We start from the raw sequence: 57,345 nt of genomic DNA on the forward strand, positions 1-57,345 counted from the left end.
CGGAAATTGCCAGAAGTCAGGCATCAACCAAGGGTGTGGATACGAGCTCAGGCCGTTGCCCGACACCTCCTGACGGTAACTGGCGAGCTGCTCTTCACTCAGCCGGCCTTCAAGAAAGGCCCGCGCGTAAACACCCGGCGCCGAATGCGGCTGGAAGAACACCAGGTCGGCCGTTCGCTGCTCGCCCCCGGACTCGCCACGAAAGAAATGCTGGAAACCGACCTCGAAAATTTCCGCTGCCGAGGCATAGCTGGCAATATGCCCGCCCAGGTCGCCATACGCCTGGTTGGCCCGCATGACCATGGCCAAGGCATTCCAGCGCAGCAGGCTGGTGATCCGCTCTTCCAGCTCCAGGTCGCCGGGATAGGCGCCCTGCTGCTCTACCGATAACGTGTTGCGGTATGCCGAGAAAGGCTGTGCACCGCGCTCCACACCCAATTCCCGGGCGTGCGCCTCAAGCTGTTCGAGGAGAAAACGCGCGCGCTGCGGGCCACAGTGCTGCAGGGTCGACTCCAGCGCCTCCAGCCACTCGGCGGTTTCGCCCGGGTCGCTATCGACCTCGGGCGCGTCTCCCGGGCGTCGTGGAACGCTATCTCCCGACACAAGGCTCATCGTTGCCACCATTGCGTTGACCTCTTCCGTGAGCAGTTCAGGCGCAGGCGTTCAGGGCCTGCTCGATGTCGGCCAGCAGATCGTCGATATCTTCAAGACCTACCGACAGCCTGACCAACCCTTCAGAAATGCCATACCGGGCGCGCTCCTGCGGGGTATAGCTGGAGTGGGTCATGCTCGCCGGGTGCTGGGCCAGAGATTCGGCATCTCCAAGGCTCACCGCCCTGCTGAACAACTGCAGGGCATTCATGAAGCGCCGTCCGGCACCGATACCGCCCTTGAGCTCGAAAGCGATCATGCCGCCAGGCAAGCGCATCTGCCGCCGGGCCAGCTCGAACTGAGCGAAGCCGGGCAAGCCGGGATAGTTGATCAGCTCCACGGCCGGGTGCTGCTGCAAGTACTCGGCAATTGCCTGGGCGTTGCTGCAGTGGCGATCCATGCGCAGGTTCAGAGTTTTCATCCCGCGCATCAGCAGCGCGGCATCTTGCGGCGACATCACCGCGCCGGTCATGTCCTTGAGCCCTTCAAGCCTCACCCGGTCCACCAGTGCCTGGCGCCCCACCACCAACCCGGCAGTGATATCGCCGTGGCCGCTCAGGTACTTGGTCGCCGAATGCACCACCAGGTCGGCACCCAGTTCCAGCGGGCGTTGCAGGTAAGGCGTGCAGTAAGTGTTGTCGACCACCACAGTAATATCGCGCTGATGGGCAATCTTCGCCACTGCGGCGATGTCGGCCATCTGCATGTTGGGGTTGGCCGGGGTTTCGAAGTAGATCACCTTGGTTTGCGCGCTGATCGCAGCCTCCAGGGCCTGCAGGTCGGTCATGTCGACATGCCGGACCTTGACCCCGAACTCGCCGATGCCGTGATGCAGGAAAGCGAAGGTACAGCCGTAAAGCGTTCGGCCGACCAGCACTTCGTCGCCCGGCCGCAGCAGCGTCCACAGGGTGGCCGTAATCGCCCCCATCCCTGAGGCCAGCGCCAATCCCGCTTCAGCGCCCTCAAGTGACGCTATTCGGGTTTCCAGCAGCGCCAGCGTGGGGTTGGAAATGCGCGTATAGAAATGCCCGCCTGCCTCACCGGCAAAGCAGGCGGCACCGTATTCAACCGTAGGAAACGCGAAGGTGGCGGTTTGATAGACCGGCGGAACCAGTGAGCCTTGATGGCTCAACGGGTCGTAGCCGTGGTGAATGGCACGGGTAGCAAAACCTGAATCCTTGGTGGAGCCGCTCATGACAACAGCCTCTTGTGGTTTGTTATAAGCTTATGCCACTGAGGTGCTGATTTTTTTCCAAATGTAACCACCGTCTTCGATGGTTATTGACATAAAAACAATGAATTCAGGCCACGGAGGGCAAAACATGCCTGCCGCCATCGACCGTACCGACCGCGCCCTGCTGGGTGCCCTGCAGAACAACGCCCGACTGACCGTTTCCGAGCTGGCCGACAGCGTCGCACTGACCACTTCACCGTGCTGGCGGCGGGTCAAGTTGCTCGAAGAGAACGGCTATATCACCGGCTACCAGGCCATCCTTTCGCCCAAGGCGCTGGGCTTTGGTGTGACAGCCTTTGTCAGCATCATGATGGACTCCCACTCCAAGGACATGGCCCGCGCGTTCGAACAGCGTCTGATGGAAATCCCCGAGATTGTTGCTTGCCACAACATCTCCGGACGTTACGACTTCCTGCTGGAGGTACTGGCGAGGGACCTGGAGTCGTTTGGCGAATTCGCCCGGGAGGTGTTGCAGACGTTGCCGGGGGTGAAGGAAATCTATTCGAGTTTTTCGTTCAAGGCGGTGAAGGAGAAGCGGGTGATTCCGGTGTCGGAAAAACATATCTGACCCGGCTCCCACACAACAAAAAGCCCCACCGCAGTGAGGCTTTTTGTTCAACCGTAACGCTTAGATCGCGCCACGCTTGCGCAGCAGCTCCAGCACCTGCTTGACGCCGTCTTCCAGACTGACGTTCTGGGTATCCACCACCAGATCGGCATCCAGCGGAACGTCATACGGGAAGCTTTCGCCCGGGATGTTGTCGCCACCGGCAGCGTACAGGCCCTGTGGATCACGCTCACGGCAGGCCATAGGCGAAGCCTGGACGTAAACGGTGATCAAGCGCTCCTTGCCGATCAGCGCCTTGGCCTGCTCACGGCCTTCGGCATCCGGGGCAACAAACGCGGCCAGGGTCAGCAGGCCGGCTTCGTTGAACTGACGGGCAACGTGCGCGGCACGACGCCAGTTCTCGGTGCGGCCGGCACGGTCCTGGGGCAGACCCTTGTTCAGGTCGTGACGCAGGTTCTGGCCATCCAGCACATAGACCGCACGCCCCATGTCGAACAGCTTGCGCTCAACGGCATAGGCCAGGGTGCTCTTGCCGGCGCCCGACAGGCCGCTGAACAGCACGGTGGCTGGCTGCTGGCCGAAGCGCAGGGCACGCTCTTCGGTAGCCACGTGGGCCAGCTTACCGTGCTGGCCGATGGTACCGTGCGGTACAACCGGTGGCGCGATGATCATGCCGGCGCCTACGGTGCCGTTGGTCAGGCGGTCGATGACGATGAACGCACCGGTGGTGCGGTTGCTGTCATAGCCGTCCAGCGCGATCGGGGCGTCGAGGCTGACCTTGACCTTGCCGATCTCGTTCAGTTGCAAGGCACTGGCAGCACCCTGCTCCAGAGTGTTCACATCGACCTTGTGGGCGATGCTGGCAATCGAACCCGGCACGTAGCTGGTGGCGCGCTTGATGTCGTACTTCTTGCCCGGCAGCATCGGCTCTTCAGCCATCCACACCAGCATGGCATCGAACTGATCGGTTACCGGCGGAACGTTGTCGGCATGCACCAGCAGGTCGCCACGGGAGATGTCGATCTCGTCTTCCATGGTCAGGGTCACTGCCTGGCCAGGGCCGGCGTTCTCCAGTTCACCTTCGAAGGTGACGATGGACTTGACCCGGCTGCTCTTGCCCGACGGCAGCACAACGATTTCGTCGCCCTTGTGCACCACGCCGCTGGCCAGGGTGCCGGCGAAACCGCGGAAGTTCAGGTTCGGACGGTTAACGTACTGCACCGGGAAGCGCAGGTCGGTGAAGTTGCGGTCGGCCGCCACTTCCACAGTCTCGAGGATTTCCATCAGCGCAGGGCCGGTGTACCACGGCGAACGCTCGCTGCGGTTGACCACGTTGTCGCCCTTGAGGGCCGACATCGGCACGAAGTGCAGGCTGCTCGGCGCCATGTTGATGGCTTCGGCAAACTTCAGGTAGTCGGCCTTGATGCTCTCGAACACACTTTCGTCAAAGCCTTTGAGGTCCATCTTGTTGACGGCGACGACGATGTGCTTGATGCCCAGCAGCGAAGCAATGTAGCTGTGGCGACGGGTCTGGGTCTGTACGCCGTAACGGGCATCAACCAGGATGATCGCCAGGTCGCAGGTCGACGCACCGGTTGCCATGTTGCGGGTGTACTGCTCGTGGCCCGGGGTGTCGGCGATGATGAACTTGCGCTTGGCAGTGGAGAAATAGCGGTATGCGACATCGATGGTGATGCCCTGCTCGCGCTCGGCCTGCAGGCCGTCTACCAACAATGCCAGGTCGATGTCGTCACCGGTGGTGCCGACTTTCTTCGAATCGCGGGTGATGGCTTCCAGATGATCTTCGTAGATCATCTTCGAGTCGTGCAGCAGGCGCCCGATCAGGGTGCTCTTGCCGTCATCGACGTTACCGCAGGTCAGGAAGCGCAGCAGTTCTTTACGTTCGTGCTGGGCCAGGTAAGCGAGGATGTCCTCGCTGATCAGATCAGATTGGTGCGACATGAAGAGACCCTAACTTAGAAATAGCCCTGACGTTTTTTGTCTTCCATGGAGCCTGCGCCATCGTGGTCGATGACACGGCCCTGGCGCTCGGAAGTGCGGGTCAGGAGCATTTCCTGGATGATGTCGGTGAGGCTTTCAGCCTCGGACTCCACCGCACCCGTCAACGGGTAGCAGCCAAGGGTACGGAAGCGCACTTTCTTTTTGACGATGCGGGCTTTTTCTTCATCCGAGAGGTGCTCGAGGATGCGCTCGTCGTCAATCATGATCAGGGTGCCGTTCTTCTCGATCACTTCACGTTCGGCAGCGAAGTACAGCGGCACGATCGGGATGCCTTCGAGGTAGATGTACTGCCAGATGTCCAGCTCGGTCCAGTTCGACAGCGGGAACACGCGAATCGATTCGCCCTTGTTGACCTTGCCGTTATAGACGTTCCACAGCTCTGGGCGCTGGTTCTTCGGGTCCCAGCGGTGCTTGCTGTCACGGAACGAATAGACACGCTCCTTGGCCCGCGACTTCTCTTCGTCGCGACGCGCGCCACCAAAGGCGGCATCGAAGCCGTACTTGTCGAGCGCCTGCTTGAGGCCCTCGGTCTTCATGATGTCGGTGTGCTTGGCGCTGCCGTGGGTGAACGGGTTGATGCCCTGGGCGACGCCGTCCGGGTTCACGTGAGTGATCAGCTCCAGGCCCATTTCCTCGACCATCTTGTCGCGGAAGCTGTACATCTCCTGGAATTTCCACTGGGTGTCGACGTGCATCACCGGGAACGGCAGCTTGCCCGGGAAGAAGGCCTTGCGTGCCAGGTGCAGCATCACGGCCGAATCCTTGCCGATCGAGTACAGCATCACCGGGTTATCGAACTCGGCGGCCACCTCACGAATGATGTGGATGCTCTCCGCCTCCAACTGTTTCAAATGCGTCAGTTTGTCGACCATGGCTACTCACGGAAATACGATCTTATGGACGGCCAGCGGGCCGTGTTCGAGCGGGCCACTTTATCACAGCACTCGATTCTATTTAGGCGGCCAACTAGAACGAAACAGTATAAGAATATGCCCTGCCGTTTTAGCTCAAATCGGGTTCGGGCAATCGATGAACAGGTGCTCCAGGGCAAAGCGCCGCGCCAGGTAATCGCCCAGCGCCTGGACGCCGTATCGTTCGGTGGCATGGTGACCGGCGGCAATGAAGCTGATGCCGTTTTCCCGGGCGCTGTGGAAGGTCTGCTCGGAGGCCTCGCCACTGAGGAACAGGTCAACCCCGGCGGCATTTGCCTGGTCGATATAGCCCTGGCCGCCGCCGGTGCACCAGCCGACACGGCGAATGATCTGCTCGCCCTCGATCAGCAAGGGCTCACGGCCCATGGCTTCCTGCACCTTGCGGGCAAAGTCGCGTGCCGACATCGGCTCGGCCAGCGACCCGACCAGGCCGACCACTCGCAGGTTGTCCGGGTCCAGCGGGCCTTCGACGGTGATATCGAGCTGGCGCGCCAGCTGTACGTTGTTGCCGACCTCAGGGTGCAGGTCCAGCGGCAGATGGAAGGCCAGCAGGCTCACATCGTTTTTCAGCAGCGTCTTCAGCCGGCGCTGCTTCATGCCGGTGATGCAGGGGTTTTCGCCTTTCCAGAAATAACCGTGGTGGACCAGCACCAGGTCAGCATTCGCCTCTACCGCCGCGTCCAGCAATGCCTGGCTGGCAGTCACGCCGCTAACGATACGGGTGACCTGTGGACGACCCTCGACCTGAAGGCCGTTGGGGCAGTAATCCTGGATTTTTGCGCTGCCAAGGTAGCGTTCGGCTTCCTCGACCAGGGTGCTCAGGGCAACAGCCATGAAAAGACTCCTCAAAACAGCAGTTCAGTGCGGCGCAAGGCCCCGTATAATGACCGCCATTATGGGCCGTCGCCGGGTTTGGGGAAACCGACGGCAGATGCCTGGGGGCCGGGTCGCTATTTGTTTAGCCTGCGTAACGATTTAACTGTTTGTGCACATCCTGTGCCGCAGTATGATCGCGCGCGCTCTACGCTCCCACGCACCCGACGGCCCTCTGCCCACTCCCAGGACTCGTTCAATGTTCAAGGCTTTGCGTTACTTTGGCTGGCCGCTGCTGGTCGGCGTGCTGATCGCCCTGTTGATCATCCAGCGCTTTCCACAATGGGTCGGCCTGCCCAGCCAGGACGTCAACCTGCAACAAGCACCGCAAACCACGCGGATCATGCAGGGCCCGGTGTCATACGCCGATGCCGTGACCATCGCCGCCCCGGCAGTGGCCAACCTGTACACCACCAAAGTGGTCAACAAAGCCGCCCATCCATTGTTTGAAGACCCGCAGTTCCGTCGCTTCTTTGGCGACAACCTGCCCAAGCAACGGCGCTGGGAGTCGAGCCTGGGCTCGGCGGTGATCATGAGCCCGGAAGGCTACCTGCTGACCAACAACCACGTGACCTCCGGCGCCGACCAGATCGTGGTGGCCCTCAAGGACGGCCGTGAAACCCTCGCCCGCGTCATCGGCAGCGATCCGGAAACAGACCTCGCGGTACTCAAGATCGACCTGAAGAACCTGCCATCGATCACCATCGGCCGCTCCGACAGCATTCACATCGGTGACGTTGCGCTGGCCATCGGCAACCCCTTCGGTGTCGGCCAGACCGTGACCATGGGCATTATCAGCGCCACCGGCCGTAACCAGCTGGGCCTGAACAACTATGAAGACTTCATCCAGACCGACGCCGCCATCAACCCGGGCAACTCCGGCGGCGCACTGGTCGACGCGAACGGTAACCTGACCGGCATCAACACCGCGATCTTCTCCAAGTCCGGTGGCTCGCAGGGCATCGGTTTCGCCATTCCGACCAAGCTGGCCCTGGAGGTGATGAAGTCGATCATCGAGCATGGCCAGGTGATTCGTGGCTGGCTGGGGATCGAAGTGCAGGCACTGGGCCAGGAACTGGCTGACTCGTTCGGCATGCAGGGTCGCCCCGGGATCGTCGTTTCGGGCGTGTTCCGTGACGGCCCGGCGCAAAAGGCCGGCCTGCAACTGGGCGACATCATCCTCAGTATCAATGGCGAGCTGGCCGGTGATGCCCGCCGCTCGATGAACCAGGTGGCGCGGATCAAGCCCAACGACAAGGTAGCGATTCAGGTGATGCGCAATGGCAAGGAGTTGAAGCTGATGGCCGAAGTCGGCTTGCGTCCACCACCTGCGCCGGCCCCTAAAGAAGAAGAGTGACCCCTGCCCGGACACGCCGAGCCCAGGAAACACAAAGGGCTCGAGGGTCTGTTGTCGGAAATCGCAGTCTTTTGCGCCAATAAAAAAGGCGAGCCCTACGGCTCGCCTTTTTTTACGTCTACATTCCGACCCATAACGAACACGTATTCAGTGCAAAATCTGACTCAAGAACAGCTTGGTCCGCTCATTCTGCGGCCGGTCGAAGAAGTCGTCCGGCGCTGCCTGCTCAACGATCTCCCCTTTGTCCATGAAGATCACCCGGTTCGCCACGGTACGGGCGAAGCCCATTTCGTGGGTCACGCAGAGCATGGTCATGCCGTCTTCAGCCAGGCTGACCATGGTGTCGAGTACTTCCTTGACCATTTCCGGGTCGAGCGCCGAGGTCGGTTCGTCGAACAGCATGATCTTCGGTTTCATGCACAGCGCACGGGCAATTGCCACGCGCTGTTGCTGGCCACCGGACAATTGCCCCGGGTACTTGTGCGCCTGCTCCGGAATCCGCACCCGCTCCAGGTAGTGCATGGCGATTTCCTCGGCCTTGCGCTTGGGCAACTTGCGCACCCACATCGGCGCCAGGGTGCAGTTCTGCAGGATGGTCAGGTGCGGGAACAGGTTGAAGTGCTGGAACACCATGCCGACTTCGCGACGGATCGCTTCAATCTGTTTGAGGTCGTTGGTCAGCTCCACGCCATCGACCACGATGCGGCCCTGCTGGTGCTCTTCCAGGCGGTTGAGGCAACGGATGGTGGTTGACTTGCCCGAGCCCGAGGGCCCGCACAGGACGATACGTTCGCCCTGGCGCACATTGAGGTTGATGTCCTTGAGCACGTGGAACTGGCCGTACCACTTGTTCACGCCCTGCATCTGAATAATGCCTTCAGGGCTCACAGGCTGTTTGATCGCTTCACTCATGGTATTGCTCCTAACGCTTGTGGCCTGTGTCCAGCTTGCGCTCCAGATGCATGGAGTAGCGGGACATACCGAAACAGAAAATCCAGAAAACCAGGGCGGCGAACACATAGCCCTCGGTCGCCATACCCAGCCAGGTGGGGTCGGCCGCGGCTTGCTTGACGCTGTTGAGCAGGTCGAACAGGCCGATGATGATCACCAGGCTCGTGTCCTTGAACAGGGCGATAAAGGTGTTGACGATGCCCGGGATCACCAGCTTCAGGGCCTGCGGCAGAATCACCAGGCCCATCGAACGCCAGTAACCCAGGCCCATCGCCGACGCCGCTTCGTACTGGCCTTTAGGGATGGCCTGCAAACCGCCGCGCACCACTTCGGCGATGTACGCCGACTGGAACAGGATCACCCCGATCATCGCCCGCAGCAGTTTGTCGAAGCTCATGCCTTCGGGCAGGAACAACGGCAGCATCACCGACGACATGAACAACACCGTGATCAACGGCACGCCGCGCCAGAACTCGATGAACGTAACGCAGACGACCTTCACCGCCGGCATCTTCGAGCGTCGCCCCAGCGCCAGCAGAATGCCCAGCGGCAAGGCCCCGACAATGCCGACGGTGGCAATCACCAGGGTCAGCATCAAGCCGCCCCACTTGTTGGTCGGTACCGTGGACAGGCCCAGGTAACCGCCGTGCAGCAAGGTGAAGGCAATGATCGGGTACAGCACCAGGAAGCACAGGCCGTAAGTCGCCTTGCGCGGAAAGCGCGCGATGAACAGTGGCGCGGCACCAATCACCGCCAGCCATACCGTCAGGTCGACGCGCCAGCGCAGTTCGCTGGGGTAGTAGCCGTACATGAACTGCCCGAAGCGTTGCTGGATGAACACCCAGCAAGCGCCTTCCTTGGTGCAATCGGCGCGGGTGGTGCCGACCCAGTTGGCGTCGAAGATCGACCACTGCAACAGCGGCGGCACGATCAGCCACACCAGGTACAGGGCAAACAGCGTGAGCAAGGTGTTGAGCCAGCTGGAGAACAGGTTGGCGCGCATCCAGGCCAGCACGCCGACGGTTTTCACCGGTGGCGGCATATCAGGTTTGAAAACATGGGTAGTCATGCGCGTGTCCTCACCGCTCGATCAGCGCAATGCGCTTGTTGTACCAGTTCATCAACAGAGAAATGCTGATGCTGATAGCCAGATAGACACTCATGGTGATGGCGATCACCTCGATAGCCTGGCCGGTCTGGTTGAGTACGGTTCCCGCGAACAACGACACCATTTCCGGATAGCCTATACCGGCGGCCAGCGAAGAGTTCTTCGCCAGGTTCAGGTACTGGCTGGTCAACGGCGGAATGATCACCCGCAGCGCCTGGGGAATGATCACCTTGCGCAATGTCGGGCCTTCACGCAGCCCCAGGGAGCGGGCGGCCTCGGTCTGGCCGTAGCTGACCGAGCGAATGCCCGAACGCACGATCTCGGCAATGAACGCCGCGGTGTAGATGGTCAATGCCAGGGTCAGTGCAAGCAGCTCCGGGATCAATACCCAGCCGCCGACGAAGTTGAAACCCTTGAGCTGCGGCATTTCCCAGTGCAGCGGGCTACCCGCCAGCAGCACGCTGAGGGCGGGAATGCCGAGGAACAGGAACAAACCGACCCAGAACTTGTGAAACGGCTCGCCAGTGGCTTCGAAGCGCCGGTTGGCCAGGCGCACCATCACCACAATGGCGACAATGGCCAGCACCAGGCTGACGACAAATGGCCAGAATCCTTCGGCCACAGAAGCACCGGGCATGTTCAGGCCCCGGTTGCTGATAAAGAAGGCGTCGTTGATATTGATACTGCCCCGCGGTCCCGGCAGGGTCAGGAACACCGCGAAGTACCAGAACAGGATCTGCAGCAGCGGTGGAATGTTACGGAAAGTCTCGACATACACCGTGGCCAGCTTGTTGATCATCCAGTTCGGTGACAACCGCGCCACACCGATGATGAACCCCAGCAGGGTCGCCAGGACGATACCGATAAAGGTCACCAGCAGCGTGTTGAGCAGGCCGATGACGAATACCCGGGCATAGCTGTCTTGTTCGGTGTAGGGAATCAGGTGTTGAGCGATACCGAAACCGGCACTGCGCTCGAGAAAGTCGAAGCCCGAAGTGATGCCCCGGTGCTGCAGGTTGGTCTGGGTGTTGTGAAACAGGTACCAGCCCAGAGCAACCACCGCGACCACGGTGATGATCTGGAACAGCCACGCACGCACACGTGGATCGTTAAGGGATGGCCCCTTGGGTGCGCCGATTTGATTTTGCATGTAATGCCCCGAAAGGAAGGGAAGCGAACAGCCTGCGACGGCCAGGGGCCGCCGCAGGCCGCAACCGTCAGCGCACCGGTGGCGCGTACTGGATGCCGCCGTTGTTCCACAGGGCGTTCAGGCCGCGGTCGATCTGCAGCGGGGTGCTCTTGCCCAGGTTCTTCTCGAAGACTTCACCGTAGTTGCCGACCTGTTTGACGATCTGCACGACCCAGTCCTTCGGCAGTTTCAGGTCCTTGCCATACTCACCGTCGGCACCCAGCATGCGCGCCACGTCCGGGTTCTTGGTGGACTTGGCTTCGGCTTCGACGTTCTTGGAGGTAATGCCCATTTCTTCGGCATTGAGCATGGCGAACAGGGTCCACTTGACGATGCTGAACCACTCTTCATCGCCTTTACGTACTACCGGGCCCAGTGGCTCTTTGGAAATGGTCTCCGGCAGAACGACGTAGTCGGTCGGCGCAGCCAGCTTGGAGCGCTGTGCGTACAGCTGCGATTTGTCGGATGTCAGCACGTCGCAACGGCCGGACTCCAGCGACTTGGCGCTTTCATCGGAGGTGTCGAAGGTGATCGGCGTGTACTTCAGGCCATTGGCGCGGAAGTAGTCGGAGACGTTGAGCTCGGTGGTGGTACCGGCCTGGATGCAGATGGTTGCGCCGTCCAGCTCTTTGGCGCTGGAAACACCGAGCTTTTTATTCACCAGAAAGCCGATGCCGTCGTAATAGGTAACACCGGCGAACACCAGGCCCATGCCGGCGTCACGGGAACTGGTCCAGGTGGTGTTACGCGACAGCACGTCGACCTCGCCGGACTGCAGCGCGGTGAAGCGCTCCTTGGCATTGAGCTGGCTGAACTTGACCTTGGTAGCATCGCCAAACACGGCTGCAGCCACTGCGCGGCAGACGTCTGCGTCGATGCCGACGATGTTGCCCTTGGCATCCGGAACCGAAAAACCCGGCAAGCCGTCACTGACGCCACACTGAACGAAACCCTTCTTCTGCACGGCGTCCAGGGTCGCACCTGCCTGTGCGATACCGCTGATACCGAATACGGTAGCAGCGGTAACCACTGCCAGGGTGGATTTCAACATCTTCATTCAAACCTCCAGTTTTGCTCTTATTGTGTTGAGCCGGGATTGCACCGCACCCTTATGAGGCGCATCCGACCCGTGTTGGCTTGTTTTTGGGTCAATTGGCGCAATGCGCTGTTCTGTGACAGCCTTGGGGACCGCTAACGGGTGTTACCGTCCAAAACGTGTAACCTCGCATCTGGAGTTTCATAGCAAAGCGCGTACCAAACTGAATGGCTAAAGCGTTTCAGTTAACGTCAACAGGAAAACTTGCACCGTTGCGACAGGTTCTTCCCGGATTCACCCGACGCGCCTTCATTTCATGCACGCAAACAAGCGCGCGCGCACATTTTCGGAGCAGTCATGAGCCACCCGCTGATTCTTGAGCCACAAAAAAAAGCAGACGCCTGTGTGATCTGGTTGCACGGCCTGGGGGCCGATCGTTACGACTTCATGCCGGTGGCCGAAGCCCTGCAGGAGGTCCTGCTGACCACCCGCTTCGTCATGCCCCAGGCGCCCACCCGGCCGGTGACCATCAATGGCGGCTACGAAATGCCCAGCTGGTACGACATCAAGGCGATGACGCCGGCGCGCGCCATCGACGAGGATCAGTTGCAGGCGTCCGCCGAGCAGGTAATCGAACTGATCAAGGCCGAGCAGGCCAAAGGCATCGACCTGGCCCGTATCGTCCTCGCGGGTTTCTCACAGGGCGGCGCAGTGGTACTGCACACTGCCTATATAAAGTGGCAAGAAGCCCTGGGCGGCGTCCTGGCCCTGTCGACCTACGCACCGACGTTCAACGACAAGGTCGAGCTGACCGCCTGCCAGCAACGTACCCCGGCCCTGTGCCTGCATGGTGTGTACGATCCGGTGGTACTGCCGGCCATGGGCCGCGCGGCCTTTGAACACCTGAAAAACTGGGGTGTCAGCACGCAATGGGCTGAATACCCGATGGAACATGAAGTTGTGCAGGAAGAAATCAGCGATATCGCCGCCTGGCTGGGCGCACGCCTGCGTTAAAACCGGCCTTCCCTGTAGTTGTCAGTGCAAGCCACTACGCCGCGCCCGATTCTTGCATTACACTGGCCGGCGTACATTCCTTAACCAATTGATGAGATGACCGTGCTCAAAGCACTCAAGAAGATGTTCGGCAAGAGCGAGGTTGAGCAACTCGCCACCGAAAGCGCTGCCCCTGTGAAGCAGCCACCCGCAGCCCCCAAGGCCCCTGCCCCGGCTGCCCCGCTCAACACCGAGACCAAGGCTGAAGCCGCCAAACCGGCACGCGCCGAAAAGCCGGCCGAAGCCAAACCGCGCCGTGAGCGCAAGCCAAAACCTGCAGCCTCCACCTGGAAGCTGGAAGATTTTGTGGTCGAGCCACAAGAAGGCAAAACCCGTTTTCATGACTTCAAGCTCTCGCCCGAGCTGATGCATGCGATCCATGACCTGGGCTTTCCGTATTGCACGCCGATCCAGGCGCAAGTGCTCGGCCACACCCTGCGCGGCAAAGACGCGATTGGCCGCGCCCAGACCGGCACCGGCAAGACCGCAGCCTTTCTGATCTCGATCATCTCCCAGCTGCAGCAGACCCCGCCGCCCAAAGAGCGCTACATGGGCGAGCCCCGGGCGCTGATCATCGCCCCGACCCGCGAACTGGTGGTCCAGATCGCCAAGGACGCTGCCGCGCTGACCAAGTACACCGGCCTGAACGTGATGACCTTCGTCGGCGGCATGGACTTCGACAAGCAACTCAAGGCCCTCGAAGCGCGCCACTGTGACATCCTCGTCGCTACCCCGGGCCGCCTGCTCGACTTCAACCAGCGTGGCGAAGCCCACCTGGACATGGTCGAGGTACTGGTACTGGACGAAGCCGACCGCATGCTCGACATGGGCTTTATCCCGCAGGTACGCCAGATCATTCGCCAGACCCCGCCCAAGAGCGAGCGTCAGACCCTGCTGTTCTCCGCGACCTTCACCGAAGACGTGATGAACCTGGCCAAGCAGTGGACCACCGACCCGGCGATCGTCGAGATCGAGCCGGAGAACGTTGCCAGCGAAACCGTCGAACAGCATGTCTACGCCGTCGCCGGCAGCGACAAGTACAAGCTGCTGTACAACCTGGTGACCGAGAACAAGTGGGAACGGGTGATGGTCTTTGCCAACCGCAAGGACGAGGTGCGCCGCATCGAGGAGCGCCTGGTGCGCGATGGCGTCAACGCTGCCCAGCTGTCGGGTGACGTGCCTCAGCACAAACGCATCAAGACCCTGGAAAACTTCCGCGAAGGCCGCATCACCGTGCTGGTTGCGACCGACGTCGCCGGTCGCGGCATCCACATCGACGGCATCAGCCATGTGATCAACTTCACCCTGCCCGAAGACCCGGACGACTACGTACACCGTATCGGCCGTACTGGTCGCGCGGGCACCAGCGGTGTCTCGATCAGCTTTGCCGGTGAGGACGACTCTTACCAGCTACCGGCTATCGAAGAGCTGCTGGGTCGCAAGATCAGCTGCGAAATGCCGCCAACTGAACTGCTCAAGCCTGTACCGCGCAAACATCACTGATTTTTTGCGCCGTCGCCAAAAACGCAGCCCTCTCCGGCTGCGTTTTTTTATGCCGCCGATATTGTCCAAATAAACAAAGAGTCCATAATGGACAAAATAGTTTAATTGGAGCCTCGTATGTCTGCGCCTCTCGTCATCGACAAACCGCTCGCTCGCCAGCTGCTGGCACAGGTGGATGTGCCACAGATCCTGCGCAACCTGTTTCGTGACCTGGCGGCCGGGCAAGCGGTGCAGCCGCCCCAGCAACTGGTCGAGTTCCCGAACGGCCAAGGGGACTTTATCAATTACGGCGGTGTGCTGGCCGAGCAGCGCGTGTATGGCGTCAAGACCTCGCCCTACATCGTCCGCGAGCAAGGCCCGCTGGTTACTGCCTGGACCTTGCTGATGTCCATGGACAGCGGCCAGCCGTTGCTGCTGTGCGATGCCGGCGAGCTGACCACGGCGCGCACGGCGGCCACCACTGCGGTCGCCGTCGACGCCCTGGCCCCGGCGACGGCCAAGCGCCTGACCCTGATTGGCAGCGGCCCGATTGCCCGCGCACACCTGCACTATGTGCGCGGCCTGCGTGAATGGCAGGACATCCGCCTGTACTCCCCAAGCCTGGCCCGGCAAAGCGCCGAACAACGCCGGGCCCTGAGCGACCTCGACCCGCGCCTGACCCTGAGCGACAGCCTTGAACAGGCGCTGATTGATGCCGATGTGATCCTGCTGTGCACGTCCTCGGCCACGCCGGTCATCGACCCGGCTACCTTGAGCAAGCCGGCGCTGATCACCTCGATCAGCACCAATGCCGTACGCGCCCATGAAGTTCCCCCGGCCAGCCTCAGCGCCATGGACGTGTACTGTGACTACCGGGTAACCACCCCGGGCAGCGCTGGCGAAATGCGCATCGCCGCCGAGCAACACGGCTGGACCCCTGACGCCATCGTCGGCGACCTGGCGCAATTGATGAGCCAGCAGGCACCGGCGCCGAGCTACCAGCGCCACGCCTTCTTCCGCTCCATCGGCCTGGGCCTGGAAGACATCGCCCTGGCCAATGCCCTGTACCACCTGCAGCGCGCCGTCTGAGGAGCTCTTCATGCAACAGGCAGACTTCATCATCATCGGTGCCGGCATTGCCGGTGCCTCCACCGGCTACTGGCTCGCCCGCCATGGCCGGGTACTGCTGCTGGAACGCGAATCGCAGCCTGGCTATCACTCGACAGGCCGCTCCGCGGCGCTGTACACCGCCGCCTACGGCACCCCGCAGGTGCGTGCGCTAACCCTGGCCAGCCGCGCCTTTTTTGACCAGCCGCCGGCAGGCTTTGCCGAGCACCCGCTGCTCAGCCCGCGTGGTGAGATGACCGTCGACCTGACCGGCGATCCCGCAGAGCTGCAACGCCAATACCTGAGCGCCAAGGCCTGCGTGCCGGAGGTCGAGTTGCTCGACGCCGAGCAGGCTTGCGCCCGCCTGCCCGTGCTGCGCCGCGACAAGGTGCATGGCGCCCTGTATGACCCGAGCGCCAGCGATATCGACACCGATGCCCTGCACCAGGGCTACCTGCGCGGTATCCGCCGTCAGCAGGGCGAAGTGCACAGCGACTGCGAAGTCCTGCAATTGAGCCGCGATGCCGACGGCCACTGGCAGGTACAAACCAGCCGTGGCACCTTCAGTGCGCCGGTGCTGATCAATGCCGCCGGCGCCTGGGCCGACCAGATCGGCGTATTGGCCGGTGCCCAGCCACTTGGCCTGCAACCCAAACGCCGCGCCGCCTTCATTTTTGCCGCGCCTGAAGGCATCGACAGCCATGCCTGGCCAATGCTGGTCAGCCTTGACGAATCGTTCTACATGAAGCCTGACGCCGGCATGCTGCTCGGCTCGCCGGCCAACGCTGACCCCGTCGAGCCGCATGATGTGCAGCCCGAAGAACTGGACATCGCCTTGGGTATCTATCAGATCGAGGAAGCCACGACCTTGAGCATCCGCCGACCGACCCGCACCTGGGCCGGTTTGCGCAGCTTCGTCGCCGACGGCGATCTGGTCGCCGGCTTCGACCCCGCAGTGCCCGGCCTGTTCTGGGTTGCCGCCCAGGGCGGCTACGGCATTCAGACCTCACCGGCCATGGGCCAGGCCAGCGCTGCCCTGGTACGCGGCGAAGACTTGCCGGAGTCGCTCAAGGCCTTTGGCCTGAACGAAACCATGCTCTCCCCGCGCCGCCTGCAGGGATGACGCGCCGCCGCGATTGCGGCACACTCGCAGCGCCCTTGCCCCAAGGGCGCTGACACCGCCTGGAGCCTGCCTGAATGTCGACCCCCAGCCGCGACCCTGCCCTGGACAATTACCGGGCCATCGCTGATGCCATCGCCACCCTGTTCTTCCCGCATGCCGAGGTGGTGCTGCACGACCTGCGCAGCCAGAAAATCGACTACATCGCCAACAACCTGTCCAAACGCGAGATTGGTGACGACGCGGCGCTGGAAGACATGCTCGAGACAGGCACCCAGGAAACCAACATTGGCCCCTACGAAAAACTCAACTGGGACGGTCAGAAGATCCGCTCGCTGAGCACCGTGCTGCGCACCGAGTCAGGCACGCCGCTGGCGGTGCTGTGCATCAACCTGAACATCTCGCTGTTCGAAAACGCCAAGGCGGCGCTGGACCTGTTTCTTTCGCCCAGCCGGCTGATCCCGCAACCGGATGCGTTATTTCGCGACGACTGGCAGGAGCGCATCAACACCTTCCTCAACAACTGGCTGCGCCAGCGTCAGTTGAGCCTCAACCTGCTGACCCGCGACCACAAGCGCGAACTGGTGCTGGCCCTGCACGCCGAAGGCGCATTCAAGGGCAAGAGTGCGGCCAACTACGTGGCCAATGTACTGGGGATGGGGCGCGCGACGGTGTACAAACACCTGAAGGAACTCAAGGCCTGAAAAACTTCAGGCCTTGAGGCGGTCAATCAGTCGCCGTAGATGTCCGACTTGAAGTACTTGGCTTGAATCTTCTGGTACTCGCCGTTGGCGCGAATCGCGTCAATGGCGTTGTTGAACTGGCTGACCAGCTCACTGTTGCCCTTGCGAATGGCGATCCCGGCGCCCTCACCGACGTATTTCGGGTCTTTGAGCTCAGGGCCGGTGAAGGCATAGTCGGCACCGCGTGGCATCGACAGGAAGTCATCCAGGGGAATGGTGTCGGCAAAAATCGCATCCACGCGTCCGGATGCCAGGTCCATGTAGATTTCTTCGTTGTTGCTGTAGCGCTTGATCGTGATGCCCTTGGGTTCCAGCACTTCAGTGGCATAGCGATCCGTGGTGGTGGCGCGCTGCACACCCACGGTCTTGCCCTTGAGGCTTTCATACTGGTCGTCGACCGTCGCGCCCTTCTTCATCACCAGGCGTGACGAGGTGAAGTAGTACTTGTGGGTGAAATCCACGGATTTCTTGCGTTCATCGGTGATGGTCATCGACGACAGGGCCGCATCGATCTTCTTCACCTTCAGCGAAGGGATCAGCCCGTCGAATTCCACCTCGTTCCACTCACACTTGACCTTCATCTGCGCGCACAAGGCGTTGCCGATGTCGTAGTCGAAACCGACGATCTCACCTTTGTCGTTCTTCGAAGCGAACGGTGGGTAGGCGGCCTCGATGCCGATGCGCAAGGTGTTCTCGGCGGCGAACAGGCTGCTGCTGGCCAACAGGCTCAGGGCCAGACCGCTGATCAGGGTGAAGGTCTTCATGATGGGTCTCTCTCGCTCGTTGTTGGAGGTGTGTTGCAAGACAGAGGAAAGGGAACAGGCGTGCGTCAGCCTGGAATTATTTTGTACTTATAATTCCATACTGGACTTTATTGTATGAAAACTCAACAGGCAAAAAATTTGCCCGCAGGCGCGAGGCTTGCCCGCGAAAAAACGATAACGCGGTGTTCCCGACACACCGCAGCGACTGCTTCGCCGGCAAGCCTGGCTCCTACGGGGCTCCGCTACCAGCGCCCTGCCGCGTCTTCGTCGCTCTGCTTGCCCTCGACCCAACGCGGGCCGTTACCGGTCTGTTCTTTCTTCCAGAACGGTGCACGGGTCTTGAGGTAGTCCATGATGAAGTTGCAGGCATCGAACGCTGCCTGGCGGTGGGCGCTGGCGACGCCGACAAAAACGATCGGCTCACCCGGATCAAGCGCGCCGATACGGTGTACAACCTCGACTTTGAGCAGCGGCCAGCGCTGCTGCGCCTCGACGACAATCTTCGCCAGAGCCTTTTCGGTCATGCCCGGATAGTGCTCCAGAAACATGCCCGCGACTTCCTGACCGTCATTGAAGTCGCGCACATAACCGACAAACGCAACCACAGCCCCGACGCCGACGTTGGCCGCGTGCATGGCATTGGTTTCAGCCCCCGGATCAAAGGCCTCGACCTGAACACGTACACCCATCTCAGCCTCCGGTTACAGGAGGAAAGAAAGCCACTTCGTCACCCTCGACAAGCGGCTCGTCAAGCTTGCACAGGTCCTGGTTGCGCGCGCACATCAGGTTCTGTTCGGCCAGCACCTCATACTTGCCGCCCCGGGCGAGCAATGCCTGGCGCACCTGCTCCAGCGTGGCAAACGAACCCTCCAGCGGCTCGCCATCCCTACCCAGGGCTTCCCGGTAACGGGCGAAATACACCACGTTGATGCTCATTTTGTTTCATCCGCCTGATAATGGCCGCTCTTGCCGCCGGTTTTTTCCAGCACCCGTACGCTATCAATGATCATGCCGCGATCAACTGCCTTGCACATGTCATAGATCGTCAGCGCAGCGACACTGGCCGCCGTCAGTGCTTCCATCTCCACGCCGGTCTGTCCGGCCAGTTTGCAGCGCGCGACGATATGCACCGTATCGTTGCCTTCGGCGCGGAGTTCGACCTTGACGCTGGTGAGCATCAGCGGGTGGCACAGCGGGATCAGGTCACTGGTTTTCTTTGCCGCCTGGATACCGGCAATGCGCGCCACGGCGAACACATCCCCTTTGGGGTGTTCGCCATCAACGATCATCTGCAGGGTTTGCGGGAGCATGCGCACCCGCGCTTCGGCCACCGCCTCACGCGAGGTCACGGCTTTATCGGTGACGTCGACCATATTGGCCCGACCTTGGGAATCGAGATGAGTCAGCACTGCCTTCCTCCTGTTCAGGAGCAACGAGTGTAAACCCAGGAGTCAGGAATTCGCAGCGAAAAAAAGCCGGGCGGTGAAACCGCCCGGCGCTGGGGATTACAGGTGCGATTCGGCGTATTCGGCCAGGATCGAACGCGGCACACCCTGCAGGGTGATGTGCACGCCGTTGGGGAAGTCCTTGAAGCGCTCGGTCAGGTAGGTAAGGCCCGAGCTGGTGGCGGACAGGTAAGGGGTATCGATTTGCGCCAGGTTGCCCAGGCAGATCACCTTGGAGCCGGCGCCGGCACGGGTGATGATGGTTTTCATCTGGTGCGGCGTGAGGTTCTGGCATTCATCGATGAGGATCAGGCTCTGCTGGAAACTGCGACCGCGAATGTAGTTCAGCGATTTGAACTGCAGCGGTACCCGCTCAAGGATGTAGTCGACGCTGCCATGGGTGTTCTCGTCATCCATGTGCAGTGCTTCGAGGTTATCGGTGATTGCCCCGAGCCAGGGTTCCATTTTTTCCGCTTCGGTGCCCGGCAGAAAGCCGATCTCCTGGTCCAGCCCCTGCACGCTGCGGGTGGCGATGATGCGCCGGTAGCGCTTGCTGACCATGGTCTGCTCAATCGCGGCAGCCAGGGCCAGGATGGTTTTACCGGAACCGGCCGCACCGGTCAGGTTGACCAGGTGGATGTCCGGATCAAGCAGGGCGAACAGCGCCAGGCTCTGGTGGATGTCACGCGGTTTCAGGCCCCAGGCTTCCTGGTGCAGCAGCGGCTCCTGATGGAGGTCGAGCAAGAGCAGTTCGTCGTCCTTGATGCCCTTGATCCAGCCGACAAACCCCTGTTCATCAATGATGAATTCGTTGATATGCACGGCCGGCAGGTTGTCGACCATCTGCACCCGGTGCCAGGTGCGACCGCGCTCCTGGCGCGTTTCGACCTTGCTCACGCGGTCCCAGAACGAACCGGTGACGCTGTGATAGCCCTTGGACAGCAGGGAAACGTCGTCAACCAGCTGGTCGGTGCTGTAGTCCTCGGCCGCGATACCGCAGGCGCGGGCCTTCAGGCGCATGTTGATGTCTTTGGTCACCAGCACCACGTCGAGGTCTTTGCGCCGACTGCGCAGTTCCAGCAACTGGTTGATGATGATGTTGTCGTTGAGGTTTTCCGGCAGCAGGCGGTTCGGTTCGTTGCGGGGGCTCATCAGGATCGACAGCAAGCCCTTGGGCCCGCTCTTGCCACGCTGGATCGGCACGCCCTGCTCGACATCGGCAGGCGAGGCATCGCCCAGGGTCTGGTCAATCAGGCGGATGGCCTGGCGGCATTCGGCGGCGATGGTGTGCTTGCCGGTCTTGAGTTTGTCGAGCTCCTCCAGCACCGTCATCGGTATGGCGACGTGGTGCTCCTCGAAGTTGAGCAATGCGTTTGGATCGTGGATCAGTACATTGGTATCGAGCACATAAAGGATTGGCTGGGTGGAGGAAGTGCTGCGTCCTTGATCATCCATACTCGGTCACCTTTGTGGGAGCCAGACGACGCAATACCTGGTCGGTGCTGCGCCGAGAAGTGGCCGCCGGTTCTCCCCTGATCCGCGTCGTTACGGTCGGGAAACTACAAACAGCTGAGGTGCCAATGACGCCACCTGTGCTGCAGGGTTCGGCGGTCTGTCTTCTTGATACCGCAAAACCCATGACCGGAAAAAGCACTTTTACGTATTTTTGAAGTTTATTTTTCTGCAGGGCATTTTGCCCTTGGCGTGGTGTCAAAGCACCGCTACAGTCATAAATCCAGGTCATTGAAAAAGACATCGCGGTTTTTCGCCTGCCCCGCCCTTCCCCGCCGGTTTTCAGCTTTTCCCGGCAAAATGCCGGCAATCTTCCCAACCGATCCCACTCTGCGACGTCTGTTCAAGCAGCCAGGCCACCGCCTCCTGCGCCTTGGGCTGGGTGTCGTGAAACTGGATGAGCCCGCGGCGCCAGAGCAGCATCAGGGTCAACACCCGCTGCGCTGACTGCTCGGCACTCAATGCGCCCTGATCCTGGGCGTCGATGTTCCACAGTGTCACCTGCAGGCCCTGGCTGGCAAAGAATGCCTGGCTGTCGGCGCGGCGCTGGCCATAGGGCGGTCTGAACAACGGCACATACTGGTCCGGCAGGTCAGCCTGGACCCGCGCCTGGCTGCGCAGCACCGAGCGCTGCCAGTCCTGCCACTGCCCATGGGAGCGGTACTCCCAGCCCTGAATCCCCACGCACTGGCCCTTGTACAGCGCCCGCAGGTCTGCCAGCGAGGTTTTGTCGCGGCGCGTCTGCACGCTGTTGCCGAGCACGAAGAAGGTTGCCCCGAGCTTTTGCCGGCGCAAAAAGTCGGTCAACGCGTCGGTGCTGCTACCTGCAGGGCCCGGCCCTGAATCGAAGGTAAGCATGAACAGGCGATCATTAAGCTCATCGCCGGTGCGCTCAAGGTCCGCGTAACGCTCGACTTCACTGGCGGTTTGCGGAAACAGCGCCGCCTTGCGCAGCAGTTCGTCGAGGTAGCGCTGATGGAACTCGCGGCTGGGCGGCGCCCAGCCGGCATAGAACGAGTCGCTGGCCACTTCGAACCGGGCCGCCTGCTTGCGCAGTTCAGCCTGGCTGTCGATGACATAACAGAACGAGGCATCCTGTTCGCAACTTTGCTGGGCCAGGTCGTAATTGCGCCACAGCTGTTGCCACAGCCGCGCACGTACCTGGTTGATCGACGCCAGGTTGATCTGCCTGAGCCCCAGGCGGGTCGCAAGGCTTGGCTCGTCGAGCGCTTCACTGGCCTCCAGCACCTGGGCGAACGCGAGGATCTCGGCGCGCGAGGCAACATCGAACAGTGCCGGGCTGTTCAATTGCTCAGGCCAGTGACTGCGTTCGAAAGTCGCCACCGGCAACGGCGCGGCCTGCACCGCCACACTCAACAATCCGCCCAGCAATAGAAAAGCAATGCGCACGATCAACTCTCCGATTTCCTCGCCGCGCACTATAGCGTCAAGCGTCGGGATGGTCTGTGGCTATTGACGTCATAGCTGGAGATCAGCGCCCCCGCCCCGTAGAATCGGCGCCACGATTCAAGGAGCCCGACCCATGCTGACGGTGATTTCCCCCGCCAAGACCCTCGACTACGACACCCCGCCCGTTATCCAGCGCTACACCCAGCCGCAGTACCTGGACGATTCCCAGGTGCTGATCGAGCAACTGCGCGAGTTGTCGCCAGCGCAGATCAGCGAGCTGATGCACCTCTCCGACAAGCTCGCCGGCCTCAACGCCGCCCGCTTCGGCAGCTGGACCCCGGCGTTCACGCCGGACAACGCCAAGCAGGCCCTGCTGGCCTTCAAGGGTGACGTGTACACCGGGCTGGACGCCGAAAGCCTGAGCGAAGACGACTTCAGCTACGCCCAGGACCACCTGCGCATGCTCTCGGGCCTGTATGGCCTCCTGCGTCCTCTGGACCTGATGCAGCCTTACCGCCTGGAAATGGGCACCAAGCTGGCCAATGCCCGCGGCAAAGACCTGTACGCCTTCTGGGGCACCCGCATCAGCGAGTGGCTGAACCAGGCACTGGCCGATCAGGGCGACGATGTGCTGCTGAACCTGGCCAGCAACGAGTACTTCAGTGCGGTGAAACGCAGCGCCCTGAACGCGCGGATCATCAACACCGAGTTCCGCGACTTCAAGAACGGCCAGTACAAAATCATCAGTTTCTACGCCAAGAAAGCCCGCGGGATGATGAGCCGCTTCGTGATTCAGGAACGCATCAACGACCCCGAGCAACTCAAGCAGTTCGATGTGCAGGGCTACTACTACAGCGCCGAACAGTCCAAGCCGGACAACCTGGTGTTCCTGCGCGACCATCCGGACGCGTAAGTCGGTAGGAGCAACTGTCTTTGTGGGAGCCAGGCTTGCCGGCGAATCAGGCACCGCGGTGCCCCTGATGCACCGCGTCATCGCTTTTCGCGGGCAAGCCACGCGCCTACAGTTTCGCCCTACAAGCGCCATAAACATGACGCCAACAAAACGGCGCACCCTGTTTTATCGCCAATCGTCATAAGCCCGTTCGTAATTTTTTGACGAATTTCGTAAAAATTTTTTCGATACTGGCATAAAAACATCCCTCCCTGAGTTCGTCCTTTATATACAGGGGTGAAACTACCCAGTGCCATCAAAGTGGAAGTAATGGCACTTGAAAAAATATTTAAAAATCTTTCACGTTGCATGAACCGCCCTCGGAACTTATCCCCTCAGCCATCGCTCATACCACCCGTAACGATTCTCGAGCCCCGTGTGAGAGATGACCTACAACACAGTTGGCAATGCACAACCTGTGTGCAGAACAACCCATACAACGAGAGCGTCACCCATTGGCGCCCCGTTAAACTCAGGAGATCCGCGCCCTAATAAATCGTCCTAGTGGTTGATTTCAAAGGATTTTTATCCAATTGAAAGAGCAAGCACTGCAGTATCGGCGAACCGTTCTGCAATAAAGACGGCTGCATTTAAGGGCACGTCCATAATTTTTGGCCATTGGCTGCCAACTTTGAGTGCAGATTATTTTGCACTCCATATTTATATGCCTGCGTACGGTGAAGTGACATCTTTTTGCCACAACTTCGTTCGCCCGAAAATTGCTGGTTAATCAATCCGGTCTGGCTCTGCTAGTTGAGCCGGCATGATAAACACATGAGGTGATAGCGATGCGTATCAGCATCTTTGGTTTGGGTTATGTAGGTGCAGTCTGTGCTGGCTGCCTGTCCGCACGGGGTCATGAAGTGATTGGCGTGGATGTTTCCAAGACCAAGATCGACCTGATCAACCAGGGCAAATCGCCAATTGTCGAACCCGGGCTTGAAGCACTCTTGCAACAGGGCATCGACAACGGCCGCCTGCGTGGCACCACCGACTTTGCCGCCGCCATTCGCGACAGCGACCTGTCGATGATCTGCGTCGGTACGCCGAGTAAAAAGAATGGCGACCTGGGCCTGGAATACATCGAATCGGTGTGCCGCGAAATTGGTTTTGTCCTGCGTGAAAAAGCCAGCCGCCACACCATCGTGGTACGCAGCACCGTGCTGCCGGGTACCGTCAAGAACGTGGTGATCCCGATCCTGGAGGACTGCTCGGGGAAAAAAGCCGGCGTCGACTTCGGCGTTGCAGTCAACCCGGAATTCCTGCGTGAAAGCACCGCGATCAAGGACTACGACCAGCCTCCGATGACAGTCATTGGCGAACTGGACACCGCCAGTGGTGATGTCCTGCAATCGCTGTACGAAGAACTCGACGCCCCGATCATCCGCAAGGACATCGAAGTCGCCGAGATGATCAAGTACACCTGCAATGTCTGGCATGCGGCCAAGGTCACCTTCGCCAACGAGATCGGCAACATCGCCAAGGCCGTCGGCGTCGATGGCCGCGAAGTGATGGACGTAGTCTGCCAGGACAAGACCCTGAACCTGTCGCAGTACTACATGCGCCCGGGCTTTGCCTTCGGCGGCTCGTGCCTGCCCAAGGACGTGCGTGCCCTCACCTACCGCGCCAGCAGCCTCGATGTGAAGGCCCCGCTGCTCAACTCGCTGATGACCAGCAACGAGTCCCAGGTGCAGAACGCCTTCGACATCATCGAAAGCCACGACAAGCGCAAGGTCGCCCTGCTCGGCCTGAGCTTCAAGGCCGGTACCGACGACCTGCGCGAAAGCCCGCTGGTCGAACTGGCCGAACGACTGATCGGCAAAGGCTACGACCTGAACATCTACGACAGCAACGTCGAGTACGCCCGTGTCCACGGTGCGAACAAAGACTACATCGAGTCGAAGATCCCTCATGTGTCGTCGCTGCTCAACGCTGACTTCGAGCAAGTGATCAAACACGCCGACGTGATCGTGCTGGGTAACCGCGACGAGAAGTTCCGCGCCCTGGCCCAACACGCGCCGGAAGGCAAACAGGTCATCGACCTGGTTGGCTTCATGAGCAAAACCTCCTCGCCAACCAGCCGCACCGAAGGCATCTGCTGGTAATCCCCGCAGGCTGGCCCGGGGCCCCACGGCCCCGGGCAACACCCTTCTTCCCCCACTGGATACGGATGCAGAACATGCAAAGGCTCAAGCACGGCCTGCTACAGGTCGCCGGTTGGCTGTTCTACGTGAGCCTGCTCATGTTGATCGCCCTGGCCTTGCCCAACTCCATTTTCGACCCCGAATCGAAGGACTTCATTTTCCTCATCGGTGCCGTCGGTATCTGGCGCTATTCCATGGGTGCCACGCACTTTGTGCGCGGCATGCTGTTTCTCTACGTGGTCTACCCGATGCTGCGGCGCAAGGTGCGCAAGCTGGGCAGCGCCGCGGACCCCTCGCACGTCTACCTGATGGTGACCAGCTTTCGCATCGATGCCCTGACCACAGCCCAGGTCTACAGCTCGGTGATCCGCGAGGCGATTGCCTGCGGCTACCCGACCACTGTGGTCTGCTCGCTGGTGGAAATGTCCGACGAACTGCTGGTGAAAAGCCTTTGGGAAAAATTCAATCCGCCTGATCGCGTCACCCTGGACTTTGTACGGATCGCCGGTACCGGCAAGCGTGATGGCCTGGCCTATGGCTTTCGCGCCATCTCCCGCCACCTGCCGGATGAAAACGCGGTGGTGGCAGTGATCGACGGCGACACCGTGCTCGGCGAAGGCGTGGTACGCAAGACCGTGCCCTGGTTCAAGCTGTTCGGCAATGTCGGCGGCCTGACCACCAACGAGTTCTGCGAAGTGCGCGGCGGCTACATCATGAGCGAATGGCACAAACTGCGTTTCGCCCAGCGCCACATCAACATGTGCTCCATGGCCCTGTCCAAGCGCGTGCTGACCATGACCGGGCGCATGTCGGTGTTTCGCGCCGCAGTGGTCACCAACCCCGAGTTCATTGCCGACGTCGAAAACGACTCGCTGCAACACTGGCGCCTGGGGCGCTTCAAGTTCCTCACCGGTGACGACAAGTCCAGCTGGTTCAGCCTCATGCGCTTGGGCTACGACACCTTCTACGTGCCGGATGCGGCGATCAACACGGTCGAGCACCCGCCGGAAAAAAGCTTTATCAAGGCCAGCCGCAAGCTGATGTACCGCTGGTACGGCAACAACCTGCGCCAGAACTCCCGCGCTCTGGGCCTGGGTATCCGTCGCCTGGGGCTGTTCACCAGCGTGGTGCTGTTCGACCAGCGCGTGTCGATGTGGACCAGCCTGCTGGGCCTGACCGTTGCCGTCATCGCCAGCCTCAAGTTCGGCCCGGCGTTCCTGCTGGTGTACCTGCTGTGGATCGGCATCACCCGCCTGATCCTGACCATCATGCTGCTGTGCTCGGGCCACGCCATCGGCCCGGCCTACCCGCTGATTCTTTATTACAACCAGATCGTCGGCGCGATCATGAAGATCTACGTGTTCTTCCGCCTCGACAAGCAGTCCTGGACCCGCCAGCCCACTGCCCTCAAACGCGACCTCGCCAGCTTTCAACAATGGTTCAACACCTGGTCCTCCCGGACCATGACCTTCTCGGCAGCCAGCATCTTCATTGCTGTGCTGTTCATGGTCGTGTGAGCCGGAACCCGATTGGATTAAACAGGAACAAATCGCCATGAATACCGCCGTGAATGTCAATGTCGTGCATGAGTCAGAAGCCCAGCGCCAGCACGCCCGGGTGCGCATCCCGGCCAAGCTGCGCTACCTGGGTGGCAACCGGGAAACCCTGGAAGTAAAGGTCGATGACCTGTCTGCCGGCGGCCTGAGTTTCCATGCCAAGCACCCGCTCAAAGTCGGCGAGGTGCTGCGCGGACGCCTGCAGTTCAACGTCGACAAACTCGGCCTGGCCATGGACATCGAGTTCCAGGTGCGTTCCTTCGACCCGTCCAGCGGCCGCACCGGCGTGCAGTTCCAGAATCTTGAGCCGCGTGACATCGCCACCCTGCGCCACATCATCACCTCGCACCTGTCGGGCGAGCTGATCACCGTGGGCGATGTGCTCAGCACCCTGCAACGCGACAACTTCACCAAGGCGCGCAAGCAGAAAGACACCAACGGCGGCATGAGCGCCTTTGGCCGCCTGCGTGCGGTGACCTTCAGCCTCGGCGTATTCGTCGTCGGCGTCGCCGCCTTCGGCTTTATCGCCAAATCGGTCTACGGCCTGTACTTCGTCAGCCATGCCCAGGCCGGTGTGGTCAGTGTGCCCACCACCAACGTCACCATGCCACGCGACGGCACCGTGCAGAGCCTGGTCGAAAGCGGCGGGCAGATCGTCAAAGGCGCGCCACTGGCCTCGTTCAGTACCAGCATGCTGGACATGCTCAAAGGCCACCTGGACGACCAGCAACTGGAGCCGGCCAAGGTTGAAGAGCTGTTTGGCAAACAACTGAGCGGCACCCTGACCAGCCCCTGCGATTGTGTGGTTGCCCGCCAGCTGGTGGACGACGGCCAGTACGCGAGCAAAGGCCAGGTGATCTTCCAGCTGATTCCGCGCACCACCAGCCCGACCATTGAAGCCCGTTTCAGCTATCGCCAGTTCGATGACGTCCAGCCCGGTGCTCGCGTGCACTTCACCGTGGCCGGCGAAGACCAGGCGCGCAGCGGCCAGATCGTCAACAGCGCCAGCCTGAACAGCGACGATCTGTCGTCGGACATCCGCGTGCAGATCAAGCCCGACGAGTCGCTGCCAAGCGAACTGGCTGGCCGCCCGGTCGCAGTCGACAGCAACCGTGGCCCGTCGCTGGACTGGCTGATCGACAAAGCCGTGGCCCGTGGGCTCTAAGAGGATCCGCCCATGAATATCACCAACCACTCTGTGGGAGTCGGCATCGCCGGCGATGAGGCCCTGAACAGCAGCGACCGCCCTGCGCTCGATCGCAGGCTTCGCCAGCTCCCACAGGCCCTGGCTTTTTGCGGATTGGCCCTGGCTGTGACACTGGCCGGTTGCGCCGGCCTGCCCGACCAGCGCCTGGCCAACGAAGCGCTCAAGCGTGGCGACACCGCCCTGGCCGAACAGAACTACCGTCAGCTCGCCGACCTCGGTTACAGCGAAGCCCAGGTCGGGCTGGCCGATATCCAGGTGGAAACCCGCGACCCGGCCAAACTCAAGGAGGCCGAAGCCACCTACCGCGCCGCCGCCGATATTTCGCCGCGGGCCCAGGCCCGCCTGGGCCGCCTGCTGGCGGCAAAACCGGACGCCAGTGAAGCCGAACGCCAGGAAGCCGAGACCCTGCTGAAGAAAGCCTTCGCCAATGGCGAGGGCAATACCCTGATTCCACTGGCGATGCTCTACCTGCAATACCCGCAGAGTTTCCCGAGCACCAACGCCCAGCAGCAGATTGACCAGTGGCGCGCCGCCGGCTACCCGGAAGCGGGCCTGGCCCAGGTGCTGCTGTACCGCACCCAAAACACCTACGACCAGCACCTGGCCGAGGTCGAGCGCATCTGCAAGGCGGCGCTCAATACCACCGACATCTGCTATGTCGAACTGGCCACCGTCTACCAGAAGCGCGGCCAACCCGAGCAGCAGGCGGCGTTGATCGAGCAAGTGAAAAGCGCCTATCAACGCGGCGCAATCCCGGCCACCCGCGTAGACAGCGTGGCGCGCGTATTGGCCGACCGTACCCTGGGCCAGACTGACGAAAAAACCGCACAAGCCCTGCTTGAGCAGGTCGCACCAGTGAATCCGGGGTCCTGGGTGAGCCTGGCGCAACTGCTCTACGACTTCCCCGAACTGGGTGATACCGACACGTTGATGGCTTACATCGACAAAGGCCGCGCCGCCGAACAGCCACGCGCCGAATTGTTGCTCGGCCGCCTGTACTACGAAGGCAAGACCGTACCGGCCGATGCACAGAAAGCCGAGACCCATTTACTCAGCGCCGCCAATGCCGGCGAGATCAGCGCCCACTATTACCTGGGGCAACTGTACCGCCGCGGTTACCTGGGCAAGGTCGACCCGCAAAAAGCCGTCGATCATCTGCTCACTGCCGCCCGCGGTGGCCAGCTCAGCGCCGACTACGCCCTGGCCCAGCTGTTCAGCGAAGGCCATGGCATTCGCCAGGATCCAGTCAACGCCTGGGTCTTCAGCCAGCTGGCACAAGCCAACCCGAGCGATCAATCGCAGGCCCTGGCGACCCAGCTCGATCAGCAACTCACCCCCGCACAACGGCCACAGGCCCAGCGTCTGCTGCAACAGGAGCGCCAGGCCCGTGACGCCATCGGTCAGGGTGTTGGCACCCTGGCCCTGCAGGCCGTGCAAGAACCCGTAGAAGGCGAGGACTCTCTATGACACTCAACCCGTGGATGAAAGCCGGTCTGGGCCTGGGCTTCGCCCTGCTCTGGTCGTGCCCGACCCTGGCGGCGATGACCGCAGAAAAGAACTTTGGCCTGGACGTGAAGATCACCGGACAGTCCGAAGACGACCGCGACCTCGGCACCCGCTCCGGCGGCGACGTCAACGGCGTGGGCCTGGACCTGCGCCCCTGGGTCTACGGTGAGCGTGGCAACTGGAGCGCCTTTGCCATGGGCCAGGCGGTAGCCGCCACCGACATCATCGAAACCGACACCCTGCGCCAGTCCGGCGATGAAGCCGAAGCCGAGAACCGCAACGACGATGGCCGCGAAGCCGATAAAAGCTACCTGGCCCTGCGTGAATTCTGGGTCGGCTACAGCGGCCTGACCGCCTACCCGGGCGAAGAATTGCGCTTCGGTCGCCAGCGCCTGCGCAACGACGACGGCATGTGGCGCGACACCAACATCGAAGCGCTGAACTGGACCTTCGACACCACTTTGCTGCGTGCCAACCTCGGTGTGGCCGAGCGTTTCAGCGAATACCGCACCGACCTCACCGAGCTGGCACCGGAAGACAAAGACCGCCTGCACATCTACGGTGATGTCGCCACACAATGGACGCCGGGCCACTGGGTTGGCCTGCGCGCCCACCACACCCATGACGACGGCAACCTGAAAAGCCCTGGCGAAACCGTCGACGCACTGGACAAGACCCGCACCGGTGACCTCACCTGGCTGGGCATCGAAGCCAACAGCGACGCCTACAACTGGCGCAACCAGAACCGCGTCAACTACTGGGGCAGCGTGACCTGGCTCACCGGTGACCGCGACAGCCTCAACACCACCACGGTCAACGGCGAACAGGTTGCCAGCGGCAAGCAGAGTGGCGACGTCAACGCCTGGGCCACCGACCTCGGTGTTCGCCTGCGCCTTGACCCCAACTGGCAGGTCGGCGCCGCGTATGCCCGCGGCAGCGGCGGCGGTGGCAGCGACGGTTCGGGCAACTACGAGCAGACCGGCCTTGAGAGCAACCGCTCCAACTTCACCGGCACCCGCTCGCGGGTACACCGCTTTGGCGAAGCCTTCCGTGGCGAACTGGGCAACGTCCAGGCCGCCACCCTGTTCACCTCCTGGCAACTGCGCGACGACTACGACGCCAGCCTGATCTACCACAAGTTCTGGCGTGTCGACGGTGACCAGAACATCGGCAGCAGCGGCATCAACGCCGTGGTCGAGGACAACGGCATCAACCGGCCGTTGATCCAGGGCGAAAAAGACCTTGGCCAGGAAATGGACCTGGTGGTCACCAAGTACTTCAAGCAGGGTCTGCTGCCCGCTGCCTTGAGCCAGTCGATCGACGAACCTTCGGCGCTGGTGCGCTTTCGCGGTGGCGTGTTCAAGCCCGGCGATGCTTATGGCAAGGAAGCGGACTCGTACATGCACCGCGCCTTTGTCGACGTGATCTGGCGCTTCTGATGCCTGGAGTGCATTGATATGAGCCTTCAATCCAACACCCTGCAGCACCTGCTGGCTGGCACCCTGCTGCGGGCCAGCAGCATTGCCCTGGCCAACGGCCAGGCACCGGTGCCTGTCGCCAAAGGGCTGCAACAGGCCAAGACCTATACGGTCAGCAGCGCACCGATCGAACCGCTGCAGATTCCGGCGCCGACACTGCCGGACCTGACCGGCTACACCGCCGACGCGGTGCAGAAGAAGATCGAGCGCCAGCACAAGGGCAAGGTCTCGGTACGGCGCATGCTGCAGGAAGATGCACTCAAGGAGTTCATCGGCGGCGACAACAAGATGGCCGAGTGGGTGGCGCGTCAGCACGGCATCCCGCAAGCGATCTTCATCGATGACGGTCATGTCGACTTCACCGAGCTGAGCAAGCGCGTGCCCAAGCAGTACCTGAGCGAAACCGCACCGGGTGTGTTCCTTGCGCGCCTGCCGATCGTGGTCGGAAAAAAAGGCGTGCTGGAGATCGACGCCAAGGTCAAGCAACTGCGCCTGTCCCAGGAGGGCGGCGCGTTCATCGTCAACGACGGCAAGCTGTTCGTCACCGACACCCAGGTGACCGGCTGGCGCGAGAAGGACAACGGCCCGGCGACCTTCCGCTCACCCAAGGAGTTTCGCCCGTTCCTGCTGTCCTGGGGCGGCACCGAGACCTACATCGTCAACAGCAAGATGGCCAGCTTCGGCTATGCCAAGAGTAAGTCCTATGGCGTGAGCATTTCCCAGTACACGCCGAACATGGCCAAGCAGATGGGCCGCGCCGAACCTACCGGCTGGATCATCGGCTCCGAGTTCAGCGACATGTGGTACGGCTTCTACTGCTACGAGACCAGCGACTTCGTGGTCAAGGACAGTGTCTACCGCGACAACATCGTCTACGGCATCGACCCCCACGACCGTTCGCACCGCCTGATCATTGCCGGCAACACCGTGTATGGCACAAAAAAGAAGCACGGCATCATCGTCTCCCGTGAGGTCAACGACAGCTGGATCATCAACAACAAGAGCTACGACAACAAGCTCTCGGGGGTGGTGATCGACCGTAACAGCGTCAACAACCTGATTGCCTACAACGAGATCTACCGCAACCACACCGACGGCATCACCCTGTATGAGAGCGGCGACAACCTGATCTGGGGCAACAAGCTGATCAACAACCGCCGCCACGGCATTCGCGTGCGCAACAGCGTCAACATCCGCCTGTACGAAAACGTCGCCATGGCCAACGGCCTGGTGGGCGTCTACGGGCACATCAAGGACCTCTCCGACACCGACCGCGACATCGCCCTCGACCCGTTCGACACCAAAGTCTCGCTGATCGTGGTCGGCGGCGAGCTGGCAGCCAACGGCAGTGGCCCATTGTCGATCGACTCGCCACTGAGCGTGGAGCTGTACCGCGTCTCGATGCTGGCGCCAAGCAAGGCCAACGGCATCAGCTTTTCCGGCGTGCTGGGCGACCGTCAGGACGAAATCCTCGACCTGATGGTGCGCCAGGGCAAAGCGGTGCTGATCGACCCGGTCGAACGCCAGACCGAAATGCTGGACTGAGGAAGCCAATCCCATGCAACCACAACTGACCAAGCTGCTGTCCCTTTCCGGCCTTGCCGCTGCCCTGCTGGCGATCAGCACCGGCGCCTCGGCCGATACCGTGCAGGCGCCCAGCTTCAGTGCAGAGCCCTGCTGCCAGCTGTGCCCCGAAGCGCACGATGCCAGCCGCTACACCACGCGCTACCAGCAGAACTTCACCACCCTGGTGCAAGCCCAGGGCGACTGGCTGTTCCGTACCCGCGAAGACCTGCGCACCGAATTCGATACCACCCCGAGCGGCTACCGCCGCCTGCAGCAGATTCACGACGCCTTCAAGGCCCGTGGCGTCGAGCTGGTAGTGGTCTACCAGCCGACCCGTGGCCTGGTGAACCGCAACATGCTCAACCCGGCGGACAAAGCCGCGTTCAATTACGAGAAGGCCCTGCACAACTACCAGGCCATGCTCCAGCGCTTCGGCAAGATGGGCTACAACGTGCCCGACCTGTCGCCGTTGACCAACGAACAGCTGGCCGCCGCCGACCAGGGCAAGGATTTCTATTTCCGCGGTGACCAGCACTGGACGCCTTACGGCGCCGAGCGTGCGGCGAAAATCGTGGCCGACACCGTGCACCACATGCCCGCCTTCGCCGACGTGCCCAAGCGCGAGTTCGAAAGCCACAAGTCCGGGCGCATGGGCAAGACCGGCACCCTGCACAATGTCGCCGGCCAGCTCTGCGGCACCAGCTACGCCGTGCAGTACATGGACCAGTTCACCACCGAACCCAAGGGCGAAAGTGGCAGTGACGACCTGTTCGGCGACTCCGGCAACCCGCAGATCACCCTGGTCGGCACCAGCCACAGCGGCAAGAACTACAACTTCTCCGGTTTCCTGGAGCAGTACATCGGCGCCGACGTGTTGAACGTCGCCTTCCCCGGCGGCGGCCTCGAAGGCTCGATGATCCAGTACCTGGGCAGCGACGACTTCCAGCAACACCCGCCGAAGATCCTCATCTGGGAATTCTCGCCGCTGTACCGCCTGGACCAGGAAACCATCTGGCGGCAGATGCTGGCCCTGCTCGACAACGGTTGCGAAGGCAAGCCGGCGTTGATGAAAGCCAATACCACGCTCAAACCCGGCAAGAACGAACTGATGGTCAACGGCAAGGGCGGCGTGATCAAGGACATCGTCAACGGCCGTCATCAGCTGGACATCAAGTTCGAAGACACCTCGGTCAAGGTTCTGCAGGCCACCCTGTGGTACCTCAATGGCCGTCACGAGGACGTGAAGATCGAGAAACCGGAAACCTCCGACACCGACGGCCGTTTCGCCTTCCAGCTACGCGAAGACGAGGACTGGGCCAGCCAGACCCTGCTCGCACTGGAAGTCCAGGGACCGCAAAGCGGTACCCAGAAGGTCGAGGCCACGCTCTGCAAACGCAACAACTTCGCCACTGCGCAACGTACCGCGCAAGTCGGCCAGTGAGGCGCTTATGAACAGTTTCTGCAAGATCGCCGCTCCCGGCCTGCTCGCCCTGGCCCTGTTCGGCCCGGCCGCGCAGGCGGCGGGGCTGGTCCCGCCGCAGGGGTATTACGCCGGGATCGAAAAGCTCAAGAGCGGCCCGGGCGACTTCACGTGCGAAGCCGTACCGACGCCGTACACCGGCTCGTTGCAGTTTCGCAGCAAGTACGAAGGTTCGGACAAGGCCCGGGCAACACTGAACAAGGCCTCGGAAAAAGCCTTCCGCGAATCCACCGCCGACATCACCAGCCTTGAGCGCGGCGTGAGCAAGCAGGTGATGCAGTACATGCGTGACGGCCGCCCGCAACAGCTCGATTGCACCCTGAAATGGCTGGGCACCTGGGCCCAGGCCGATGCGCTGATGTCCAAGGACTTCAACCACACCGGCAAATCGATGCGCAAATGGGCGCTGGGCAGCATGAGTTCAGCGTACCTGCGCCTGAAGTTCTCCAACTCGCAGCCGCTGGCTGCGCATCAGGCGCAGGCCGAGCAGATCGAAAAATGGTTCGGGCGCCTGGCCGACCAGGTGGTCAGCGACTGGAGCGACCTGCCGCTGGCAAAGATCAACAACCACTCGTACTGGGCGGCCTGGTCGGTGATGGCCACTGCCGTGGCGACGGACCGGCGTGACCTGTTCGACTGGGCGGTGAAGGAATACAAGGTCGGCGCCAACCAGGTGGATGCGCAGGGCTTCCTGCCCAACGAACTGCACCGCAAGCAGCGCGCGCTGGCTTATCACAACTACGCCCTGCCGCCCCTGGCGATGATCGCCAGCTTCGCTCAGGCCAATGGCGTCGACGTGCGGGCCGAGAACAACAGTGCGCTCAAGCGCCTGGGTGACCGGGTGCTGTCGGGGGCCGATGACCCCAGTGCGTTCAAGGCGAAGAACGGCGACAAGCAGGACATGACCGATCTGAAGATCGACAGCAAGTACGCCTGGCTGGAGCCGTGGTGCAGCCTCTATTCGTGCAGCGCGAGCGCACTGAAGAAAAAGCACGACATGCAGCCGTTCAAAAGTTTCCGCCTCGGCGGCGATGTGACACGGGTGTACGAGAAGCAATAACGCAGTACCTGTGGGAGCGGGTTTACCCGCGAAGGCGCCCGTCTGGGCACCGGTGTTGAACCTGCTGACGCATTCGCGGGTAAACCCGCTCCCACAGTGTTTCGGTACCCCTTCACTTGTGTGGGGGGGTTGGGGGGCTGCTGCCCCGATTGTGAATAACGACAAGGAGAGATCGGGATGGTGTTCTCGTCCAATGTGTTCCTGTTCCTGTTCCTGCCGATCTTTCTCGGCTTGTACTACTTGAGCGGGCAACGCTATCGCAACGCACTGTTGCTGCTGGCCAGCTACATCTTCTACGCCTGGTGGCGGGTGGACTTCCTCGCGCTGTTCGCCGGGGTCACCTTGTGGAACTACTGGATCGGCCTGAAAGTCGGCGCCGCCGGCGTGCGCAGCAAACCGGCCCAGCGCTGGCTGCTGCTCGGCGTGGCCGTCGACCTGGGCATTCTCGGCTACTTCAAGTACGCCAATTTCGGCGTCGACAGCATCAACGCGATCATGACCTCGTTCGGGCTTGAACCGTTCATCCTCACCCACGTGCTGCTGCCGATCGGTATCTCGTTCTACATCTTCGAGTCGATCAGCTACATCATCGATGTGTACCGCGGCGACACCCCGGCCACACGCAACCTGATCGACTTTGCCGCGTTCGTGGCGATCTTCCCGCACCTGATCGCCGGCCCCGTGCTGCGCTTCAAGGACCTGGCCGACCAGTTCAACCACCGCACCCACACCCTCGACAAATTCTCCGAGGGCTGCACGCGGTTCATGCAGGGCTTCATCAAGAAAGTCTTCATCGCCGATACCCTGGCGGTGGTCGCCGACCATTGCTTTGCCCTGCAGAACCCGACCACCGGCGATGCCTGGCTGGGTGCGCTGGCCTACACCGCGCAGCTGTACTTCGACTTCTCCGGCTACAGCGACATGGCCATCGGCCTGGGCCTGATGATGGGCTTTCGCTTCATGGAGAACTTCAAGCAGCCCTACATCAGCCAGTCGATCACCGAGTTCTGGCGGCGCTGGCACATCAGCCTGTCGACCTGGCTGCGTGACTACCTGTACATCACCCTGGGCGGCAACCGCGACGGCACCGTCGCCACTTACCGCAACCTGTTCCTGACCATGCTGCTGGGCGGCCTGTGGCACGGCGCCAACTTCACCTACATCATCTGGGGTGCCTGGCACGGCATGTGGCTGGCCATCGAACGGGCCCTGGGCCTGGACACCAACCCGCAGCGTTTCAACCCGGTCAAGTGGGCGTTCACCTTCCTGCTGGTGGTGGTCGGCTGGGTGATCTTCCGCGCCGAAAACCTCGACGTCGCTGCCCGCATGTACGGCGCCATGTTCAGCTTCGCCGACTGGCAGCTGTCGGAACTCAACCGCGCCAACCTCACCCGCCTGCAAGTGGCAACCCTGGCGGTGGCCTACGCCACGCTGGCGTTCTTTGGCCTGCGCGACTTCTACCGCAACGCCAAGCCCACTGCCAAAGCCAGCCCGGTGGCCGTGCATGCCGACGGCAGCGTGAGCCTGGACTGGGGCCTGTATGCGACCCGCGCGCTGGTATTGCTGTTGTTCGTCGCCTCGATCCTCAAACTTTCGGCGCAAAGCTACTCGCCGTTTCTCTACTTCCAGTTCTGAGTGAGCCGACCATGACCCGATCATTACGCAAACTCTACTCCGTGTTGTTCCTCGCCCTGCTGCTGGGCCTGGGCGTGTGGTCGCTGGGGGGCCTGAGCGGCTTCCAGCGCACCGCGCAAATGAGCGTGCTCGACGGCAAGCTGGCCAAGGCCGCCGAGACCCACTACGACGAGCAGTTCCCGCTCAAGCGCATTGGTACCAACCTCTGGGCCGCGCTGGACTTCAAGGTCTTCAACGAAGGCCGCCCGGGCGTGGTGCTGGGCCGCGAACAATGGCTGTTCAGTGACGAAGAGTTCAAGCCGGTCGCCAACAGCGACCAGTACGAACAGGAAAACCTCGCGCTGATCCGCGGCGTGCGCGACACCCTGCAGCAACGCGGCGTACAGCTGGTGCTGGCGATCGTCCCGGCCAAGGCGCGCCTGTACAGCGAGTACCTGGGCGAGCAAACCCCGGCCAGCCTGCATGACGACCTGTACAACGAGTTCCATGCCCAGGCCCGTCAGGCCGGCGTCTTTGCACCCGACCTGCTGGCGCCGCTGACCACCGCCAAGACCCGTGGCCCGGTGTTCCTGCGCACCGACACACACTGGACGCCGATGGGTGCCGAAGTGGTCGCCCAGCACCTGGCCGAAGCGGTCAACCGCCAGGACCTGCTCAGCGGCGAGCCACAGCTGTTCGTCACCGAGCAGCAGGCCGCCGCACCGTACAAAGGCGACCTGACCAACTTCCTGCCGCTCGACCCGCTGTTCAGCAACCTGCTGCCGCCACCCGACACCCTGCAGCAGCGCAGCACCCGCCCGGCAGCCGCCAACGCCGACAGCGGCGATGCGTTGTTCGCCGACACAGAAATCCCGGTGGCGCTGGTCGGCACCAGCTACAGCGCCAACTCTCACTGGAACTTCCTCGGCGCCCTGCAACAGGCGCTGCGCAGCGACGTGGTCAATTACGCCGAAGACGGCCATGGCCCGTTGCTGCCGATGCTCAAGTACCTGCAAAGCGATGCCTTCAAGGCCAGCGCCCCGCAAGTGCTGATCTGGGAGTTCCCGGAACGTTATCTGCCAATGAAAAGCGACCTCAGCGACTTCGATCCGCAGTGGATCGCCGAGCTGAAACAAACCCGAAATGCCAATCAAGACCTGGCCCTGTCGTCCAATCGGACGGAACACTGAGAGGAAACGCACATGACCACCAAGCACCGCATTGCCAAAGCCTTTGCCCTGACCGCCGGTATGAGCCTGCTTTCGCTGCAGGCCTTCGCTGGCGCCGATGCCGCCCTGTACGGCCCCAGCGCGCCGAAAGGCTCGACCTTCGTGCGCATCTACAATGCTGGCAACCAGGCGGTCAGCGCCAGTGTCGGCAACACCCGCATCGACAACGTTGCCGCCCAGGCCAGCAGCGACTTCAGCTTCATGCCGCAAGGCGACTACAGCGCCACGCTCGGTAGCCAGAGCGTGCCGGTGAAGCTTGCCTCCGATCACTACTACACCTTGGTCAACCACGCCTCGGGCAAGCCGCAGCTGGTTGAGGAGCCACCCTTCAAGAACAAACAGAAATCCCTGGTACGCGTGCAGAACCTCAGTGACCAGGCCCTGACCCTGAAAACCGCCGACGGCAAGACCGAAGTGGTCAAGCCGGTTGCCGCCAAAGCCCGTGGCGAACGCGAGATCAACCCGGTCAAGGTCAGCCTGGCCCTGTATGAAGGCGATAAAAAAGTCAGCGACCTGAAGCCTGTGGCTCTGGAGCGCGGCGAAGCAGCGGTGCTGTACGTCACCGGCTCCGGCAGCAACCTGTCGCCGGTCTGGGTCAAGCGCCCGGTATCGACCCGTTAATCACCTGCCTATTTTCTAATTTCGGAGAACACTCATGATTCCAGTCATTCTTTCCGGTGGTAGCGGCTCGCGTCTGTGGCCTTTGTCGCGCAAGCAGTTCCCCAAGCAGTTCCTGGCCCTGACCGGTGAACACACGCTGTTCCAGCAAACCCTGTCGCGCCTGGTGTTCGAGGGCATGGACGCACCCATCGTGGTCTGCAACAAAGATCACCGTTTCATCGTCAACGAGCAGCTGCAACAGCTCAAACTCGAAACCCAGGGCATCCTCATGGAACCCTTTGGCCGCAACACTGCGCCGGCCGTGGCACTGAGCGCAATGAAGCTGGTCAACGAAGGCCGCGACGAACTGATGCTGGTACTGCCGGCTGACCACGTCATCGACGACCAGAAAGCCCTGCAACGCGCCCTGGCGCTGGCCACGGTTGCCGCCGAGCGCGGCGAGATGGTGCTGTTCGGGGTGCCGGCGACCAAGCCGGAAACCGGTTACGGTTACATCCGCTCGAGCCAGGATGCGCTGCTGCCCGAAGGCGTCAGCCGCGTGGCCCAGTTCGTCGAGAAGCCGGATGAAAAACGTGCCAACGAGTTTGTTCAGGCCGGTGGTTATTTCTGGAACAGCGGCATGTTCCTGTTCCGCGCCAGCCGCTTCCTCGAAGAGCTGAAAAAACATGATCCGGACATCTACGACACCTGCGTGCTGACGCTTGAGCGCAGCGAGGAAGACGGCGACAACCTGAGCATCGACGAAGCCACCTTCGCCTGCTGCCCGGACAACTCCATCGACTACGCGGTGATGGAAAAGACCCAGCGCGCCTGCGTGGTACCGCTCAGTGCCGGCTGGAGCGACGTCGGTTGCTGGTCATCGCTGTGGGAAGTGAACGAAAAAGACGCCAACGGCAACGTCACCAAAGGCGACGTCGTGGTGCAAGACAGCCGCAACTGCATGATCCACGGCAACGGCAAGCTGGTGTCGGTGATCGGCCTTGAGAACATCGTGGTGGTCGAGACCAAGGACGCCATGATGATTGCCCACAAGGACAAGGTCCAGGGCGTCAAACAGCTGGTCAACACCCTCAACGAACAGGGCCGCAGCGAAACCCAGAACCATTGCGAAGTGTACCGGCCGTGGGGCTCCTACGACTCGGTGGACATGGGCGGGCGCTTCCAGGTCAAGCACATCACCGTCAAGCCGGGCGCCTGCCTGTCGCTGCAGATGCACCATCACCGCGCCGAGCACTGGATCGTGGTGTCCGGCACTGCCGAGGTGACCTGCGACGAGAACGTGTTCCTGCTCACCGAAAACCAGTCCACCTACATTCCGATTGCCTCGGTTCACCGCCTGCGCAACCCGGGCAAGATTCCGCTGGAGATCATCGAAGTGCAGTCGGGCAGCTACCTGGGTGAGGACGACATCGAACGCTTCGAAGACATCTACGGGCGTTCGACACCAATCGAACGCGGCATCTCGATCAAGACCATCGCGCAGTAACGGTAGGAGCCAGCGGGCGGCGTTCCGACTTGCCGGCGAAGCAGGCGCTGCGGTGTATCTGCCGCACCGCGCCATCATTCTTCGCGGGCACGCCTCGCTCCTGCGTGGATGCTTTTTTGAGGGCAGGGCCGATTACGGTTAGGATGAAAGCACACCCGCACACAAGGCGTGCTCCATGTTCATCGGTGCCCTGCTCATTCTCACCTGGCTGGTCCTGTTGCTGCGCTATCCGGCAAAAGCCCTGCCCATCTCCCTCTCGGCCCTGTTCGGCCTGGGCCTGGTGGCGTTGTGGGTAGTCTGGCTCGACAACCGTGAAGCCAGCCAGCTGGCGCGCCTGGAGCTACGCCTGTCGTATGCTCCGCAAGACTGCCCCGCCGACCGCCCGCTACGGGTACAGATGAACAACGGCAATGATGTGCCCCTGGTGGAACTGAACTGGCGCATCGCCGCCTACGCCCCCGGCGACACCGTCAACCTGGCTGAAAACACCTATTCCGCTCCGCGCTACCGCGGCCCCGGTGAACTGCAAGCGGGTGCCACCTGGCAGGAATGCCTGCCGCTGCCACCGCTGCGCGCCGGCTACCGCCCGCAAACCCTGGAGTTTCGTGCCGAGCGCATGCAAGGCAGCTTCGCCAACTAGCCATTCGCAGGATCTGGCACAAATGCACTAGGCGACTTGTCGTATGATCGGTGCATCTTCCCCGATCAGCAGGCCTGTTCATGTCCATCGTGCTTATCACCGGTTGCTCCAGCGGTATCGGCCGCGCCCTGGCCGACACGTTCAAGAATGCCGGCCACACCGTCTGGGCCACGGCCCGTAAACCGGAAGACGTGGCCCAGCTGCAAGCGGCCGGTTTCGTCGGCCGCCAGCTGGATGTCAACGATGCCTGCGCCCTGGAATCGCTGGCCGAAGCCATTGAAAGCACTCATGGCGGCCTCGATGTGCTGATCAACAACGCCGGCTATGGCGCCATGGGCCCACTGCTCGATGGCGGCGTCGAGGCCATGCAGCGCCAGTTCGAAACCAACGTGTTTGCCCTGGTCGGCGTGACCCGTGCACTGTTCCCGGCCCTGCGTCGCAACAAGGGCCTGGTGGTGAACATCGGCAGTGTCTCCGGTGTGCTGGTGACGCCGTTTGCCGGCGCCTACTGCGCGTCCAAGGCGGCCGTGCATGCACTGTGTGACGCCCTGCGCCTTGAGCTTTCGCCCATGGGCATCCGCGTCATGGAAGTTCAGCCAGGGGCGATTGCCACGCAGTTTGCCGACAATGCGCAAGCCCAGGCCGAGCAGATCCTGGCGGCCAACTCACCCTGGTGGCCGTTGCGTGAACAGATTCACGCCCGTGCCCGCGCCTCCCAGGACCGCCCGACCTCCGCCGTGGTCTTCGCCCAGGGCCTGCTGGCGGCGGTGGAAAAGCGCCCGACCCCGCCGCTGGTGCGGTTGGGCAACGGCAGCCGTGCGCTGCCGCTGCTGGCGCGGTGGTTGCCTCGGGGGTTACTGGACAGCGTGCTGAAGAAGCGCTTCGGCCTTAGCCGTCCGCTGTAGCGGCGGTGCACCTGACGGGTCGAATGCCTGCCAGCCACCGCCCAGTGCCTTGTACAAACCCACCAGGGCCTGGGACACCGCCGCCGAGCTGTCGACCCACTGCTCCTCGCTGGCCAGCAATGCGCCCTGCACGCTCAGCACATTGAGAAAGTCTACCGCGCCTTCGATGTACTGCTGCTGGGCGGTGTGCAAGGCAATGCGGTTCTGCCGCACGGCTTCGGCCAACAGGTCGCGGCGCAACTGGCCGGCGTTGTAGCGGCGCAGCACATCGTCGATTTCGTGCCAGGCGCCCAGCACCACTTGCTGGTAGCGCAAGGCAGCCTCCTGTTGCTGGGCTTCACGCAGCTTGAGCACACCCTTCAGGCGCCCGCCCTCAAAAATCGGCAGGCTCAGCTGTGGGCCGATGCCGAAGCGGCGCGAATCCCACCCGGCAAAATCCGACAGTTGCAGCGACTGAAACCCCATGGAACCCGACAAGCGAATGCTCGGATAGAAATCGGCTTTGGCCACGCCAATGCTGGCGGTGGCCGCATGCAGCCGGGCCTCGGCCTGGAGAATGTCCGGCCGCCGTTGCGCCAGTTCCGACGGCACGCCGATGGCGAAGCGTTGCTCGGGTGCCGGCATGGCACCCGGCGCCAACAGTTCGGCCTGCAAGCTGCGCGGGGGTTCGGCCAGCAACAGGCTCAGGGCATTGATCAACTGCGCCTGATGCTCTTCCAGCGTTGGCAAGCGTGCCTCGAGCGAAGCGACCTGAGCGCTGGCCTGGGCCACGTCCAGGTCGGTGGCGACGCCGTCACGCAAACGCATTTGCGACAACTGCAGGCTGTGGCGCGAGACCTCGAGGTTTTCCCGCGTCACCTTCAGGGTGCCCTGTACCGCGCGCAGCTGGATGTAGTTGCCTGCGGTTTCCGCCAGCAACGACAGCAACACGCCACGCCGGTCATTCTCGGCCACTTCGACCACAGCATCGGCGGCTTCAACCTGCCGACGCACGCGGCCCCACAGGTCCAGTTCCCAACTGGCGTTCAGGTCGCCCTGCCAGAGGTTGAAGGCGGATTTGCCGCCATTGCCGGAAGGGTCGTTGAGGCCTTCGGCACTGTTGCGCGCGCGGTTGTAACCGGCGCCAAGATCGACCGCCGGGGTTTGCTCCGCGGCGATGCTGGTGCGCAAGGCGCGGCTTTGCAGCACCCGCGCACTGGCGATCTGCAGGTCGAGGTTGTGCTGGCTGGCACGCTCGATCAAGGCGCTGAGCATGGGGTCATGAAAGGTCTCCCACCAGCGCTGCTCAAGCGCCTCGGCCAGCGGCTGACTCGCTGCCGGCGTTTCCTGCAAGGCAGCCCAGTTCGCCGGCGCCTGGCTGGCGGGCGGATGAAAATCCGGGCCCAGGGTACAGCCCGCCAGCAGGCTCAGTAGCAACGGGCTCAGCGTGCGCACAGCGTTCATCGCGCGCTGACCTCTTTACCCGTGGCGAGCGTGGCGCCGGTGTCGATTTTTGCCACCACCGACATACCCACCCGCAAGCGCTGCAACATCGGCTGATCGGCGTCAAAGACGATCTTCACCGGAATGCGCTGTACCACCTTGGTGAAGTTGCCGGTAGCGTTGTCCGGTTTGACTGCCGCGAAGGTCACGCCGGTGGCCGGGGCGATACTCTCGACGTGACCGTGCAACGGCTCGCCGGCAAAGGTGTCGACCTCGATGAGCACCGGCTGCCCGGGCTGCACGTGGGTCAGCTGGGTTTCCTGAAAGTTGCCGACCACATAGGCCTGCGCAAGCGGCACCACCGACAGTAGGCGTGCCCCTGGGTTGACATAGGCGCCCACGCGCAGCGCACGCTCGCCGACCATCCCGTCGATGGGCGCAACGATCCGCGTGTAGGACAGATCGAGCTGGGCGCGTTCAAGACTCGCTTGAGCATGCTTGAGACTTCCTTCGGCGCTGTCGACTTCGGCGCTGAGAATGTCCACCTGCTTGCGGGCAGCGGCCAGCGCCGCCTGGGCGTTGGCCAGGCGGGCGCGGGCCTGGTCCACCCTGCTGCGCGCTTGTTGGGCGTTCTGCACGGTACCGGCGCCCTGCTCGGCCAGGCGGCTGTGGCGTGTCAGCTCGTGATCGGCAAACGCCGTCTCGGCCAGGGCAGCGCTGACCGCAGCTTGCGCCTGGTCGATCAACGAGGCCTGGCGCTCCAGCGTGGCCCGGGCATTGTGGCGCTGGGCGGTCGACACCAGCAGTTGCGCCTGTGCCGCCGCCAGTGCCGCCTGGTAGTCGCGGTCGTCGATCAGGGCCAATACCTGGCCGGCGCTGACCTGCTGGTTGTCTTCGACCAGCACCTGCTTGATAAAGCCCGGCACTTTCGGCGCGATGACGGTGTAGTCGGCGTAGACATAAGCGTCGTTGGTGCTTTGCTCATCAGCGCTGCCCAGCAACAGCGGGCCGGCAATCCCGAGCACGCCGGCAACGGCCAGCGCGGCAACGATCAAGGCGGTTTTTCGATGGGTCGTTACAGTCGTCATGAAAGGCTCTCGCAGCAATGCACTAGGCCACCGCACGCGGTGGATAGATCCGTGTAGGGACAAAAGGAATCAGCATGATCAGCGCCGCTGCCAGCAGCGCCATGCACAGGTAGAGGTCCGCCGAGGTCAGTACCAGTGCCTGCTCGTGAATGCGTGTGGCCAGCCCCGGCGCGGTGCCATCGGCCAGTGGCGAGTTGCCCAGGTTGTCGACCAGCATGTTCGAGTGAAAATGCCGGCGCAGGGTGGTGAGTGCCTCCAGCAACCCGGTCGCCACGACCGAGGCCAGGCCCTTGACCGTGTTGAACCAGGCCGACGCGAACGGACCGTCCTGCGGGGTCATACCGCCGGTGGCGAGCATCAGCAGCGGCAACACCGCCATCGGTTGACCGAAGATATGCAGCATCTGCAGCAGGTAGAAATTGTCGCGAATCCACACGCTGGTCAGCTGCGTGCCCAGCGCGCACGAGAGCGCCAGCATGCCCAGGCCGGCAGCCAGCACCCAGCGGCAGTCGACCGCGCGGATGTTGCACAGGGCTGCAGTCAACGGCAGGGCCAGCAGTTGCGGCACGGCCACCAGCAACAACAGGGGCGCGGTTTGTGCCGGCCGGTAGCCCTGAATCTGCGCCAGGTAGCTGGAGGGAATGAGGATCACCGCGGTCAACACGATCAGCACGCCAAACAGGGTCACCAGGGCGTGGGTGAGGTTGCGGGTCTTGAGCATCTGCAGCTTGAAGAACGGCAACGGCTCGGACCACTCGTTGTACAGGAACAGCACCAGCAACAGCACGCCACCGCCAAGCAGCCAGCAGATCATTCGCGAGTCGAACCAGCCGAAGCGGTCGCCCAGGGTCAGGCCGATGACCAGCGAACAGATCGCCGGCAAGCCGAGCAACAGGCCGCGCCAGTCGAACTGCTTGAAGCGCTCAAGGCGCAACGGGTCCTGCGGCAGGCCCCAGGCCACGCAGGCCATGGCCAGCAGCGACGGGGCAATGATCTGCCAGAATGCCCACTGCCAACCGACGTATTCGGTCCACAATCCCGCCAGCGGCGTGCCCAGGTTGGGCCCGAAGGTGGCGGTCAGGGCATAGCCGGCCAGACCATAGACCTTGATGCCAGGCGGCAGGAAACGCAGGGCGACGCTCATCAGCATCGGCGGCAACGCGCCAGACGCCAGGCCCTGCAAAATGCGCAGCAGCATCAGGCTGCCCAGGTTCGGCGCATAGGGTTGCAACAGCCCCAGCAGGGCAAAGGCGCTGATCGCGCAGAGCGTGTAGCGGCGCAGGGAAAAGGTCACCGCCAGCCAGGGCGAAAAGGCCATCGCCGACACCGAGGCCGCTGCGTACACCGCGATCAGCCAGGCGCCTTCGTCGGCGCCGATGAACATCGCGCCACGGATATCGGCCAGCGATGCCTTGGTGACCATTTCGTTGAGGCCGGCACACAACACCGCCAGCAACACGCCGAGCAGACCGACCACAATGCGCAGGCCAAAACCGGTCGCTGCTGCAGGTGCGGCCACAGGCGCAGGGGCAACAGCAACAGGCTGCGCAGTCAACGAATTCATCAAAGGCCTCTGGGACGGGAATTACCACCGCCAGAAGTCTATGAAGCGTTAATACTGACGAAAACTGACATATTGGCAGTTTACTAGTGCAGCAAACGCAATCCGCCGTTTAGGCGCTGTCGCTGCAGCACGCCCTCAGGGTCTGGCGCAGCCAGCGATGGGCCGGGTCGTTGTCGAAACGCGGGTGCCAGGCCTGCATCACGGTCACCCGCTCCATCGGCAGCGGAATGCGGAAAGAGCGCAGCGGCAAGCCGAGCTTGGTGACGCTGCTGAGGATGTTGGCCGGCATCGGCAGCAGCAGGTCGGAATCCGGCAGGGAGAACATCGCCGAGTGGAAACTCGGGGTGATCAGCGCCACGCGCCGTTGCACTTTGTAGTTGCCCAGCTCGATATCGATCGGACCATTGGCCCGGCCCCGGCGCGAGACACTGATCTGCGGGTAGGCGGCGAACCGCTCGGGGGTGATTTCGCTATCGAAGATCGGGTGATCCTGGCGTGCCAGCCCGACGTAGATGGTATTGAACAGGCTCTGCACCTTGATTTCCGGGCCCAGGTCGATGGTTGAACTGACGATCAGGTCGGTGCGCCCGTCGCGCAACACCGCGTCGTCGTCCGTGCCGCCTTCGGGCACGAAGCGCAGCACCGTATGCGGCGCCTGCTCATGCATCATGTGCAGCAACTGGGCACCGTACAGCGCGATGAACAGGTCGTTGGTGCGGATATTGAAGGCCCGGTCGAGGGTGCTCAGATCGACCTCCTCGCGGCTGCGAAACACCAGCCCGGCCTGCTCGACCAGCGCCCGCACCTGCTCGTGCAGGGCCAGCGCCCGCGGCGTGGGTACCAGGCCGCGACCGGCGCGCACCAGAATCGGATCGCCAATCGCATCGCGGATTCGCCCCAGGGTCCGGCTCATGGCCGCAGGGCTCAGATTCATGCGCCGCGCGGCCCCCACCACACTGCCTTCATCGAGCAGGGCATCTAGGGCAACCAACAGGTTCATATCCGGGATCTGCATGGCCAGGTATCCATCAGCAAAGGGTGAACGAGCAATGATGTTAACAGCTTGGCAGCGCCTTCCGGGTTGCGTCAGACGCAACTACACAGTGCAGCCCAGGGCCTTTATCCGCGCCAGTGCATGACCAACAATGGGCGGTTCGTCCCTTGCCCAGTGGAGCCCTGCATGACCCGTTCTGTGTTGATCGCCATCGATGGTTCGAGTGCCTGCCACGGCTTGCTGGAACTTGCCCGGCAGTACTGCCGGACCGAGGTTCAGCCCATGAAGGTGGTGCTGGCGATCGACAGCGCCTTTGCCTTGAGTGAAGTCGGTGCGTACGAGCAGCAGGAATTTCCGGCGGCCAGCGATGAGCAACGGCATGCCGAACAGGCGCTGCACAGCGCGGTGCAACAGCTTCGGGAATGGGGCTTCGACGCTGAAGGTCGGCTGGTTCAGGGTGACCCGGTGACGGCGATTGTCAGTGAAGCCAGGCGCCTCGAATGCACCCTGATCATCATCGGCCACCGCCACCTGAACCGCCTGGGACGACTGCTGGATCCGTCGATCAGCAGCAAGGTCATCGATGAGGTCAGCTGCACGGTGCTGGTGGATTCGCGGCCGACCTGACCAAGTGGGGGCCGTTCTGCGGCCCAAACGACTCACCAGCTGCCATAAGGAATACCGAAGCGTTCGATATAGCGTCGGGATTTTTCACTGACCTCGTATACGTACTGACCTTCACTTTTTCCCTGGTCCGGCCCCAAGGGTTCAACCACAGCCTGCGCACGTGCAATTTTGACCGCCTTGCTGCAACGATCCCGGGCCCAGACCTGCACAGTGCCCCCGGGCGCCAACCCCAGAATCATCGATGCACGATATCGAGAGCGTCTGTTTTCCGAACAACGCCGACTGGTGGACGTGCGCATGACCTCTCGCCCCTCCTCCGGGATGTCGACCCAGGCCTTGTAGGTTTGCGGCTCAACAATGGACTGCCAGCGCACAAAAACGCGCTTGGGCAAGGACGCACCGACCACAGGCATGACATTGCCACTGACCCATCGCCAACCACGGGCGGACTCAGTGCCATCCTCCGGGGTATCGCTCCCGATCACTCCGCCGCCGCCGTTATCGATTATTCGCCCATCAACATCTTCCACCTTACTGTTCTCCACCCAGCCCTTCATGTAGGCCGGCCCGTGAAAATCAATGCTCCACCACTGGGCGTGCGCGTCGTGCTCGCCGGACAGTGGATCGGGGGCCTGACAGCCACTTATCAACAGCAAGGCCAGCAGCAGTTTCGTGCGCCGCACAAGCGACGTGATCGATTGCAACGTCATGAATGCGTGTGCCTCACCAGCTGCCATAAGGAATGCCGAAGCGTTCGATATAGCGTCGGGATTTTTCACTGATCTTGTATGCATAACGACCTTCATTTTTCCCTTGGCTTGGCCCCAAGGGCTCGATCTCGGCCTGCGCACGTGCAATTTTGACCGCCTTGCCACAACGATCCCGAGCCCAGACCTGCACAGTGCCCCCGGGTGCCAACCCCAGAATCATCGATGCACCATATCGAGAGAGTCTGGTTTCCGGGCAGCGCCGACTGGTGGACGTGCGCATGACCTCTCGCCCCTCCTCCGGGATGTCGACCCAGGCCTTGTAGGTTTGCGGCTCAACAATGGACTGCCAGCGCACGAAAACACGCTTGGGCAAGGACGCACCGACCACGGGCATGACATTGCTACTGACCCACCGCCAACCACGGGCGGACTCAGTGCCATCTTCCGGGGTATCGCTCCCGATCACTCCGCCGCCGCGGTTATCGATAATTCGCCCATCAACATCTTCCACCGTGCTGTTCTCTACCCAGCCCTTCATGTAGTCCGGCCCGTGAAAATCAATGCTCCACCACTGGGCGTGCGCGTCGTGCTCGCCGGACAGTGGATCGAGGGCCTGACAGCCACTTATCAACAGCAAGGCCAGCAGGCCCATCAGAACGCTCTTCATCCTTGACCTCAGCTCGGTACATGGGGGTGCTGGATACGCACGCCCCCGGGGGCCGGCGCATTGATGTACAGCACCCGGGCTTCACGTTGGCCGCTGGCGTCCAGCGGGTGATTCCAGTGCGCGGACGTATGGATGTAACGCAGCTTGAGCAGTGCCTCCTCGGTCGGCGTCACGTGGTAGTACCCGGCAACAAACCTCTCGCTCAGCGGTTCAAGCTCTTTGGGCAGTTGAAAATCGGACTTTTTAGGGATGTCGTTGAAGGGCACCCCTTTCTGTTTAGCCAGTGCGTGCATCACCCGAAGGTACACCCGCGACAGCTCCCCGCGGACAACCCGCTTGAGCTGCAGCACCGCGAGAAGCCGTTGCTGCCGGGGGCCGAAGCGATCCTGCACGTCGGCTTTCAACAGGGTTGGCGGCAGGGTGACAACCTCCAGCATGGCCGCAGGCCAGCCCTGGGCAATCAGCTGTTCCCTGTGCCGCCAGGCATCGCGATAGATCGACGTGCTCGTCACGGCGGTGCCATTGCCGACGGTCAGCGCTTGCATCGGGCTGACAAAGACACACTCCTCGGCCTCGGGCAGGTAGCCGCCGCCAATGTCCGAGTGCGCCCCGGGCAAGCTCAGCTCGAGATGGTCAGGCTTGACCCGGCTCAGGGGAAAGTTCGCCCGGTACTCATCCCGGGCCACCAGGTGCACCACATGGGAAAACCGCGAGCGCGGCAGGTACAACTGCAAGCCGGGCATAACCGCGTGCTGGACATTGCCCAGATTGGCAACGCCGACCACCGCGGCGACCGTGTCGAACAGGCCGATAAAGCCCACATCGATGTCGTGCTTGTACTGCCCCTGAAAATCACCGCTGAAGCGCTGTTTATGGCTGCTCAGCAGCGCCCTCAAGGGCCCGCGGTGGCCGCGCGCGATCTCGTTGGCAAAATGCCGGGCAGCGGCGGCACCCCGACTGAAGCCAAAGATATCGAACACCAGTGAAGTGATTTCGCTACCGGGGTTTTCCTGAATAACCTGATCAACCAGGGGGTCTAAGTCGTTAAATGCTTGCTGAACACGCCCGAGCACCCCGGTATCACCTCGCCCCGTTGCCGAGCCGATCAGGCTGTCTTTCTCCCCGGCCTGGGTGCCGATGCCTTCAACATAGAACCCTCGCACCGCCATCTGGCTTTGACCTTCACCTGCCACCCTGTTTAATCGGGGATAAAGCTCGCTCAGCTTTTTGATGTTGGTGAAATCGTTCCCATAGCTGCCATCCGGCTCACGCATAAAGGGCATGCAGCCAGCCGCCAGGTCTTGTGGCGTGATCGGGTGCTGTGCGCCACAGGCCTGCCCTGACATCGCATTCGCCGCGTTGTTGCCGGTGCCATCGAAAAACACGCCGATGCGCAGGGTGATGCCGACAGCAGCCCTCTCCTCCCGTTCGACTTCTTCCTCTTCCTCTTCTTCCTCGAGCGCCTCTCTTGCCGGTGCGGCAGCTTGACCCGTCCGTTCGGCAGCGGGGCTGGCAGGTGCTGGCTGCAACGCCGCGGCACCGCGGGTATCGGCGATCGGCTCGCGCATCGCCGGGGAGAAATTCTCGCCAATCAGTACCGTCGCCGATCCACCAATCACCCCCCCACCATGGCTGTCGTGCGAGCCCATCACCACGGCAGGCTGGCCATTGATCAACACGTCGGGAACGACCCGGACCTTCAGCGCTGCACCACACGCCGTGCAATCGCCTTGGCGGGCGGCAGGCAGGCCGTTGAACAGCACATCGGGGGAACCGCTGGCGATCTGGTTTTCGCCACAGCGTGGACAGATTACAGCGTCACCCTGACGGGCAGCGGGCTTGCCGGCCATGACCGACCTCCAGTCCATAAAAATGAGAGGTTGGACACTGGTGATCGCCAAACGTGATGACAATCAGACGGTTCTTTGTTGGATGTAGGGCTTTTCTCTACAGCAGCTGGCGGCAGCCGTTATCGGCTTGGGATTGGGCCCAGACCGTCACGCAGCGGCAAGGCCTGCTTGCGCAGTAGCAAGCCCACCACCACACGGTGGGAGCCGGCGTTGCCGGCGATGGCTGCGAAGCAGCCCCGGGGCTCGGCTGGCAGTAAGAACCTGCGAGCGCTGCGCGCTCGATCGCAGGCTGTCGCCAACTCCTACAAAAAGGGCAAGCCGGCGTTAGCTCGGGTCTTTCGCCGGTTTGACCACCACCGTGCAAGTCGTCCCCGCTGCCAGCAAAAAGCCTTCCGGCACTTCGTCGATGTGAATCCGCACCGGCACCCGCTGGGCCAGGCGCACCCAGTTGAAGGTCGGGTTGACGTCGGCGATCAGCTCGCGGCTCTCCGGGTTGTCGCGGTCATAGATGCCTCGCGAAATACTCTCCACATGGCCCTTGAGCCGCTCACCGCTCATCATCTGCAGCTCGGCCTGGTCGCCGACCTTCACATGCGGCAGCTTGGTTTCCTCGAAGAAGCCGTAGACCCAGAACGAGTCCTTGTCGACCACCGCCATCTTCGGGTCACCCGTGCGCGCATAGTCGCCACGGTGCACGTTGAGGTTGGTTACATAGCCGTCGACGGTGGCCAGGATGCGCGTGCGCTTGAGGTCCAGTTCGGCGGCGGCCAGTTGCGCCTGCGCCTGCTGGTAATCGGCCAGGGCCGAATTGGCAATGTTGCTGGCGTCGTCGCGGTTCTCCCGCGAGATCACCAGGTTGTCCATATCGGCCCGCCGATGAGCGTTGACCTTGCGCATCTCCCAGGTGGCCTTGCGCGACGCCACCAGCGCCTGCGCCTGCTTGACCGCGACTTCGTAGTGCTCCGGGTCGATCTGCATCAGCAGGTCGCCCTTCTTCACCAGCTGGTTGTCGCGCACCGGTACATCGACCACATAGCCCGGTACATCGGCGGCGACATTGATGATGTCGGCACGCACCCGCCCGTCCCGGGTCCAGGGCGTGTTCATGTAGTGCTCCCAGAGCTGCCGGCCGATCACCACGGCAGCAGCCAGCACGAGCAAGGTGGCGATCAGGCTGAAAAACTTTTTCATCATCGGGGTCTCAACGGTAGAGAGTCAGGGCCATGGAACCGAACAAGCAGATAAACAGGCACAGGCGCAGCAGCGCCGGGTGCCAGAAGAAGCGGTAGCCATCGACGCTGGCGATAAAGCGGTCCAGGCCCCAAGCAAGCCCGGCGGCAAACAGGAACATCAGGGTCATGGTCGGCATGTAGACGCCATGGAAGGCGATTTCACGGGGCATGGGGCAGTCCTTGGGCCGGGGCCAGGGCGGCAAGCGGCGACTGGGGGTCGAGCAATGAAGTACGGATGAAGTGCAAGTAACTCTGCACCCGGCGCAGTGCCGAAGTGTCGAAGTGCCGGGCAAAGGGTTCGTCGGTGGCCTGCACCCGGCTGATAGCGTGATCCACCGCCACCAGCGCACGCTCGTGGTTGCTCGCGCTCGGTTGCAGGAACAGCCGGGTCAGCGCCCGGCCCATGACGCGGATCGCCTGGCGCCAGGGTTGCGACTCGGCGTAGCAAGGATGAACCGGCAGAATCGCCTGCTCCTTGCGCAGCTCGATGATCGCGTGGCCCACCTCCAGCACCAGGAACATCCAGCGCAGCAGACTGCTCTGCACCAGCGGCTTGCCCGCCGCCAGGCCATAGGCCTGGTGCAGCAGGTCGCGGGTACGGCTTTCGAATGCCGAACCCAGTCCGCGCAGGCGGCCGCTGATGGCAAACAGCACCTGGCTGCGCAGGTCGTGCTCGAGGCGACGCCACAACCAGCGGCTGTTGGGCGGCAGGATGATTGCCCCCGCGGCGGCGCAGACCAGCATGCCGATGACCATGGCGATGTAGTCGTTGATGAAGTTGTAGGGGTTGTAGACGGTCAGGTTGTCCGGCACCGAACCTGTGCCGAAGAAAATCAGTAACCCCAGGCCGTAGCCGGCATACGCCGGGCGCGATGCGAGAAAGGCACCGAACACGAACACCGGCGCCAGCACCAGGCAGAGCAACGCAAAGCCGTCGATCCAGGGGAACACAAAGAAGGTTTCGAAGAAGCCTACAAAGGCGCCCAGCAAGGTGCCGCAGGCCATCTGGAACGCCATGCGCTTGGGGTTGGGCGTAGCCGCCGAGAGCCCCACCGTGGCGGCGGCGATCAGGGTCATCATCGCCCCGCTGGGCCAGGCCGTGAGAATCCAGAAGCTGCCGAGCACCAGCAGGATGAACGAGGCGCGGACACCCGCAGCCAGCGACACCATCCAGTTGGTTTGCGCCACGTACGGCTCGTCCCACTGCTCGCGGGCATGGTTGTGGTCGGCCAGCGAGGCGTGCGTCAGCGCATAGCTGTGCAAGTCGTCGACGAAGCGGTAGAGCAACTCGTAGGCGGTGTGAAAGTCCAGCAGGTCGGCGTCGGTCGGCCCGGTTTCGACATAAGCGGCGCGCAAACTGCGCACCCGTTCCGGCAAGCCTTCCTTGTAGGCCGCCAATTGCCCGGCCAGGCGCGCCGCATCGGGGCTGGTCAAGGCCCGCCCGGCGTAGCCATCGAGCAATTCGGCCAAGGCGTTGAGGCCCGGTTCGATGGCAGTGACGATTTGCAGCGGGCCGCGCAAGCGCAGGCGCTCAAGTAGCTGGTGCAAGGCATTGAAGCGCGTGGTGATGGCCATGAACTCGCTGTTCATGCGCCCCAGCCGCCCATTGCGCCGACGCATGTGCGGGTCTTCGAAGGCGGTCACGTTGCGCAGGCTCTCCAGCCCCACCGCTTCGGCGATAAAGCGCACGTTGCTGCTTTCGAAGCGGTCACGCTGGCTGTCGCCGCGCAGCCCTTCGCTGACGAACCCGGCGAATACGCCAAAGCGCTGGTACAAGGCGTTGCGCATGGCCGCACCGGCCGACTGCGGCAAAATCGCCGCACTGACCAGCGTCGAGACCAGGATGCCCAGGGAGATTTCCAGCACCCGCCACACCGCCGCCATGAACGCCCCGTCCGGGTGTTGCAGGGCCGGCAGGCCGACCATCGCCGCGGTGTAGCCGGCCAGCACGAAGCCGTAGGCCTGGAAGGTCCGGTAGCGCATGGCGCCGGCCGAACACAGGCCCACCCAGATCGCCAGGCTTGGCAGGAACAGCTCAGTGTTCTGCGGAAAGATGGCGATCAGCGCAACCATCATCGAGGAGCCGGCCAAGGTCCCCAGCAAGCGCCAGAAGCTCTTGGCAAACACGTGCCCGCTCTGCGGCTGCATGACGATGAACACGGTGATCATCGCCGTGCGCGGCTGCGGCAACTCCAGACGCATGGCCAGCCACAGGGTGAGAAACGCCGCGCTGAGGACCTTGAAGATGTACACCCAGGTCACGCCATCGGTACGTGCCCACTCAAAGAACCCCCGGCGCCACTCAAGGCTGGCCAACCAGCGAAACGGCAGGGTCAGCGCACTCATTCGGCGTGACCCGGTTTGTCGAAGATGGCCAGGGTCGCCGGGGTTTTCGGCGCTTGCTGTTTATCTTCGCTCGGCACATCGGTGCCTGCGCCCACCCCGCCACCGAGTGCGGTGACCAGTTCGGCATGCGCGGTCAGGCGTGCGGCCTGGACCTGTTGCTGGATCTGCTGCTGGCGAAACAGCAGGGTCTGGGCATTGAGCACATTCAGGTAGTCGGTCAGGCCACGCTGAAACGCGATCATGGCGATGTCGTAGGTCTTCTGCGCCGAGGCCACCGATTCGGCGGCAAAGTGCTGCTGCTCGTTCATCGACTCGCGACGGATCAACTGGTCGGAAATGCCCTTGAGCGCGCCGACCACGGTCTGGTTGTAGTGCGCCACGGCAATGTCATAGCCGGCCGAGGCGACACCCAACTGCGAGCGCAAGCGGCCGCCGTCGAACACCGGCAAGCTGATGGCCGGGCCGACGTTGTAGTTGAACTTGCGCCCGGTCAGGAACTCCAGCGCGCCGCCACCGGTGGCCATGAAGCCCAGCCCGCCGACCAGGTCGACATTGGGGAAAAAGCCGGCGTGGGCGACATCGATACCGCGCGCCTGGGCGGCCACCTGCCAGCGGCTGGCGACCACGTCAGGACGCTGGCCGACCAGCTCGGCAGGCAGCGCCGAGGGCAGTTTCAAGGCGGCACCAAGGGTCAACTGCGGACGCTGCAGTTGCGCGCCCTCCCCCGGGCCTTTGCCCGCGAGCGCCGCCAGCTGGTTACGCGCCAGGGCAATTTCTTCATTCAGCGCGTCCAGCTGACGGTGAGTTTCCGGCAGCGGGGTCTGCGCCTGGCTGACTTCGAAATGGGTACCGATGCCACCGGCCAGGCGCCGTTCGGCCAGCGCCAGGATCTGCTCCTGCTGCTCAAGCTCGGCCTTGACGATGTCGCGCTGGGCAAAGTGCAAGGACAGCTGGATGTACACCTTGACGATATTGTTCTGCAGCTCCAGCTCGGCCTGGCGCAGCTGCGCCGCGCTCATGTGGGCCATGTCCACGGCCTGTTCGCTGGCATTGCGCTCGCGGCCCCAGAGGTCCAGGTCGTAGCTGAAGCCCAGCGCGGCGTTGTTGTCCCAGGTATTGGCCCCGGACAACGCACCCGGACCGTAGAACTGGTCTTCCGGCCAGTTGTGGCGCTTGATCGCCGACTGACCATTGACCTGCAGTTTCTCCGCTGACTCGACCACGCCGGCCATGGCCTTGGCTTCACGCACCCGTGCAGCGGCCATGGCCATGCTCGGGCTGTCGTTGACGGCCAGGGCGATCCAGCGGTCGAGCTGTGGATCGCCATAGGCGCGCCACCACTGCTGGGCTGGCCAGTGGGCATCACGGGCGGCCTCGCGGATCGCCTCGTCGGTGGTCAGGGTATTGGCTTGCAGCGTCTTGCTTTGCGGGGCAATGCCCCAGGTTCCGATACAGCCGCTCAAGGTCAAGCTAAAGGCACAGACACTGAGCGCATTGAGCGCTCTGATGATGCGACGCGGCACAGCTGCAAATTCCCGACGTAAAAGGTGGATGACGCTTGGAGACGCAATTCTAGGGGGCGGTTGCACTGGCGATAAGCGTGTATTACTGCGAATCTTTGTTACGAAAACGGCGATAATCCGGCTTTAGTCTGAAGACCGGCCCGGTTACTTCATGTCACAATTTGTCGTCTACTTTGAGAGCGACCCATGGACACCCTGCAAAACATGCGTGCTTTTAGTTGCGTAGCCCAGGTCGGCAGTTTTACTGCCGCGGCTGTGCACCTGGATACAACCACTGCGAACGTTTCGCGGGCGGTTTCCAACCTTGAAGCCCATCTGCAAACCCGCCTGCTCAACCGCACCACCCGCCGCATCGCACTGACCGAAGCGGGCAAGCGCTACCTGATGCGCTGCGAACAGATCCTCACCTATGTAGAGGAAGCTGAAGCGGAAGCCAGCGACGCCCATGCGCGGCCGGCCGGGCAGTTGAAAGTGCATTCGATGACCGGCGTTGGTCAGCATTTCGTCATCGATGCCATCGCCCGCTACCGTGAAACGCACCCGGACGTCACCTTCGACCTGACCATGGCCAACCGTGTGCCGGACCTGCTCGACGAAGGCTATGACGTGTCCATCGTGCTGGCCAGCGAGCTGCCGGACTCGGGCTTCGTCTCCCAGCGCCTGGGCATCACCTACAGCATCGTCTGCGCCTCGCCCGACTACGTGAAGCAACACGGCATCGCGCAAAAGCCGGTCGACCTGCTCAAGCACGCCTGCCTGCGCATGGTCAGCCCGGTGATCCCGCTGGAAAAATGGCTGTTCGACGGCCCGGAGGGCCAAGAGCTGGTCAACATCACCCACGCACCCTTCCAGGTGAATTCGGCGGATGCGATGAAAGCCGCGATTCGCAGCGGCATGGGCGTTGGCGTACTGCCGATCTACTCGGCAATCGACGGCCTGCGTGACGGCTCGCTGGTGCGGGTGATGCCCGAGTACCGCCTGCAGGAACTGAACCTGTACGCGATCTACCCGTCGCGTCAGTACCTGGATGCCAAGATCAAGACCTGGGTGGAGTACCTGCGCAACTCGTTGCCGGAGATCCTCGCGGCGCATGAGGCAGACCTCAAGACCCACGAGCTGCGGATCGCCAACTGAAATCTTGCTGCACAGAGGCAGTGGAGAATGATAGCGTGCTACCCATTCTCCACCGCCCGCAGAGATTTCGCCGATGAAAAAGACAGTCCTTGCCTTCAGCCGCATCACCCCGGCGATGGTCGAGCGCTTGCAGCAAGATTTCAACGTGATTGTGCCGAACCCCAAGCTCGGCGACATCAGCGCCCAG

The 57,345-nt window shown here is 62.3% G+C and carries 51 protein-coding genes (2 of these 51 only partly in view); 25 read left to right on the forward strand and 26 right to left on the reverse strand.

Annotated features, from left to right (window positions below; genetic code table 11):
• Window positions 1–612 carry the start of an alpha-ketoglutarate dehydrogenase gene (mdeB, locus tag I5S59_RS09145; RefSeq protein WP_197876302.1) on the reverse strand. It extends 2,088 nt beyond the left edge of the window, so only the first 612 of its 2,700 coding nucleotides appear in the window; it begins with the start codon at window positions 610–612; the stop codon falls past the left edge of the window.
• A 37-nt stretch (window positions 613–649) separates the two neighbouring features.
• Complete coding sequence (locus I5S59_RS09150) at window positions 650–1,846, reverse strand: methionine gamma-lyase (protein WP_197876303.1); 1,197 nt, start codon at window positions 1,844–1,846, stop codon at window positions 650–652.
• Between the two features lie 127 nt (window positions 1,847–1,973).
• Between I5S59_RS09150 and I5S59_RS09155 the strand changes: the two genes are divergently transcribed.
• On the forward strand, window positions 1,974–2,453 hold the full coding sequence (locus I5S59_RS09155; protein ID WP_197876304.1) for an Lrp/AsnC family transcriptional regulator: 480 nt from the start codon (window positions 1,974–1,976) through the stop codon (window positions 2,451–2,453).
• Window positions 2,454–2,513: 60 nt separating this feature from the next.
• On the opposite strand, the gene cysN is transcribed toward I5S59_RS09155, so the two are convergent.
• From cysN to I5S59_RS09170, 3 genes are all read right to left on the reverse strand, one after another.
• Entirely contained in the window at window positions 2,514–4,415 is a 1,902-nt protein-coding gene (gene cysN, locus I5S59_RS09160) for a sulfate adenylyltransferase subunit CysN (protein ID WP_197876305.1), read from the reverse strand.
• 14 nt (window positions 4,416–4,429) lie between these two features.
• Window positions 4,430–5,347 (reverse strand): sulfate adenylyltransferase subunit CysD, encoded by a 918-nt coding sequence (gene cysD, locus I5S59_RS09165; protein WP_028943259.1) that lies wholly within the window; start codon window positions 5,345–5,347, stop codon window positions 4,430–4,432.
• A gap of 135 nt (window positions 5,348–5,482) precedes the next feature.
• A complete protein-coding gene (locus I5S59_RS09170; RefSeq protein ID WP_197876306.1) occupies window positions 5,483–6,241 on the reverse strand; it encodes a Nif3-like dinuclear metal center hexameric protein in 759 nt (252 codons plus the stop codon).
• 238 nt (window positions 6,242–6,479) lie between these two features.
• Between I5S59_RS09170 and algW the strand changes: the two genes are divergently transcribed.
• Window positions 6,480–7,637, forward strand: coding sequence for a Do family serine endopeptidase AlgW (gene algW, locus I5S59_RS09175; protein WP_197876307.1), 1,158 nt, complete (start codon window positions 6,480–6,482; stop codon window positions 7,635–7,637).
• A gap of 147 nt (window positions 7,638–7,784) precedes the next feature.
• Here algW and I5S59_RS09180 read toward each other — a convergent pair whose 3' ends face one another.
• From I5S59_RS09180 to I5S59_RS09195, 4 genes are all read right to left on the reverse strand, one after another.
• Window positions 7,785–8,549 (reverse strand): amino acid ABC transporter ATP-binding protein, encoded by a 765-nt coding sequence (locus I5S59_RS09180; RefSeq protein WP_128323864.1) that lies wholly within the window; start codon window positions 8,547–8,549, stop codon window positions 7,785–7,787.
• Window positions 8,550–8,559: 10 nt separating this feature from the next.
• Entirely contained in the window at window positions 8,560–9,657 is a 1,098-nt protein-coding gene (locus I5S59_RS09185; RefSeq protein WP_197876308.1) for an amino acid ABC transporter permease, read from the reverse strand.
• Window positions 9,658–9,667: 10 nt separating this feature from the next.
• The gene (locus I5S59_RS09190) at window positions 9,668–10,846 is read right to left on the reverse strand and encodes an amino acid ABC transporter permease (protein WP_128323862.1); all 1,179 of its coding nucleotides are present in this window, start codon (window positions 10,844–10,846) and stop codon (window positions 9,668–9,670) included.
• A gap of 67 nt (window positions 10,847–10,913) precedes the next feature.
• Entirely contained in the window at window positions 10,914–11,942 is a 1,029-nt protein-coding gene (locus I5S59_RS09195) for an amino acid ABC transporter substrate-binding protein (RefSeq protein ID WP_197876309.1), read from the reverse strand.
• Window positions 11,943–12,278: 336 nt separating this feature from the next.
• On the opposite strand from I5S59_RS09195, the gene I5S59_RS09200 reads away from it, so the two are divergent.
• The 5 genes from I5S59_RS09200 to I5S59_RS09220 all read left to right on the forward strand — a co-directional run bounded on the left by I5S59_RS09200 (window position 12,279) and on the right by I5S59_RS09220 (window position 17,387).
• Window positions 12,279–12,935 (forward strand): alpha/beta hydrolase, encoded by a 657-nt coding sequence (locus I5S59_RS09200; RefSeq protein ID WP_197876310.1) that lies wholly within the window; start codon window positions 12,279–12,281, stop codon window positions 12,933–12,935.
• A 102-nt stretch (window positions 12,936–13,037) separates the two neighbouring features.
• Entirely contained in the window at window positions 13,038–14,477 is a 1,440-nt protein-coding gene (gene rhlB, locus I5S59_RS09205; RefSeq protein WP_197876311.1) for an ATP-dependent RNA helicase RhlB, read from the forward strand.
• Window positions 14,478–14,594: 117 nt separating this feature from the next.
• Window positions 14,595–15,545, forward strand: coding sequence for an ornithine cyclodeaminase family protein (locus I5S59_RS09210; protein WP_197876312.1), 951 nt, complete (start codon window positions 14,595–14,597; stop codon window positions 15,543–15,545).
• A gap of 10 nt (window positions 15,546–15,555) precedes the next feature.
• Window positions 15,556–16,686, forward strand: coding sequence for an NAD(P)/FAD-dependent oxidoreductase (locus I5S59_RS09215; protein ID WP_197876313.1), 1,131 nt, complete (start codon window positions 15,556–15,558; stop codon window positions 16,684–16,686).
• 74 nt (window positions 16,687–16,760) lie between these two features.
• Complete coding sequence (locus I5S59_RS09220; RefSeq protein ID WP_197876314.1) at window positions 16,761–17,387, forward strand: helix-turn-helix transcriptional regulator; 627 nt, start codon at window positions 16,761–16,763, stop codon at window positions 17,385–17,387.
• Between the two features lie 26 nt (window positions 17,388–17,413).
• On the opposite strand, the gene I5S59_RS09225 is transcribed toward I5S59_RS09220, so the two are convergent.
• The 6 genes from I5S59_RS09225 to I5S59_RS09250 form a co-directional block, all read right to left on the reverse strand.
• Window positions 17,414–18,190: an ABC transporter substrate-binding protein gene (locus I5S59_RS09225; protein WP_197876315.1), complete on the reverse strand. Its 777-nt coding sequence runs from the start codon at window positions 18,188–18,190 to the stop codon at window positions 17,414–17,416.
• Between the two features lie 242 nt (window positions 18,191–18,432).
• A complete protein-coding gene (gene moaE / locus I5S59_RS09230; protein ID WP_197876316.1) occupies window positions 18,433–18,879 on the reverse strand; it encodes a molybdopterin synthase catalytic subunit MoaE in 447 nt (148 codons plus the stop codon).
• Between the two features lies 1 nt (window position 18,880).
• Window positions 18,881–19,126, reverse strand: a complete 246-nt coding sequence (locus tag I5S59_RS09235; RefSeq protein WP_197876317.1) for a MoaD/ThiS family protein — start codon at window positions 19,124–19,126, stop codon at window positions 18,881–18,883.
• Complete coding sequence (moaC, locus tag I5S59_RS09240; protein WP_197876318.1) at window positions 19,123–19,599, reverse strand: cyclic pyranopterin monophosphate synthase MoaC; 477 nt, start codon at window positions 19,597–19,599, stop codon at window positions 19,123–19,125. The genes I5S59_RS09235 and moaC overlap by 4 nt, the downstream gene beginning before the upstream one ends.
• Before the next feature lie 96 nt (window positions 19,600–19,695).
• Window positions 19,696–21,090, reverse strand: a complete 1,395-nt coding sequence (locus I5S59_RS09245; RefSeq protein WP_128323851.1) for a PhoH family protein — start codon at window positions 21,088–21,090, stop codon at window positions 19,696–19,698.
• A gap of 339 nt (window positions 21,091–21,429) precedes the next feature.
• Window positions 21,430–22,557 carry a polysaccharide deacetylase family protein gene (locus I5S59_RS09250; RefSeq protein WP_197876319.1) on the reverse strand — a complete coding sequence of 376 codons (1,128 nt, stop codon included), beginning with the start codon at window positions 22,555–22,557 and terminating at the stop codon, window positions 21,430–21,432.
• Between the two features lie 133 nt (window positions 22,558–22,690).
• On the opposite strand from I5S59_RS09250, the gene yaaA reads away from it, so the two are divergent.
• From yaaA to I5S59_RS09325, 15 genes are all read left to right on the forward strand, one after another.
• The gene (yaaA, locus tag I5S59_RS09255; RefSeq protein WP_197876320.1) at window positions 22,691–23,470 is read left to right on the forward strand and encodes a peroxide stress protein YaaA; all 780 of its coding nucleotides are present in this window, start codon (window positions 22,691–22,693) and stop codon (window positions 23,468–23,470) included.
• A gap of 827 nt (window positions 23,471–24,297) precedes the next feature.
• Window positions 24,298–25,614, forward strand: a complete 1,317-nt coding sequence (locus I5S59_RS09260) for a nucleotide sugar dehydrogenase (RefSeq protein WP_197876321.1) — start codon at window positions 24,298–24,300, stop codon at window positions 25,612–25,614.
• Between the two features lie 65 nt (window positions 25,615–25,679).
• On the forward strand, window positions 25,680–27,170 hold the full coding sequence (alg8, locus tag I5S59_RS09265) for a mannuronan synthase (protein ID WP_197876322.1): 1,491 nt from the start codon (window positions 25,680–25,682) through the stop codon (window positions 27,168–27,170).
• Window positions 27,171–27,207: 37 nt separating this feature from the next.
• Window positions 27,208–28,374 (forward strand): alginate biosynthesis protein Alg44, encoded by a 1,167-nt coding sequence (locus tag I5S59_RS09270; RefSeq protein ID WP_128323846.1) that lies wholly within the window; start codon window positions 27,208–27,210, stop codon window positions 28,372–28,374.
• 12 nt (window positions 28,375–28,386) lie between these two features.
• A complete protein-coding gene (gene algK, locus I5S59_RS09275) occupies window positions 28,387–29,883 on the forward strand; it encodes an alginate biosynthesis TPR repeat lipoprotein AlgK (protein ID WP_232239662.1) in 1,497 nt (498 codons plus the stop codon).
• A complete protein-coding gene (locus tag I5S59_RS09280) occupies window positions 29,880–31,361 on the forward strand; it encodes an alginate export family protein (RefSeq protein ID WP_197876323.1) in 1,482 nt (493 codons plus the stop codon). Before algK ends, I5S59_RS09280 begins: the two co-directional genes overlap by 4 nt.
• An 18-nt stretch (window positions 31,362–31,379) precedes the next feature.
• A complete protein-coding gene (algG, locus tag I5S59_RS09285) occupies window positions 31,380–32,945 on the forward strand; it encodes a mannuronan 5-epimerase AlgG (RefSeq protein ID WP_197876324.1) in 1,566 nt (521 codons plus the stop codon).
• 13 nt (window positions 32,946–32,958) lie between these two features.
• The gene (locus I5S59_RS09290) at window positions 32,959–34,407 is read left to right on the forward strand and encodes an alginate O-acetyltransferase (RefSeq protein ID WP_197876325.1); all 1,449 of its coding nucleotides are present in this window, start codon (window positions 32,959–32,961) and stop codon (window positions 34,405–34,407) included.
• Window positions 34,408–34,414: 7 nt separating this feature from the next.
• Window positions 34,415–35,506 (forward strand): mannuronate-specific alginate lyase, encoded by a 1,092-nt coding sequence (locus I5S59_RS09295; RefSeq protein ID WP_197876326.1) that lies wholly within the window; start codon window positions 34,415–34,417, stop codon window positions 35,504–35,506.
• 177 nt (window positions 35,507–35,683) lie between these two features.
• Complete coding sequence (locus I5S59_RS09300) at window positions 35,684–37,141, forward strand: MBOAT family O-acyltransferase (RefSeq protein ID WP_197876327.1); 1,458 nt, start codon at window positions 35,684–35,686, stop codon at window positions 37,139–37,141.
• Between the two features lie 11 nt (window positions 37,142–37,152).
• Entirely contained in the window at window positions 37,153–38,310 is a 1,158-nt protein-coding gene (locus I5S59_RS09305) for an alginate O-acetyltransferase (RefSeq protein ID WP_197876328.1), read from the forward strand.
• A gap of 12 nt (window positions 38,311–38,322) precedes the next feature.
• Window positions 38,323–38,970 carry an alginate O-acetyltransferase AlgF gene (locus I5S59_RS09310; protein ID WP_128323838.1) on the forward strand — a complete coding sequence of 216 codons (648 nt, stop codon included), beginning with the start codon at window positions 38,323–38,325 and terminating at the stop codon, window positions 38,968–38,970.
• A gap of 34 nt (window positions 38,971–39,004) precedes the next feature.
• Entirely contained in the window at window positions 39,005–40,456 is a 1,452-nt protein-coding gene (locus I5S59_RS09315; protein ID WP_197876329.1) for a mannose-1-phosphate guanylyltransferase/mannose-6-phosphate isomerase, read from the forward strand.
• 175 nt (window positions 40,457–40,631) lie between these two features.
• Window positions 40,632–41,096 (forward strand): multidrug transporter, encoded by a 465-nt coding sequence (locus I5S59_RS09320; protein WP_128323836.1) that lies wholly within the window; start codon window positions 40,632–40,634, stop codon window positions 41,094–41,096.
• An 80-nt stretch (window positions 41,097–41,176) separates the two neighbouring features.
• A complete protein-coding gene (locus I5S59_RS09325) occupies window positions 41,177–42,001 on the forward strand; it encodes an SDR family oxidoreductase (RefSeq protein ID WP_197876330.1) in 825 nt (274 codons plus the stop codon).
• Here I5S59_RS09325 and I5S59_RS09330 read toward each other — a convergent pair.
• From I5S59_RS09330 to I5S59_RS09345, 4 genes are all read right to left on the reverse strand, one after another.
• Complete coding sequence (locus I5S59_RS09330) at window positions 41,951–43,444, reverse strand: efflux transporter outer membrane subunit (protein ID WP_197876331.1); 1,494 nt, start codon at window positions 43,442–43,444, stop codon at window positions 41,951–41,953. The genes I5S59_RS09325 and I5S59_RS09330 overlap by 51 nt on opposite strands.
• On the reverse strand, window positions 43,441–44,511 hold the full coding sequence (locus I5S59_RS09335) for an HlyD family secretion protein (protein ID WP_197876332.1): 1,071 nt from the start codon (window positions 44,509–44,511) through the stop codon (window positions 43,441–43,443). The genes I5S59_RS09330 and I5S59_RS09335 overlap by 4 nt, the downstream gene beginning before the upstream one ends.
• Window positions 44,512–44,533: 22 nt before the next feature.
• The gene (locus I5S59_RS09340) at window positions 44,534–46,075 is read right to left on the reverse strand and encodes an MFS transporter (RefSeq protein ID WP_197876333.1); all 1,542 of its coding nucleotides are present in this window, start codon (window positions 46,073–46,075) and stop codon (window positions 44,534–44,536) included.
• 109 nt (window positions 46,076–46,184) lie between these two features.
• Complete coding sequence (locus tag I5S59_RS09345; RefSeq protein WP_197876334.1) at window positions 46,185–47,090, reverse strand: LysR family transcriptional regulator; 906 nt, start codon at window positions 47,088–47,090, stop codon at window positions 46,185–46,187.
• Window positions 47,091–47,255: 165 nt separating this feature from the next.
• Here I5S59_RS09345 and I5S59_RS09350 point away from each other — a divergent pair, with 165 nt between their 5' ends.
• Complete coding sequence (locus I5S59_RS09350) at window positions 47,256–47,696, forward strand: universal stress protein (RefSeq protein WP_197876335.1); 441 nt, start codon at window positions 47,256–47,258, stop codon at window positions 47,694–47,696.
• 32 nt (window positions 47,697–47,728) lie between these two features.
• Here the strand turns inward: I5S59_RS09350 and I5S59_RS09355 are convergent, their stop codons facing one another.
• The 7 genes from I5S59_RS09355 to I5S59_RS09385 form a co-directional block, all read right to left on the reverse strand.
• A complete protein-coding gene (locus I5S59_RS09355) occupies window positions 47,729–48,406 on the reverse strand; it encodes a DUF2931 family protein (RefSeq protein WP_197876336.1) in 678 nt (225 codons plus the stop codon).
• Window positions 48,407–48,419: 13 nt separating this feature from the next.
• Window positions 48,420–49,073 (reverse strand): DUF2931 family protein, encoded by a 654-nt coding sequence (locus I5S59_RS09360; RefSeq protein WP_197876337.1) that lies wholly within the window; start codon window positions 49,071–49,073, stop codon window positions 48,420–48,422.
• An 8-nt stretch (window positions 49,074–49,081) separates the two neighbouring features.
• Entirely contained in the window at window positions 49,082–50,923 is a 1,842-nt protein-coding gene (locus I5S59_RS09365; protein ID WP_197876338.1) for a PAAR domain-containing protein, read from the reverse strand.
• A gap of 324 nt (window positions 50,924–51,247) precedes the next feature.
• Entirely contained in the window at window positions 51,248–52,114 is an 867-nt protein-coding gene (locus tag I5S59_RS09370; RefSeq protein ID WP_197876339.1) for an HlyD family secretion protein, read from the reverse strand.
• Between the two features lie 10 nt (window positions 52,115–52,124).
• Window positions 52,125–52,325, reverse strand: a complete 201-nt coding sequence (locus I5S59_RS09375; RefSeq protein WP_128323828.1) for a DUF1656 domain-containing protein — start codon at window positions 52,323–52,325, stop codon at window positions 52,125–52,127.
• Window positions 52,315–54,501, reverse strand: coding sequence for an FUSC family protein (locus I5S59_RS09380; RefSeq protein ID WP_197876340.1), 2,187 nt, complete (start codon window positions 54,499–54,501; stop codon window positions 52,315–52,317). Before I5S59_RS09380 ends, I5S59_RS09375 begins: the two co-directional genes overlap by 11 nt.
• Entirely contained in the window at window positions 54,498–56,024 is a 1,527-nt protein-coding gene (locus tag I5S59_RS09385) for an efflux transporter outer membrane subunit (RefSeq protein ID WP_197876341.1), read from the reverse strand. Before I5S59_RS09385 ends, I5S59_RS09380 begins: the two co-directional genes overlap by 4 nt.
• Window positions 56,025–56,210: 186 nt before the next feature.
• On the opposite strand from I5S59_RS09385, the gene I5S59_RS09390 reads away from it, so the two are divergent.
• Both I5S59_RS09390 and I5S59_RS09395 read left to right on the forward strand, forming a co-directional pair.
• On the forward strand, window positions 56,211–57,158 hold the full coding sequence (locus I5S59_RS09390) for a LysR family transcriptional regulator (RefSeq protein ID WP_197876342.1): 948 nt from the start codon (window positions 56,211–56,213) through the stop codon (window positions 57,156–57,158).
• 73 nt (window positions 57,159–57,231) lie between these two features.
• Window positions 57,232–57,345: the 5' portion of a 2-hydroxyacid dehydrogenase gene (locus tag I5S59_RS09395; protein ID WP_197876343.1), read on the forward strand. 858 nt of this gene lie beyond the right edge of the window; only the first 114 of its 972 coding nucleotides appear in the window; the start codon lies at window positions 57,232–57,234; its stop codon lies off the right edge, out of view.

The organism is Pseudomonas alkylphenolica (assembly GCF_016009175.1).
Taxonomy (GTDB): domain Bacteria; phylum Pseudomonadota; class Gammaproteobacteria; order Pseudomonadales; family Pseudomonadaceae; genus Aquipseudomonas; species Aquipseudomonas alkylphenolica_B.

Bases quoted from the DNA above. Each gene is read 5' to 3' on its own strand.
- I5S59_RS09150 (WP_197876303.1), bottom strand. From the start codon at position 1,846: ATGAGCGGCTCCACCAAGGATTCAGGTTTTGCTACCCGTGCCATTCAC.
- I5S59_RS09155 (WP_197876304.1), top strand. From the start codon at position 1,974: ATGCCTGCCGCCATCGACCGTACCGACCGCGCCCTGCTGGGTGCCCTG.
- cysN (WP_197876305.1), bottom strand. From the start codon at position 4,415: ATGTCGCACCAATCTGATCTGATCAGCGAGGACATCCTCGCTTACCTG.
- cysD (WP_028943259.1), bottom strand. From the start codon at position 5,347: ATGGTCGACAAACTGACGCATTTGAAACAGTTGGAGGCGGAGAGCATC.
- I5S59_RS09170 (WP_197876306.1), bottom strand. From the start codon at position 6,241: ATGGCTGTTGCCCTGAGCACCCTGGTCGAGGAAGCCGAACGCTACCTT.
- algW (WP_197876307.1), top strand. From the start codon at position 6,480: ATGTTCAAGGCTTTGCGTTACTTTGGCTGGCCGCTGCTGGTCGGCGTG.
- I5S59_RS09180 (WP_128323864.1), bottom strand. From the start codon at position 8,549: ATGAGTGAAGCGATCAAACAGCCTGTGAGCCCTGAAGGCATTATTCAG.
- I5S59_RS09185 (WP_197876308.1), bottom strand. From the start codon at position 9,657: ATGACTACCCATGTTTTCAAACCTGATATGCCGCCACCGGTGAAAACC.
- I5S59_RS09190 (WP_128323862.1), bottom strand. From the start codon at position 10,846: ATGCAAAATCAAATCGGCGCACCCAAGGGGCCATCCCTTAACGATCCA.
- I5S59_RS09195 (WP_197876309.1), bottom strand. From the start codon at position 11,942: ATGAAGATGTTGAAATCCACCCTGGCAGTGGTTACCGCTGCTACCGTA.
- I5S59_RS09200 (WP_197876310.1), top strand. From the start codon at position 12,279: ATGAGCCACCCGCTGATTCTTGAGCCACAAAAAAAAGCAGACGCCTGT.
- I5S59_RS09210 (WP_197876312.1), top strand. From the start codon at position 14,595: ATGTCTGCGCCTCTCGTCATCGACAAACCGCTCGCTCGCCAGCTGCTG.
- I5S59_RS09215 (WP_197876313.1), top strand. From the start codon at position 15,556: ATGCAACAGGCAGACTTCATCATCATCGGTGCCGGCATTGCCGGTGCC.
- I5S59_RS09220 (WP_197876314.1), top strand. From the start codon at position 16,761: ATGTCGACCCCCAGCCGCGACCCTGCCCTGGACAATTACCGGGCCATC.
- I5S59_RS09225 (WP_197876315.1), bottom strand. From the start codon at position 18,190: ATGAAGACCTTCACCCTGATCAGCGGTCTGGCCCTGAGCCTGTTGGCC.
- moaE (WP_197876316.1), bottom strand. From the start codon at position 18,879: ATGGGTGTACGTGTTCAGGTCGAGGCCTTTGATCCGGGGGCTGAAACC.
- I5S59_RS09235 (WP_197876317.1), bottom strand. From the start codon at position 19,126: ATGAGCATCAACGTGGTGTATTTCGCCCGTTACCGGGAAGCCCTGGGT.
- I5S59_RS09245 (WP_128323851.1), bottom strand. From the start codon at position 21,090: ATGGATGATCAAGGACGCAGCACTTCCTCCACCCAGCCAATCCTTTAT.
- yaaA (WP_197876320.1), top strand. From the start codon at position 22,691: ATGCTGACGGTGATTTCCCCCGCCAAGACCCTCGACTACGACACCCCG.
- I5S59_RS09260 (WP_197876321.1), top strand. From the start codon at position 24,298: ATGCGTATCAGCATCTTTGGTTTGGGTTATGTAGGTGCAGTCTGTGCT.
- alg8 (WP_197876322.1), top strand. From the start codon at position 25,680: ATGCAGAACATGCAAAGGCTCAAGCACGGCCTGCTACAGGTCGCCGGT.
- I5S59_RS09270 (WP_128323846.1), top strand. From the start codon at position 27,208: ATGAATACCGCCGTGAATGTCAATGTCGTGCATGAGTCAGAAGCCCAG.
- algK (WP_232239662.1), top strand. From the start codon at position 28,387: ATGAATATCACCAACCACTCTGTGGGAGTCGGCATCGCCGGCGATGAG.
- I5S59_RS09280 (WP_197876323.1), top strand. From the start codon at position 29,880: ATGACACTCAACCCGTGGATGAAAGCCGGTCTGGGCCTGGGCTTCGCC.
- algG (WP_197876324.1), top strand. From the start codon at position 31,380: ATGAGCCTTCAATCCAACACCCTGCAGCACCTGCTGGCTGGCACCCTG.
- I5S59_RS09290 (WP_197876325.1), top strand. From the start codon at position 32,959: ATGCAACCACAACTGACCAAGCTGCTGTCCCTTTCCGGCCTTGCCGCT.
- I5S59_RS09295 (WP_197876326.1), top strand. From the start codon at position 34,415: ATGAACAGTTTCTGCAAGATCGCCGCTCCCGGCCTGCTCGCCCTGGCC.
- I5S59_RS09300 (WP_197876327.1), top strand. From the start codon at position 35,684: ATGGTGTTCTCGTCCAATGTGTTCCTGTTCCTGTTCCTGCCGATCTTT.
- I5S59_RS09305 (WP_197876328.1), top strand. From the start codon at position 37,153: ATGACCCGATCATTACGCAAACTCTACTCCGTGTTGTTCCTCGCCCTG.
- I5S59_RS09310 (WP_128323838.1), top strand. From the start codon at position 38,323: ATGACCACCAAGCACCGCATTGCCAAAGCCTTTGCCCTGACCGCCGGT.
- I5S59_RS09315 (WP_197876329.1), top strand. From the start codon at position 39,005: ATGATTCCAGTCATTCTTTCCGGTGGTAGCGGCTCGCGTCTGTGGCCT.
- I5S59_RS09320 (WP_128323836.1), top strand. From the start codon at position 40,632: ATGTTCATCGGTGCCCTGCTCATTCTCACCTGGCTGGTCCTGTTGCTG.
- I5S59_RS09325 (WP_197876330.1), top strand. From the start codon at position 41,177: ATGTCCATCGTGCTTATCACCGGTTGCTCCAGCGGTATCGGCCGCGCC.
- I5S59_RS09330 (WP_197876331.1), bottom strand. From the start codon at position 43,444: ATGAACGCTGTGCGCACGCTGAGCCCGTTGCTACTGAGCCTGCTGGCG.
- I5S59_RS09335 (WP_197876332.1), bottom strand. From the start codon at position 44,511: ATGACGACTGTAACGACCCATCGAAAAACCGCCTTGATCGTTGCCGCG.
- I5S59_RS09340 (WP_197876333.1), bottom strand. From the start codon at position 46,075: ATGAATTCGTTGACTGCGCAGCCTGTTGCTGTTGCCCCTGCGCCTGTG.
- I5S59_RS09345 (WP_197876334.1), bottom strand. From the start codon at position 47,090: ATGCAGATCCCGGATATGAACCTGTTGGTTGCCCTAGATGCCCTGCTC.
- I5S59_RS09350 (WP_197876335.1), top strand. From the start codon at position 47,256: ATGACCCGTTCTGTGTTGATCGCCATCGATGGTTCGAGTGCCTGCCAC.
- I5S59_RS09355 (WP_197876336.1), bottom strand. From the start codon at position 48,406: ATGACGTTGCAATCGATCACGTCGCTTGTGCGGCGCACGAAACTGCTG.
- I5S59_RS09360 (WP_197876337.1), bottom strand. From the start codon at position 49,073: ATGAAGAGCGTTCTGATGGGCCTGCTGGCCTTGCTGTTGATAAGTGGC.
- I5S59_RS09365 (WP_197876338.1), bottom strand. From the start codon at position 50,923: ATGGCCGGCAAGCCCGCTGCCCGTCAGGGTGACGCTGTAATCTGTCCA.
- I5S59_RS09370 (WP_197876339.1), bottom strand. From the start codon at position 52,114: ATGAAAAAGTTTTTCAGCCTGATCGCCACCTTGCTCGTGCTGGCTGCT.
- I5S59_RS09375 (WP_128323828.1), bottom strand. From the start codon at position 52,325: ATGCCCCGTGAAATCGCCTTCCATGGCGTCTACATGCCGACCATGACC.
- I5S59_RS09380 (WP_197876340.1), bottom strand. From the start codon at position 54,501: ATGAGTGCGCTGACCCTGCCGTTTCGCTGGTTGGCCAGCCTTGAGTGG.
- I5S59_RS09390 (WP_197876342.1), top strand. From the start codon at position 56,211: ATGGACACCCTGCAAAACATGCGTGCTTTTAGTTGCGTAGCCCAGGTC.